41 protein-coding genes and 1 riboswitch (1 of these 42 cut by a window edge) are annotated in these 46,795 nt (G+C 65.3%); of the genes, 19 read left to right on the plus strand and 22 right to left on the minus strand.

Going from position 1 to position 46,795, the window contains the following annotated elements; translation table 11 throughout:
* The 7 genes from fba to AYB31_RS00885 form a co-directional block, all read right to left on the minus strand.
* On the minus strand, positions 1-279 hold the start of the coding sequence (fba, locus tag AYB31_RS00855) for a class II fructose-bisphosphate aldolase (RefSeq protein WP_068824821.1). It extends 786 nt beyond the left edge of the window; the window shows 279 of its 1,065 coding nt (coding positions 1-279); its start codon is at positions 277-279; the stop codon falls past the left edge of the window.
* 146 nt (positions 280-425) lie between these two features.
* Positions 426-746, minus strand: a complete 321-nt coding sequence (locus tag AYB31_RS00860; protein WP_068824823.1) for an MliC family protein — start codon at positions 744-746, stop codon at positions 426-428.
* A 9-nt stretch (positions 747-755) separates the two neighbouring features.
* Positions 756-947 carry a hypothetical protein gene (locus tag AYB31_RS00865; RefSeq protein WP_068824825.1) on the minus strand — a complete coding sequence of 64 codons (192 nt, stop codon included), beginning with the start codon at positions 945-947 and terminating at the stop codon, positions 756-758.
* A gap of 112 nt (positions 948-1,059) precedes the next feature.
* On the minus strand, positions 1,060-2,223 hold the full coding sequence (locus AYB31_RS00870; RefSeq protein ID WP_068824827.1) for a phosphoglycerate kinase: 1,164 nt from the start codon (positions 2,221-2,223) through the stop codon (positions 1,060-1,062).
* Positions 2,224-2,246: 23 nt separating this feature from the next.
* Positions 2,247-3,296, minus strand: a complete 1,050-nt coding sequence (gene epd, locus AYB31_RS00875) for an erythrose-4-phosphate dehydrogenase (protein ID WP_068824829.1) — start codon at positions 3,294-3,296, stop codon at positions 2,247-2,249.
* 108 nt (positions 3,297-3,404) lie between these two features.
* Positions 3,405-5,405: a transketolase gene (gene tkt, locus AYB31_RS00880; RefSeq protein ID WP_068824831.1), complete on the minus strand. Its 2,001-nt coding sequence runs from the start codon at positions 5,403-5,405 to the stop codon at positions 3,405-3,407.
* 146 nt (positions 5,406-5,551) lie between these two features.
* A complete protein-coding gene (locus tag AYB31_RS00885) occupies positions 5,552-6,700 on the minus strand; it encodes a TDT family transporter (protein WP_068824833.1) in 1,149 nt (382 codons plus the stop codon).
* 108 nt (positions 6,701-6,808) lie between these two features.
* On the opposite strand from AYB31_RS00885, the gene AYB31_RS00890 reads away from it, so the two are divergent.
* Genes AYB31_RS00890 through metK form a run of 3 tightly spaced genes read left to right on the plus strand, consistent with a single transcriptional unit; the run spans position 6,809 to position 9,953 of the window.
* The gene (locus AYB31_RS00890; RefSeq protein ID WP_068824835.1) at positions 6,809-7,699 is read left to right on the plus strand and encodes a LysR family transcriptional regulator; all 891 of its coding nucleotides are present in this window, start codon (positions 6,809-6,811) and stop codon (positions 7,697-7,699) included.
* 46 nt (positions 7,700-7,745) lie between these two features.
* A complete protein-coding gene (locus tag AYB31_RS00895; protein WP_068824837.1) occupies positions 7,746-8,747 on the plus strand; it encodes an ArsR/SmtB family transcription factor in 1,002 nt (333 codons plus the stop codon).
* A 15-nt stretch (positions 8,748-8,762) separates the two neighbouring features.
* On the plus strand, positions 8,763-9,953 hold the full coding sequence (gene metK / locus AYB31_RS00900; protein ID WP_068824839.1) for a methionine adenosyltransferase: 1,191 nt from the start codon (positions 8,763-8,765) through the stop codon (positions 9,951-9,953).
* 53 nt (positions 9,954-10,006) lie between these two features.
* Here metK and AYB31_RS00905 read toward each other — a convergent pair whose 3' ends face one another.
* Complete coding sequence (locus AYB31_RS00905) at positions 10,007-10,255, minus strand: hypothetical protein (protein WP_068824841.1); 249 nt, start codon at positions 10,253-10,255, stop codon at positions 10,007-10,009.
* Positions 10,256-10,352: 97 nt separating this feature from the next.
* Between AYB31_RS00905 and ligB the strand changes: the two genes are divergently transcribed.
* Positions 10,353-12,023, plus strand: coding sequence for an NAD-dependent DNA ligase LigB (gene ligB / locus AYB31_RS00910; protein WP_153020615.1), 1,671 nt, complete (start codon positions 10,353-10,355; stop codon positions 12,021-12,023).
* Here the strand turns inward: ligB and AYB31_RS00915 are convergent.
* Positions 12,020-12,469 carry a c-type cytochrome gene (locus AYB31_RS00915; protein WP_068824904.1) on the minus strand — a complete coding sequence of 150 codons (450 nt, stop codon included), beginning with the start codon at positions 12,467-12,469 and terminating at the stop codon, positions 12,020-12,022. The two genes, ligB and AYB31_RS00915, sit on opposite strands and share 4 nt — an antisense overlap.
* A 63-nt stretch (positions 12,470-12,532) precedes the next feature.
* Entirely contained in the window at positions 12,533-12,937 is a 405-nt protein-coding gene (locus AYB31_RS00920) for an acyl-CoA thioesterase (protein WP_068824845.1), read from the minus strand.
* Positions 12,938-13,119: 182 nt separating this feature from the next.
* A riboswitch (S-adenosyl-L-homocysteine riboswitch) is annotated at positions 13,120-13,269 on the plus strand.
* Positions 13,270-13,277: 8 nt separating this feature from the next.
* On the opposite strand from AYB31_RS00920, the gene ahcY reads away from it, so the two are divergent.
* The 5 genes from ahcY to AYB31_RS00945 all read left to right on the plus strand — a co-directional run bounded on the left by ahcY (position 13,278) and on the right by AYB31_RS00945 (position 19,953).
* The gene (gene ahcY, locus AYB31_RS00925; protein WP_153020616.1) at positions 13,278-14,684 is read left to right on the plus strand and encodes an adenosylhomocysteinase; all 1,407 of its coding nucleotides are present in this window, start codon (positions 13,278-13,280) and stop codon (positions 14,682-14,684) included.
* Positions 14,685-14,747: 63 nt separating this feature from the next.
* The gene (gene metF, locus AYB31_RS00930; protein ID WP_068824849.1) at positions 14,748-15,596 is read left to right on the plus strand and encodes a methylenetetrahydrofolate reductase [NAD(P)H]; all 849 of its coding nucleotides are present in this window, start codon (positions 14,748-14,750) and stop codon (positions 15,594-15,596) included.
* A 112-nt stretch (positions 15,597-15,708) separates the two neighbouring features.
* Positions 15,709-17,085 carry a nucleotide 5'-monophosphate nucleosidase PpnN gene (ppnN, locus tag AYB31_RS00935; protein ID WP_068824851.1) on the plus strand — a complete coding sequence of 459 codons (1,377 nt, stop codon included), beginning with the start codon at positions 15,709-15,711 and terminating at the stop codon, positions 17,083-17,085.
* Between the two features lie 59 nt (positions 17,086-17,144).
* The gene (locus tag AYB31_RS00940) at positions 17,145-17,912 is read left to right on the plus strand and encodes a substrate-binding periplasmic protein (protein WP_068824853.1); all 768 of its coding nucleotides are present in this window, start codon (positions 17,145-17,147) and stop codon (positions 17,910-17,912) included.
* Positions 17,913-18,111: 199 nt separating this feature from the next.
* Complete coding sequence (locus tag AYB31_RS00945) at positions 18,112-19,953, plus strand: DEAD/DEAH box helicase (RefSeq protein WP_068824855.1); 1,842 nt, start codon at positions 18,112-18,114, stop codon at positions 19,951-19,953.
* A 119-nt stretch (positions 19,954-20,072) separates the two neighbouring features.
* Here the strand turns inward: AYB31_RS00945 and AYB31_RS00950 are convergent, their stop codons facing one another.
* Positions 20,073-20,648, minus strand: a complete 576-nt coding sequence (locus AYB31_RS00950; protein WP_068824857.1) for a YceI family protein — start codon at positions 20,646-20,648, stop codon at positions 20,073-20,075.
* Between the two features lie 18 nt (positions 20,649-20,666).
* Positions 20,667-21,221, minus strand: a complete 555-nt coding sequence (locus tag AYB31_RS00955) for a cytochrome b (RefSeq protein ID WP_068824858.1) — start codon at positions 21,219-21,221, stop codon at positions 20,667-20,669.
* Positions 21,222-21,540: 319 nt separating this feature from the next.
* On the opposite strand from AYB31_RS00955, the gene AYB31_RS00960 reads away from it, so the two are divergent.
* The 3 genes from AYB31_RS00960 to AYB31_RS00970 all read left to right on the plus strand — a co-directional run bounded on the left by AYB31_RS00960 (position 21,541) and on the right by AYB31_RS00970 (position 25,506).
* The gene (locus AYB31_RS00960) at positions 21,541-22,947 is read left to right on the plus strand and encodes an adenosylmethionine--8-amino-7-oxononanoate transaminase (protein WP_068824860.1); all 1,407 of its coding nucleotides are present in this window, start codon (positions 21,541-21,543) and stop codon (positions 22,945-22,947) included.
* Positions 22,948-23,040: 93 nt separating this feature from the next.
* Entirely contained in the window at positions 23,041-23,760 is a 720-nt protein-coding gene (locus AYB31_RS00965; protein ID WP_068824862.1) for a 16S rRNA (uracil(1498)-N(3))-methyltransferase, read from the plus strand.
* A gap of 255 nt (positions 23,761-24,015) precedes the next feature.
* A complete protein-coding gene (locus tag AYB31_RS00970) occupies positions 24,016-25,506 on the plus strand; it encodes an alanine/glycine:cation symporter family protein (protein WP_068824864.1) in 1,491 nt (496 codons plus the stop codon).
* A gap of 47 nt (positions 25,507-25,553) precedes the next feature.
* Here AYB31_RS00970 and AYB31_RS00975 read toward each other — a convergent pair whose 3' ends face one another.
* From AYB31_RS00975 to pilG, 10 genes are all read right to left on the minus strand, one after another.
* Entirely contained in the window at positions 25,554-26,168 is a 615-nt protein-coding gene (locus AYB31_RS00975; protein ID WP_068824866.1) for a LysE family transporter, read from the minus strand.
* Between the two features lie 76 nt (positions 26,169-26,244).
* A complete protein-coding gene (locus AYB31_RS00980) occupies positions 26,245-27,033 on the minus strand; it encodes a helix-turn-helix domain-containing protein (protein ID WP_068824868.1) in 789 nt (262 codons plus the stop codon).
* Positions 27,034-27,102: 69 nt separating this feature from the next.
* Complete coding sequence (locus AYB31_RS00985; protein WP_068824870.1) at positions 27,103-27,573, minus strand: chemotaxis protein CheW; 471 nt, start codon at positions 27,571-27,573, stop codon at positions 27,103-27,105.
* A 25-nt stretch (positions 27,574-27,598) separates the two neighbouring features.
* The gene (locus AYB31_RS00990) at positions 27,599-28,618 is read right to left on the minus strand and encodes a chemotaxis protein CheB (RefSeq protein ID WP_068824873.1); all 1,020 of its coding nucleotides are present in this window, start codon (positions 28,616-28,618) and stop codon (positions 27,599-27,601) included.
* Positions 28,611-36,371 carry an Hpt domain-containing protein gene (locus AYB31_RS00995; RefSeq protein WP_068824874.1) on the minus strand — a complete coding sequence of 2,587 codons (7,761 nt, stop codon included), beginning with the start codon at positions 36,369-36,371 and terminating at the stop codon, positions 28,611-28,613. Before AYB31_RS00995 ends, AYB31_RS00990 begins: the two co-directional genes overlap by 8 nt.
* A gap of 22 nt (positions 36,372-36,393) precedes the next feature.
* Positions 36,394-37,257, minus strand: a complete 864-nt coding sequence (locus AYB31_RS01000) for a CheR family methyltransferase (RefSeq protein WP_068824876.1) — start codon at positions 37,255-37,257, stop codon at positions 36,394-36,396.
* A 68-nt stretch (positions 37,258-37,325) separates the two neighbouring features.
* Entirely contained in the window at positions 37,326-39,368 is a 2,043-nt protein-coding gene (locus AYB31_RS01005; protein WP_068824878.1) for a methyl-accepting chemotaxis protein, read from the minus strand.
* Between the two features lie 83 nt (positions 39,369-39,451).
* Positions 39,452-39,988 carry a chemotaxis protein CheW gene (locus tag AYB31_RS01010; protein ID WP_068824880.1) on the minus strand — a complete coding sequence of 179 codons (537 nt, stop codon included), beginning with the start codon at positions 39,986-39,988 and terminating at the stop codon, positions 39,452-39,454.
* Positions 39,989-40,035: 47 nt separating this feature from the next.
* Positions 40,036-40,401 (minus strand): twitching motility response regulator PilH, encoded by a 366-nt coding sequence (gene pilH / locus AYB31_RS01015; RefSeq protein WP_068824882.1) that lies wholly within the window; start codon positions 40,399-40,401, stop codon positions 40,036-40,038.
* 45 nt (positions 40,402-40,446) lie between these two features.
* Entirely contained in the window at positions 40,447-40,854 is a 408-nt protein-coding gene (gene pilG / locus AYB31_RS01020; protein WP_068824884.1) for a twitching motility response regulator PilG, read from the minus strand.
* 221 nt (positions 40,855-41,075) lie between these two features.
* Here pilG and gshB point away from each other — a divergent pair, with 221 nt between their 5' ends.
* The 7 genes from gshB to AYB31_RS01055 all read left to right on the plus strand — a co-directional run.
* Positions 41,076-42,035, plus strand: a complete 960-nt coding sequence (gshB, locus tag AYB31_RS01025; protein ID WP_068824886.1) for a glutathione synthase — start codon at positions 41,076-41,078, stop codon at positions 42,033-42,035.
* Positions 42,036-42,122: 87 nt separating this feature from the next.
* Entirely contained in the window at positions 42,123-43,019 is an 897-nt protein-coding gene (locus tag AYB31_RS01030; RefSeq protein WP_068824888.1) for an energy transducer TonB, read from the plus strand.
* A gap of 123 nt (positions 43,020-43,142) precedes the next feature.
* Positions 43,143-43,709 (plus strand): YqgE/AlgH family protein, encoded by a 567-nt coding sequence (locus AYB31_RS01035; protein WP_068824890.1) that lies wholly within the window; start codon positions 43,143-43,145, stop codon positions 43,707-43,709.
* Positions 43,706-44,137 carry a Holliday junction resolvase RuvX gene (gene ruvX / locus AYB31_RS01040; protein WP_068824892.1) on the plus strand — a complete coding sequence of 144 codons (432 nt, stop codon included), beginning with the start codon at positions 43,706-43,708 and terminating at the stop codon, positions 44,135-44,137. The genes AYB31_RS01035 and ruvX overlap by 4 nt, the downstream gene beginning before the upstream one ends.
* 14 nt (positions 44,138-44,151) lie before the next feature.
* Entirely contained in the window at positions 44,152-44,661 is a 510-nt protein-coding gene (gene pyrR / locus AYB31_RS01045; RefSeq protein ID WP_068824894.1) for a bifunctional pyr operon transcriptional regulator/uracil phosphoribosyltransferase PyrR, read from the plus strand.
* A gap of 11 nt (positions 44,662-44,672) precedes the next feature.
* A complete protein-coding gene (locus tag AYB31_RS01050) occupies positions 44,673-45,674 on the plus strand; it encodes an aspartate carbamoyltransferase catalytic subunit (RefSeq protein ID WP_068824896.1) in 1,002 nt (333 codons plus the stop codon).
* A partial coding sequence (locus AYB31_RS01055; protein WP_068824898.1) for a dihydroorotase occupies positions 45,674-46,795 on the plus strand: 1,122 nt, incomplete at its 3' end. The genes AYB31_RS01050 and AYB31_RS01055, both read left to right, overlap by 1 nt.

Consider the following 46,795-nt stretch of genomic DNA (forward strand, 5'->3'; position numbering starts at 1 on the left):
GCGCTGGCACACGTCCGGGCTGGTGCCGTGATCCTGGTGCATGCACACCGGGATGTGCGGGAACTCTTCGATGGCGGCGAGGATCAGGTGGCGCAGGAAAGGCGCACCGGCGTATTTGCGGGCGCCGGCCGAAGCCTGGACGATCACCGGGGAATCGGTCTTGTCCGCCGCTTCCATGATGGCGCGCATCTGCTCGAGGTTGTTGACGTTGAAAGCCGGTACGCCGTAGCCGAATTCGGCGGCGTGGTCCAGCATCTGACGCATGCTGATCAGTGCCATGTGTTCCTGTCTCCCGGAAAAAGGATCGTTAATCGTGCAGCCTGCCCCACGGGCAGGCCTGGTTCAAGTGATCCGGAAGGTACGGCTTCGCCCGCTTCCGGTGCGCGCGGCCAGTTGGCCACGCGGTGTTGCAAAATCCTCGCCGCTCAGCGCGCCTTGCAGTTGCGCCCGACGACCTGCTCGCTGCCGATCCGGTACACCAGCCCTTCCTCGCCCTTGGTGTGGAAGGCCAGGATCGGGTCGCTGTACAGCTCCCCCGAGGCCGCCGGCTGACGCTTTAGGCGGTGGGCGATGTCGCTGCCACCCAGACGCAGGTCGATCGCATCTTCACCTGCCGGGCGCCACAACACTTCGGTGTGATTGTCGCAAACCCAGCTTATCCACTGATCGCTCACCACCGGCTGCTCGGCACAGGCCGACAGCAACAAACTGGCGGTGAGTACGCTCATAAAACGCGTGCCGCTCATCCGTTTTCCTCAGTCACAACGCTGGCTGGGCATGCCGCCATTGGCGCCACTGCCACCCTGCTCGCCCATACGCTCCGCGCCTTGACTGCTCGGCGTCTCAATCTGCGCAGGGCTGAACACCCTGCAGGTCTTTTCGCGGGCATCGCTTGCACAAGCCGCCAACAGCACACCGATAACGCCCAGCAGCATCCACCTGGCCATGGTCTTACTCCTTGCACGAGGAATCGGACAACCCGATCAGCCCAGGGTTTAACCGGGGCAGAACCGGGACTCGTCTTTCACCCTAGCAGGGCAAGACCGGCAGCGCGCTGCATCAGGCCTTGGCGCGGGCCTCCAGCACTTCCACGGCCGGCAGCACCTTGCCCTCGACGAACTCGAGGAAGGCGCCGCCACCGGTGGAGATGTAGCTGATCTGCTCGTTCACGCCGTACTTGTCGATCGCCGCCAGGGTGTCGCCACCACCGGCGATGGAGAAGGCCGGGCTCTCGGCGATGGCCTGGGCCAGCACCTTGGTACCGTTGCCGAACTGGTCGAACTCGAACACGCCGACCGGGCCGTTCCACAGAATGGTCTTCGACGACTTCAGCAACTCGGCAAACTGCGCGGCGGTCTGCGGGCCGATGTCGAGGATCATGTCGTCGTCGGCAACATCGGCGATCAGCTTGACGGTCGCTTCGGCGGTTTCGGCGAACTCCTTGGCCACCACCACGTCCACCGGCAGCGGCACACTGACCTTGGCCGCGATGGCCTTGGCGGTGTCGACCAGGTCGGCCTCGTACAAGGACTTGCCGACCTTGTGCCCGGCCGCAGCGAGGAAGGTGTTGGCGATGCCGCCGCCGACGATCAGCTGGTCGCAGATCTGGCTCAGGCTGTTCAGTACGTCCAGTTTGGTGGAGACCTTGGAGCCGGCGACGATGGCGGCCATCGGTCGCACCGGGTTGCCCAGGGCCTTGCCCAGGGCGTCCAGCTCGGCGGCCAGCAGCGGGCCGGCGGCGGCGACCTTGGCAAACTTGGCCACGCCATGGGTCGAACCCTCGGCGCGGTGGGCTGTGCCGAAGGCGTCCATCACGAACACGTCGCACAGGGCGGCGTACTGCTGGGCCAGCTCGTCGGCGTTCTTCTTCTCACCCTTGTTGAAGCGCACGTTCTCGAACAGCACGATGTCGCCGGCCTTGACCTCGACACCACCCAGGTAATCCTTGACCAGCGGCACTTCCCGGCCCAGAGCCTTGCTCAGGTAGGCAGCGACCGGGGCCAGGCTGTTCTCTTCGCTGAACTCGCCTTCGGTCGGGCGGCCCAGGTGCGAGCAGACCATTACCGCAGCACCCTTCTCCAGCGCCAGCTTGATGGTCGGCAGGGAGGCGAGGATGCGCGCGTCGCTCTTCACCACGCCGTCCTTCACCGGCACGTTGAGGTCTTCGCGGATCAGCACGCGCTTACCGGCGAGGTCGAGGTCGGTCATCTTCAGAACGGTCATGGTCAGTCCTTCACGGGGGCTGGTTAGTTGGATGAGTTGGCGACGGCGAGGAAGTGTTCCGCGACGTCGAGCATGCGGTTGGCGAAGCCCCATTCGTTGTCGAACCAGGCCAGCAGGTTGACCAGGCGCGGGCCGGAGACCCTAGTCTGGCTGCCGTCGACGATGGCCGAATGGGCGTCGTGGTTGAAATCGCAGCTGGCGTGGGGCAGCTCGGTGTAGGCCAGCAAACCCTTGAGCGGACCGGCTTCGGCGGCCTGGCGCAGCAGCGTATTGATCTCTGCGGCCGAGGTATCGCGCGCCACCTGCAGGGTGATATCCAGGCAGGACACGTTCACAGTCGGCACGCGGATGGCCTTGGCCTGCACCCGCCCGCCCAGCTCCGGCAACAGGCGCTCGATACCGCGGGCCAGGCCGGTGGATACCGGAATCACCGACTGGAAGGCCGAGCGCGTGCGGCGCAGGTCTTCGTGGTGATAGGCGTCGATCACCGGCTGGTCGTTCATCGCCGAGTGGATGGTGGTGATCGACACGTACTCGATGCCCACCGCCTCGTTCAGCAGCTTGAGCAGCGGCACCGCGCAGTTGGTGGTGCAGGAAGCGTTGGACACCAGCTTCTCCGCGCCGGTCAGGCGCTGCTGGTTGACGCCGAAGACCACCGTGGCGTCGATATCCGCCTCGCCAGCCATCGGCTGGGAGAACAGCACGCGCGGCGCGCCGGCCGCCAGAAAACGCTCGCCGTCGGCACGGCTGGTGTACTGGCCGGAACACTCCAGCAACAGGTCGATGCCCAGGCCAGCCCAGTCGATGGCTTCGGGCTCGCTCTGGCGCAGCACCTTCACGCAGTCGCCGTTGATATGCAGGCAGTCGCCATCGACCTTCACCTCGCCGGGAAAGCGGCCGTGGGTGGAGTCGAAGCGGGTCAGGTATTCGATGCTGGCCTGGTCGGCCAGGTCGTTCAGCGCGACGATCTCGAAGCCAGCCGCGGCGCCACGCTCGTGCAAGGCGCGCAGCACGCAGCGGCCGATACGACCGTAGCCGTTGAGGGCGACTTTATAGGGGCGGGCGTTGGGCATGGCGGTCTCGATTCGGTCTCCCCTCTCCCGTCGGGAGAGGGGCTGGGGGTGAGGGACGACTCCCTCATCCGGCCCTTGCGGGGCACCTTCTCCCGAGGGGAGAAGGCTTTACGCGTCCAGCAGCTCGGCAGCAGTTTCCAGGATATTGTCGACGGTGAAGCCGAACTCCTCGAACAGCGCCGGCGCCGGAGCAGACTCACCGAAGGTGGTCATGCCGATGATGCGGCCTTCCAGGCCCACGTACTTGTACCAGAAGTCCACATGCGCGGCCTCGATGGCAATACGCGCGCCCACCTGCAACGGCAGCACGGCCTGCTTGTAGGCGGCATCCTGCTGGTCGAACACGCTGGTCGACGGCATGGAGACGACACGCACCTTGCGGCCCTGCTCGCTCAGCTTGTCGAAGGCCTGCACGGCCAGACCGACTTCCGAACCGGTGGCGATCAGGATCAGCTCCGGCTCGCCGGCGCAGTCCTTCAGCACATAGCCGCCACGGGCCACGTCGGCCAGTTGCTGGGCATCACGCGCCTGGTGCGGCAGGTTCTGGCGGCTGAAGATCAGCGCGGACGGGCCGTCGGCACGCTCGATGGCGTACTTCCAGGCCACGGCGGATTCCACCGCGTCGGCCGGGCGCCAGGTATCCAGGTTCGGCGTGCCGCGCAGGCTGGCCAGCTGCTCGATCGGCTGGTGCGTCGGGCCGTCTTCGCCGAGGCCGATGGAGTCGTGGGTGAACACGAACAGCACGCGCTGCTTCATCAGCGAAGCCATGCGCACGGCGTTGCGCGCGTACTCCATGAAGATCAGGAAGGTCGCACCGTACGGGATGAAACCGCCGTGCAGGGCGATGCCGTTCATGATCGCGCTCATGCCGAACTCGCGCACACCGTAGAACAGGTAGTTGCCGGATGCGTCAGCGGCCTCGACACCCTTGCAGCCTTTCCACAGGGTCAGGTTGGAGCCGGCCAGGTCGGCGGAGCCGCCGAGGAACTCCGGGAGCAGCGGACCGAAGGCATTCAGCGCATTCTGGCTGGCCTTGCGGCTGGCGATGGTCTCACCCTTGGCGGCGACTTCGGCGACATAAGCAGCGGACTTCTCGGCGAAGTCGGCCGGCAGCTCACCGGCCAGGCGGCGCTTGAGTTCGGCAGCCAGCTCCGGATGGGCGGCAGCGTAGGCGGCGAAACGCAGGTCCCAGTCGGCTTCGCGGGCGGCGCCGGCTTCCTTGGCATCCCACTCGGCGTAGATGTCGGCCGGGATTTCGAACGGGCCGTGGTTCCAGCCCAGGGCAGCGCGGGTCAGGGCAATTTCGTCATTGCCCAGCGCGGCACCGTGGCACTCTTCCTTGCCCTGCTTGTTCGGCGAACCGAAGCCGATGATGGTCTTGCAGCAGATCAGGGTCGGACGGTCGCTGGATTTGCGCGCAGTCTCGATGGCGATCTTGATTTCTTCGGCGTCGTGGCCGTCGACATTCCGGATCACCTGCCAGCCGTAGGCCTCGAAGCGCGCCGGGGTGTCGTCGGTGAACCAGCCGTGGACTTCGCCATCGATGGAGATGCCGTTGTCGTCGTAGAAGGCGATCAGCTTGCCCAGGCCCAGGGTGCCGGCCAGCGAGCAGACCTCATGGCTGATGCCTTCCATCATGCAGCCATCGCCGAGGAAGGCGTAGGTGAAGTGGTCGACGACGGTGTGGCCGTCGCGGTTGAACTGCGCGCCCAGCACCTTCTCGGCGATGGCGAAGCCGACGGCGTTGGCGATGCCCTGGCCCAGCGGGCCGGTAGTGGTCTCCACGCCCGGGGTGTAGCCGTACTCCGGGTGACCCGGGGTGCGGCTGTGCAGCTGGCGGAACTGCTTGAGGTCGTCGATGCCCAGGTCGTAGCCGGTCAGGTGCAGCAGCGAGTAGATCAGCATCGAGCCGTGGCCGTTGGACAGCACGAAGCGGTCGCGGTCGGCCCAGTTCGGGTTCAGCGGGTTGTGCTTGAGGTAGTCACGCCACAGCACTTCGGCGATGTCCGCCATGCCCATGGGGGCGCCGGGGTGGCCGCTGTTGGCTTTCTGCACGGCATCCATGCTGAGGGCACGAATGGCGTTGGCACGCTCACGACGGCTGGGCATCGCTGAATCTCCTGCGGGTACTGATCACGGAAAGGCGCGCATTTTCGCCCAGCAGGCGCCGCGGGGGCAATGACAGATGGTCGAACGCCCGCCCAAGCAGCCGAAAAGAGCCATCGGGATGACCTCGATTATCGGGTGGCACCCCGTCAATCCGCCGCGAACACCCCATGCGCCGGCGCGCTCGGCCCGCTCAAACAGGGCGCCTCGAACAGCTCGCCATGCCAGACACCGAGCAACGTGCGCTGCAGCACCAGCAGCCAGACCGCCGCCAGCTGCACGCTCAGCACCAGCCCGACCAGGGCGAAGAAGCGCAGCTCGGTCAGGCGTTCCAGCTCGAACGTGGCCAGGGTGAACACCCCCAGGGGGAAGGTGAAGCCCCACCAGCCGAGATTGAACGGCATGTTGTCGCGAATGTAGTGACGAGTGAAGAAGATCGCCGTGACCAGCCACCACAGCCCCGCACCCCACAGAGCCAGGCCGCCAACCAGACCGATGCCACTAGCCACTTCGGCAGCACCGGCCAGCGGCGTGCCGGCGAAGGCGGCCGGAGCATCCTGGCCCATGGTCAGCAACCCCAGGCAGCCGGTGGCCAGCGGCCCCAGCGGCAGCCAGCTGGTGGCGGCGAAGTCGGTGTCCGGTAGTTTGTGCAGGGCCAGGCGCAGCAACACCAGAGTGATCAGCGAGAAGGCCAGGGACAGCGACATGCCCCAGAGGACGAAGCCGACCGTCAGCATCAGTCGCGCCGAGGCCGGGTCCAGGTGTGGCGCCAGACCGCCAGCCGCACCGGCCGCCACCTCGGGCGCGACGATCGGCAGCAGCCACACGGCCGTCATCTTCTCCAGCGCGTGGCTCTGCCGGGTGAACATCAGGTAGGGCACCAGCAGCGCACTACCCAGCGCCAGCCCCGCATCCAGCCACCACAGCACATGGGCCAGCGCGTACACAGCCTCGCCCCAACGCGCCGGGCCGAACTGCACCAGCCCGCCGATCAGCATGGCCAGGCCCATCGGGATGGCGCCGAGAAACATCGACTGCACCGGGTGCAGCAGCATCGGCCAGACGGTGTCGCGGAACACCAGCACGCGCGCCAGGAACAGCAAGCCGAACAGGGCGAACAGCAGCACGCCGAACAGCCAGAGCGCCTCGGCCAGAGCCAGCTGCCCCAGCAACGCCCAGGGCAGGCGGGCGATGACCAGGGCAAGCACGCCGGTGCCCATGGTCATGGCGAACCAGTTGGGCGTGAAGTGACGGACAAAGGCCCAGGGTTCGGGCAGGCGAGTGAAGGGGCGCGGCATGACGGTTCCGATGGCAGAAAACGAGATGCCAAGGCTAGGCAAGCGCTTGCCATATTAAAAATACATATTCAGCATGCTTTGCATGCTTTCTATTTATGCAAGAACGCCATGAACCTTCATCACCTCAAGGTCTTCCTCGCCGTCGCCCAGGCCGGCAGCATCAGCGCCGGCGCCCAGCGCCTGCATATCAGCCAGCCGGCGGTGACCCGCGAAATCCGCGAGCTGGAAGCCAGCCTCGGCCTGCTCCTGTTCGACCGCCACCCACGCGGGGTCAAGCCCACCGAGGGCGGCCAACGCCTGCAGCAGTTCGCCGAGCGCATATTCGCTCTGGAACAGGCCGCCGAGCGCGACCTGCGCGACTACGCCAACCTCGACCAGGGCGAGCTGTACCTTGGCGCCAGCGCCACCCTGGGCGCCTACCTGCTGCCGCCACTGCTCAATCGCTTCCGCGCCGAACATCCACAGATATTCATCAGCCTGCAGGTCAGCAACACCCACGAAGTCACCCGGCAGCTGGACGACGGCAGCATCAGCCTGGGCTTCGTCGAAGGCCCCTTTCCCGCTGCCGACTACGCCCACCACCTGCTGGCCCGCGACCGCTTGCTGCCGCTGACCGGCCCGGCCCACCCGCTGGCCGGGCGTCGCCAGCTGCACGCCGTCGACCTGCAGAAGCACGAGCTGTATATGCGCGAACCCGGCTCCGGCGCCCGCGTCAGCATCGAACAGGCCTACCGCGAGCTGGGGCTGGAGGCACGTGCGGCGATGGTCGGCGGCGGCACCGAGCCGCTCAAACGCCTGATCGCCGGCGGGCGTGGCATCGCCTGGCTGTCGCAACTGGTGGTCGAAGAGGAGCTGGCCGACGGTCGCCTGGTGTGCCTGGACGTGGTCGACTTGCAGATCGAGCGCGACCTGCACCTGCTCTGGCGCCGTGACAGCCAGCTGAGCCCGGCACCAGCAGCCTTCCTGGAACTCCTGAAAAGCAATATCAAAACTTTTTGATATTGCTGTTGCTGGATGAAAAGTGAGCGACTAGACTGCCGCCACTATGAATGTGCGCGCACCCCAGCTCCGTTTCGAGCCAGCCGATGAGCTCGCCGCCCTGTGCAAGGCCGGCGGCGACCCGTTGCGCCTGAACGTGCTGCGCGCCCTGAGCAACGACTCCTTCGGCGTGCTGGAGCTGGCGCAGATCTTCGCCATCGGCCAGTCGGGCATGAGCCACCACCTCAAGGTCCTGGCCCAGGCTGGCCTGGTGGCCACCCGGCGCGAAGGCAACGCAGTCTTCTACCGTCGCGCCCTGCCCCAGGGCGAGCTACTCGGCGGCACCCTGCATGCAGCACTGTTGAGTGAAGTGGATGCGCTGCAGCTGCCGGACGAAGTACAGGCCCGCGTGCACGCCGTGCATGCCCAGCGCGCCGCCGCCAGCCGCGACTTCTTCGCCAAGGCGGCGGACAAGTTCCAGGCCCAGCAGGACCTGATCGCCGGCCTGCCGCAGTACCGCGACAGCGTGCTGGCCCTGCTCGACGCCCTAGGCTTCGCCGCCGGCGCCACGGCACTGGAAGTCGGCCCTGGCGACGGCGGCTTCCTGCCGGAGCTGGCGCGGCGCTTCCAGCGCGTGCGGGCCCTGGACAACAGCGAGGCGATGCTGGAACTGGCGCGCCAGCGCTGCGAGCAAGAACAGTTGGGCAATGTCGAGCTGCAACTCGCCGACGCCCTGCATGACGAAATCGACGCGGCCGACTGCGTGGTGGTGAATATGGTCCTGCACCATTTCGCCGCCCCGGCCGAGGCACTGCAACAACTGGCGCGCCTGGTGAACCCCGGCGGCAGCCTGCTGATCACCGAGTTGTGCAGCCACGACCAGAGTTGGGCCCGGACGGCCTGCGGCGACCTCTGGCTTGGCTTCGAACAGGAAGACCTGGCCCGCTGGGCCGATGCCGCGGGGCTCACGCCCGGCGAGAGCCTCTACATTGGCCTCAAGAATGGCTTTCAGATTCAGGTACGGCACTTCGCCAAGCCGGATTGGCAAAGCGCCCTCACCCACCGGTAAGAAAGGAACCGATAGATGAGCGAATATTCCCTGTTTACTTCCGAGTCCGTCTCCGAAGGACATCCGGACAAGATCGCCGACCAGATTTCCGATGCCGTCCTCGACGCCATCATCGAGCAGGACAAGCACGCCCGCGTGGCCGTGGAGACCCTGGTCAAGACCGGCGTCGCCATCGTCGCCGGCGAAGTCACCACCAGCGCCTGGGTCGACCTCGAGCAGATCGTCCGCGACGTGATCTGCGACATCGGCTACACCAGCTCCGACGTCGGCTTCGACGGCGCCACCTGCGGCGTGATGAACATCATCGGCAAGCAGTCCCCGGACATCAATCAGGGGGTCGACCGCGCCAAGCCGGAAGACCAGGGTGCCGGTGACCAGGGCCTGATGTTCGGCTACGCCAGCAACGAAACCGACGTGCTGATGCCGGCACCGATCCGCTTCTCCCACGCCCTGGTCGAGCGCCAGGCCGAGGCGCGCAAGTCCGGTCTGCTGACCTGGCTGCGTCCGGACGCCAAGTCCCAGGTCACCTGCCAGTACGAGAATGGCAAGGTGGTCGGCATCGACGCCGTGGTGCTGTCGACCCAGCACAACCCGGAAGTGTCGCTGAGCGACCTGCGCGAAGGCGTGATGGAGCTGATCATCAAGCACGCCCTGCCGGCCGAACTGCTGCACAAGGACACCCAGTTCCACATCAACCCGACTGGCAACTTCGTCATCGGCGGCCCGGTGGGTGACTGCGGCCTGACCGGGCGCAAGATCATCGTCGACTCCTACGGCGGCATGGCCCGCCACGGCGGCGGCGCCTTCTCCGGCAAGGACCCGTCCAAGGTCGACCGTTCGGCTGCCTACGCCGGTCGCTACGTGGCCAAGAACATCGTCGCCGCCGGCCTGGCCGATCGCTGCGAGATCCAGGTCTCCTACGCCATCGGCGTGGCCCAGCCGACTTCGATCTCGATCAACACCTTCGGCACCCACAAGATCGCCGAAAGCAAGATCATCCAGCTGGTGCGCGAAGTGTTCGACCTGCGTCCGTACGCCATCACCAAGATGCTCGACCTGCTCCACCCGATGTACCGCGAAACCGCGGCCTACGGCCACTTCGGCCGCACCCCGCAGCAGAAGACCGTCGGCAACGACACCTTCAGCACCTTCACCTGGGAGAAGACCGACAAGGTCGAGGCGCTGCGCGCAGCCGCCGGCCTGTAAGGCTCTGCAGGAACGGAAAAGCCCCGCCTAGTGCGGGGCTTTTTGTTGGCGCGTCAGAGGCTGAAAGAAAAACCTATACCGCTGTCAGCGAAGCGCAGTGCGCCAGCGAAATACATCAGCGCGGCTCCGGCAAGCATGGTCACAAACGGGCTGCGGATTGTCGGCTCGTAGAGCGAGAAAAAGCCCTGTGCCAACGGTGGAAAAATGAAGTTGAGCACCACGCAAAGCAGGGATACCTGAATACCCCTGGCCACCGACCAGATCCAGCCGCAGACGAGAACCAACAAACCCAACGTAGCCATATCACTCTCCTTGTGGACGAAGTTCGCAAAAGCGCAGCGATCCTAGAGCAAGCTGCGAGGTACTGACTAGCCTGCAAACACCACACCCCGAGCAAGGATGCTCCCCATGCGAACCTGCATCGCATTCTGTGCGCTGGCCTATGCCTGCGCCCTGTCCGCCAACCCATGCCCCGACTGGCCCATCGCGCGAGCCGCCCAGGAGATCGGCGCGCTCGAGCGACAGCTGGCCGAGTGGGACCACGCCTACCATGTCGCCGGCCAGCCCCTGGTCGACGATGAACTCTACGACCAGAGCCGTGCCCGCCTCGGCGAGTGGCAGACCTGTTTTCCCGCTCACCCGCCAACAGCGCCAGAGCCATTGCGCGGTGCCGGCGGCCCAGTCGCGCATCCGATCCCCCAGACCGGCCTGAGCAAGCTACCCGATGAAACCGCGGTGCGCGCCTGGATGCAGCCGCGTGACGATCTGTGGGTGCAACCCAAGGTCGACGGCGTAGCCGTCACCCTGGTCTATCGCGCAGGTCGTTTGCAGCAGTTCATCAGTCGCGGCGACGGTCGCACAGGCCAGGACTGGAGCGCACAGGCGCACTTGATCGGAGCGATCCCACAACAACTGGCCGACAGCGCCGAGCTGATCCTGCAGGGCGAGCTGTACTGGCGCCTGCCCGGCCATGTGCAACGGCGCGATGGCGGCCGCAACGCCCGTAACAAGGTGGCCGGCGCCCTCGCCCGCAGCACGCTGGATGCCGCAACGGCGGCGCAGATCGGCCTGTTCGTCTGGGACTGGCCCAATGGCCCGGACGCCATGGACGAGCGCCTGGCCGACCTAAAGCGTCTGGGCTTCGGCGACAGCGCCCGACTGACGCTGCCACTGCGCCATCCGAACCAGGTGCGCCAGTGGCGCGAGCAGTGGTACCGCAGCCCGCTGCCCTTCGCCAGCGACGGCGTGGTACTGCGTCAGGGCAGACGCCCGCCCGGCAGCGCCTGGGTCGCCGAGACGCCCAGCTGGGCGGTGGCCTGGAAGTATCCAGTGCGCCAGGCCCTGGCACAGGTCCGCGCCGTGCACTTCAAGATCGGCCGCAGCGGTCGCATCACCCCGCTGCTGCAGCTACAGCCGGTCGAACTGGATGGGCGCCAGGTGCAGCGGGTCAGTCTCGGCTCGCTGCAGCGCTGGCGCGAACTGGATGTACGCCCCGGCGATCAGGTGAACATTGCCCTGGCCGGGCTGACCATCCCGCGCCTGGAGGGCGTAACCTGGCGCACCCAGGTTCGTGACAAGCTGACGGTGCCCGATCCCGCCGCCTACCACGCCCTGAGCTGCTGGCGACCGAGCGCCGGCTGCGCCAGCCAGTTCGCCGCACGCCAGCAATGGCTGAGCAGCAAGCAGGGCCTGGCCCTACCCGGCGTCGGTGCCGGCACCTGGGAGAAACTGCAACTGCAGGGGCTGCTCGACTGGTTGCCGCTGAGCGAGACCGAACTGGCGAGCAGACCGGGACTGGGACCACGCAGCGCTGCCAAGCTCCGGGCCAGCTTCGACCTCGCCCGGCAGCGCTCATTCAGCCAGTGGCTGCGCGCCCTCGGCTTGCCGCCAAACGGCTCGGCGCCACTGGAGGGTGACTGGGACAGCCTGGCGGCACGCGATGCCAGGGCCTGGGATGCCTATGCCGGAGTGGGTGCCAGTCGCGCAGCGCAACTAGCGGCGTTCTTTCGCGCCCCGGAAGTGGTGCAACTGCGCGCACAGTTGCACGCCGCCGGGGTAGAAGGCTTCTAGTAGATGCGGAACTCTTCGTGGCAGGCCTTGCAGGCCGCCTCGACCTTGGCCACCGGCTCGGCCAGCGCCTGGGCCTGCAGCGGCTTGGCCTGTGCAGCAACGTGCAGCGCGCCGGTCGCCGCTTCCAGCTCGCGGGCCAGTTGCTGGAAACGCTCCTGGCGCTGCCAAACTTCATCACGCGCCTGGCTGTCATCGCCGCTCTCGCGCACCTGGGGAAAATGCTGCCAGGGCTGACGCGAGATATCGTCCAGATGCGCCGCACCCTGACTGAAGCGCTCGGCGTTGAACACCAGACGCCCGCGCAGCATGCCGCCGAGGTCTTCGCTGGTCTTGAGCATGTCCTTGAAGAGGGTCTGACGCTTGCCCAGCGGCGAGTTCGGGTCGACCCGATCACAGGCGACAAGCAGGGTGCAGGCGAGCAGAGCGAGGAGCAGTTTCGACTTCATCATCTACGGCTGATCGGACGGAGGGGGCGACAGTATTGCCGCTACGCCCCGATCGGCCAAGCGCTAGGATGCCGCAGGCCCATCCTGGAAGCGGTCGCGGATATAGGTGATCTCGGTCTTGCCATGTGGCGCCGGCAGACCGTCGGCCCCCAGATTGACGAAGACCAGGCGGTCGATGGTGAGGATGCTCTTGCGGGTGATCTTGTTGCGCACCTCGCAGCGCAGGGTGATCGAGCTACGCCCGAAATCGGTGGCGGTCAGGCCCAGCTCGATGATGTCGCCCTGGCGCGCCGAGCTGACGAAATTGATCTCGGATATCAGCTTGGTCACCACGCTCTGGCTCTCCAGCTGAATGATGGCGTAGATCGCAGCCTCCTCGTCGATCCATTTCAGCAGGCTGCCGCCGAACAAGGTGCCGTTGGGGTTGAGGTCTTCGGGCTTGACCCATTTGCGCGTGTGGAACTTCATGGCCACTCCTGTCTTTTCGGTCAGTTTCGGCCGTCATGATCGCAGCCGCCCGGGCACCCCGTCGCGGCAAAGCTTTCAATCGCCCCCATAGCCAGCCGACAGAAAGCCTTGGGCTGGCGTACGCGCATGGCTATAATCCCCGGGCTTCACGCGACCGGCTCAGTTCCGGCCGCGCCCGCCACCTGTCCGAGGGGCGCTGCAGCAGGTAGAAGGACCCGTTTGAATCCCCAAGCCCGGCATTCCAGCAAGGCAATGCGGCGATTCGAATCAGTCTTCCGCCTGTCAGGCTCGGATGGGGCGTTAACCATACGCATCAACGGCGCCCATTCGCAGACAACGAATGGAGAGCTATTGCATGAGCGCTTTTAACGACTACAAAGTCGCCGACATTTCCCTGGCCGACTGGGGCCGCAAGGAACTGATCATCGCCGAGTCCGAGATGCCGGCACTGATGGGCCTGCGCCGCAAGTACGCCGCCAGCCAGCCGCTGAAAGGCGCCAAGATCCTCGGCTGCATCCACATGACCATCCAGACTGGCGTACTGATCGAGACGCTGACCGCCCTGGGCGCCGAAGTGCGCTGGTCGTCCTGCAACATTTTCTCCACCCAGGATCAGGCCGCCGCCGCCATCGCCGCCGCCGGCATCCCGGTGTTCGCCTGGAAAGGCGAGACCGAAGAAGAGTACGAGTGGTGCATCGAGCAGACCATCCTCAAGGACGGCCAGCCGTGGGACGCCAACATGGTGCTGGACGACGGCGGTGACCTGACCGAAATCCTGCACAAGAAATACCCGCAGATGCTCGAGCGCATCCACGGTGTTACCGAGGAAACCACCACCGGCGTGCACCGCCTGCTCGACATGCTCAAGGCCGGCACCCTGAAAGTCCCGGCGATCAACGTCAACGACGCGGTCACCAAGAGCAAGAACGACAACAAGTACGGCTGCCGCCACAGCCTCAACGACGCTATCAAGCGCGGCACCGACCACCTGCTGTCCGGCAAGCAGGCACTGGTCATCGGCTACGGTGACGTGGGCAAGGGCTCGGCGCAGTCGCTGCGTCAGGAAGGCATGATCGTCAAGGTCTCCGAAGTCGATCCGATCTGCGCCATGCAGGCCTGCATGGACGGCTTCGAGCTGGTCTCCCCGTACAAGAACGGCATCAACGACGGCACCGAGGCGAGCGTCGACGCCGCTCTGCTGGGCAAGATCGACCTGATCGTGACCACCACCGGTAACGTCAACGTGTGCGACGCCGGCATGCTCAAGGCTCTGAAGAAGCGCGCCGTGGTGTGCAACATCGGCCACTTCGACAACGAGATCGACACCGCCTTCATGCGCAAGAACTGGGCGTGGGAAGAGGTCAAGCCGCAGGTGCACAAGATCCACCGCACCGGCGCAGGCAGCTTCGACCCGGCCAATGACGACTACCTGATCCTGCTGGCCGAAGGCCGCCTGGTGAACCTGGGTAACGCCACCGGCCACCCGAGCCGCATCATGGACGGCTCCTTCGCCAACCAGGTACTGGCGCAGATCTTCCTGTTCGAGCAGAAGTTCGCCGACCTCTCTGCCGAGAAGAAGGCCGAGCGTCTGACCGTGGAAGTGCTGCCGAAGAAGCTGGACGAGGAAGTCGCCCTGGAAATGGTCAAGGGCTTCGGCGGCGTGGTCACCCAGCTGACCGCCAAGCAGGCCGAGTACATCGGCGTGGCCGTGGAAGGCCCGTTCAAGCCGGACACCTACCGCTACTGATGATGTGCCGCGAGGGCGGGGTGGCAACACCCCGCCCTTTGCGTGTGTGCAAGGACCCAATCGATGTCTCAAGAACAACGTAGTTTCAGCTTCGAGTTCTTCCCCACCAAGACCGAAGCGGGGCATGAAAAACTGATGGGCGTGGCGCGCCAGCTGGCCAGCTACAACCCCAATTTCTTTTCCTGCACCTATGGTGCCGGCGGCTCGACCCGCGACCGCACCCTCAACACCGTGCTGCAGCTCGATGGCGACGTCGGCGTGCCGACCGCGCCACACCTGTCCTGCGTTGGTGACAGCAAAGACGAGCTGCGCAGCCTGCTCAGCCAGTACAAGAACTCCGGCATCAAGCGCATCGTCGCCCTGCGCGGCGACCTGCCGTCCGGCATGGGCATGGCCAGCGGCGAGCTGCGCTACGCCAACGAACTGGTCGAGTTCATCCGCAACGAAACCGGCGACCATTTCCATATCGAAGTGGCGGCCTACCCGGAAGTGCACCCGCAGGCGCGCAACTTCGAGGACGATCTGCAGAACTTCGTGCGCAAGTGCCGGGCCGGTGCCAGCAGCGCCATCACCCAGTACTTCTTCAGCGCCGACTGCTACTTCTACTTCGTCGAGCGCGTGCGCAAGCTGGGCGTCGATCTGCCGATCGTGCCGGGCATCATGCCGATCACCAACTACAGCAAGCTGGCTCGCTTCTCCGACGCCTGCGGCGCCGAGATTCCGCGCTGGGTGCGCAAGCAGCTGGAAGCCTACGGCGACGACCTGGAGAGCATCCAGGCCTACGGCGAACAGGTGGTGACCGAGATGTGCGAGCGCCTGCTGCAAGGCGGCGCGCCCGGTCTGCACTTCTATACTCTCAATCAGGCCGACCCAAGCCTGGCCATCTGGAACAACCTCAAGCTGCCACGCTGAGACGTTCCACGGGTCGCGGCGAGTCTCTCGCCGCGACACTCGCTCCACCACCGGTGCAGCCGTCTTGCATTGGCATGCGGCCACCTTTGCACCGTTCGACAAGGAAGCCTCGATGCCTCTGGCGCGCAACAAGATCAATGCCTCGGTAAGCCCCAAGGGCAGCCTGGAAACCCTCTCCCAGCGTGAAGTACAACAGCTGCGCGAGACCGGTTCCGGCAGCGTCTACGCCCTGTTCCGCCAGTGCGTTCTGGCGATCCTCAATACCGGCTCGCACAGCGACAACGCCAAGACCATCCTCGAGGCCTATCCGGACTTCGAAGTGATCATCCATCAGCAGGATCGCGGCATCCGCCTGGAGCTGCGCAACGCTCCGGCTGACGCCTTCGTCGACGGCGAGATGATCGCCAGCACCCGCGAGATGCTGTTCAGCGCCCTGCGCGACATCGTCTACACCCAGAGCGAGCTGGAGAACCAGCGCATCGACCTGGACAGTTCGGAAGGCATCACCGACTACGTCTTCCACCTGCTACGCAACGCGCGCACCCTGCGCAACGGCGTCGAGCCGAAGATGGTGGTGTGCTGGGGCGGCCACTCGATCAGCAGCGAGGAATACAAGTACACCAAGAAGGTCGGCCACGAGCTCGGCCTGCGCGCCCTGGACGTCTGCACGGGCTGCGGCCCGGGCGTGATGAAGGGGCCGATGAAAGGCGCCACCATTGCCCACGCCAAACAGCGCATCAAGGGCGCCCGCTACCTGGGCCTGACCGAGCCGGGCATCATCGCCGCCGAGGCGCCGAACCCCATCGTCAACGAGCTGGTGATCCTGCCGGATATCGAGAAGCGCCTGGAGGCCTTCGTCCGGGTCGGACACGGCATCATCATCTTCCCCGGCGGCGTCGGCACGGCGGAGGAGTTCCTCTACCTGCTTGGCATCCTCACCCATCCGGATAATGCCGACCTGCCCTTCCCGGTAGTGCTCACCGGACCGAAGAACGCCTCGCCTTATCTGCAGCAGCTGCACGACTTCATCGGCGCCACGCTGGGCCAGGTCGCGCAGCAGCGCTACCAGGTGATAGTCAACGACCCGGCCGAAGTGGCCCGGCAGATGGCCGCCGGCATGCAGGAAGTGGAGCAGTACCGGCGCGACCACAACGACGCCTTCCACTTCAACTGGCTGCTGAAGATCGACGAGGGCTTCCAGCGCCCCTTCGAGGCCACCCACGCCAACATGGCCGCACTCAACCTGACCCGCGAGCAACCGCTGCATGAACTGGCCGCCAACCTGCGCCGGGCGTTTTCCGGCATCGTCGCCGGCAACGTCAAGGCACATGGCATCCGCCTGATCGAAGAGCATGGTCCGTATGAGATCAAGGGCGAGCCAAGCATCATGCGTCCGCTGGATCGCCTGCTGCAGGCCTTCGTCGAGCAGCACCGCATGAAGCTGCCGGGCGGCAGCGCCTATGTGCCCTGCTACCGGGTGGTCGACTAACCTCATCCTCGACCAATGGCCTACTATTCTGCCGGGGTAAAACTCTTTACTCTGGCCAGATGCCATTATTCCAGCGCCATATAATTGCCGCACTACTCTGCAGCCTCGCCTTCGTGGCGCAGGCGCAGCCGTTGCGCATCGTCACCGAGGCATGGGCACCCTATGTCTACGAGGAGAACGGCCAGCCGGCCGGGCTCGATTACCAGGTCAGCGCCGAAGTGCTGCGTCGCCTCGGCGTCGAGGTGCAGTGGCAGTTCATGCCCTGGAAGCGCTGCCTGCTGGCCATCGAACAGGGCCAGGCCGACGGCGTGCTCGACATATTCCGCATCCCCGAGCGCGAGCGCGCCATGCTGTTCGTCGAAGAGCCGCTGTCCGAGGTCGAGTTCGTCCTGTTCTACGCCCGCCAACGACCCTACCGCTACCACTCTCTGGAAGACCTGCGCGACCTGGTGATCGGTACCTCTCCCGGTTACTGGTACAACGACAAGACCTTCCGCGACTCGCGCCTGTTCAGCCGCGAGGAGGCGCCGACCCACGAGGCCAATCTGGGCAAGCTGGTACGCCAGCGGGTCGACCTGGTGGTCAACGACCGCCGCGCCGGCATGTACCTGGCGTCCCACCTGGGCCTCGGCCCGCAGCTCGGCTACAACCGCAAGGCCGTCGGTGAGGATCGCCTGTACCTGGCCCTGCGCCGCACACCGGAACTGGCCACGCTGGCCAAGCACTTCGCCAGCGAGCTGCGCCGCTTCAAGCGCGAGACTGCCTATGCCCGCCTGCAAGCGCGCTATGCCGAGCCCAATGACGCGCCCATTGCATCGAAGGATTGACCCAGGGCACGAAATTCAGGCGACGGACAGCTAGCGGCAGCAGTGCATTGCTCTGGTATACTCCCGATTCCCGCCAGGCTTGCGCCCGGATGCTCGGCAAACCATCGCCCAGCAGTACCGGACGGGATCGTTCAGCAAGAGCGATTCAAGCCAGGCAGCTTCCCCATCGGGCTTTCGCCCCATATAGACAGGATCACACATGTCCTTTGTTTCCCTCGGTCTCTCCGAGGCATTGGCCGGCGCCGTAGAAGCGGCCGGCTACGCCCAGCCCACTCCGGTGCAACAGCGGGCCATTCCCGCCGTGTTGCAAGGCCGCGATCTGATGGTCGCCGCCCAGACGGGTACTGGTAAAACCGCAGGCTTCGCCCTGCCGATTCTGGAGCGCCTGTTCCCAGGCGGCCATCCGGACCGCGAACACCGCCACGGACCGAAACAGCCACGCGTGCTGGTGCTCACTCCGACCCGCGAGCTGGCGGCCCAGGTGCACGACAGCTTCAAGATCTATGCCCGCGACCTGAAACTGGTCAGCGCCTGCATCTTCGGTGGCGTCGGCATGAACCCGCAGGTACAGGCCCTGGCCAGGGGCGTCGACGTTCTCGTCGCCTGCCCGGGTCGCCTGCTCGACCTGGCCGGCCAGGGCAGCATCGATCTGTCCCGCGTGGAGATTCTGGTCCTCGACGAAGCAGACCGCATGCTCGACATGGGCTTCATCCATGACGTGAAGAAGGTTCTCGCCCGCCTGCCGGCGCAACGGCAGAACCTGCTGTTCTCGGCGACCTTCTCCAAGGACATCACCGACCTCGCCGGCAAGCTGCTGCACAACCCGGAGCGCATCGAGGTCACCCCACCGAACACCACGGTCGAGCGCATCGAGCAGCGCGTGTTCCGCCTGCCGGCCACGCACAAGCGCGCCCTGCTGGCGCACCTGGTGACTGCCGGCGCGTGGGAGCAGGTGCTGGTCTTCACCCGTACCAAGCACGGCGCCAACCGCCTGGCCGAGTACCTCGACAAGCACGGTCTGCCGGCTGCCGCGATCCACGGCAACAAGAGCCAGAACGCACGGACCAAGGCCCTGGCCGACTTCAAGGCCAACCAGGTACGCATTCTGGTCGCCACCGACATCGCCGCCCGCGGCCTGGACATCGACCAGTTGCCCCACGTGGTCAACTACGAGCTGCCCAATGTCGAGGAAGACTACGTGCACCGCATCGGCCGTACCGGCCGTGCCGGGCGCAGCGGCGAAGCCATCTCGCTGGTCGCGCCGGACGAAGAGAAACTGCTCAAGGGCATCGAACGCCTGACCAAGCAGCGCATCGCCGACGGCGACATGCTGGGCTTCGACCCGGCCAGCGTGGAGGTGGAAAAACCCGAGGCCCGCGGCCCGCGCCCCGAGCGCCAGCCGCGCGCGGACAAACCCAAGCACGAGGCCAAGCACGCGCCCAAGGCCGAAGGCGAAAGCGTCGAAGGCCAGGGCAAGAAGCGCAAGCGCCGCCGCGGCAAGGGCAAGGGCGAAGGTGCTGCCCAGCAACCACAACAGAACCAGCCGCGCCAGGCCCGCAGCCCGGCCGCTCCGCTGGTCCTGCCGCCGGAGCGCGATCCCGAGGAATTCCTCGACGACGAGTTCGACAACTTCGGCAACCGGGCCGACTACGTTCCGCCGGCCCAGCCAAAACCGCAGGGTCGCAATCCGCGTCGCGGCGGCCAAGGCGGTGGCCAGGGCAACGGTCAGCCACGCGGCCAGGGTGCTCCGCGCCAGGGCGGACAAGGCGGCCAGAAACAAGGTCAGGGCAAGACTGGCCAACGCCAGGGGCAGAACCGTGGCAAGGGCCAAGGTCCGCGCGGCAATGGCGGCGGTCGTCGCGACGAGCCGCGCTACGAGCGCCAGGAACCCGCCGTGCAGGATCGCGTGGCCAAGCAGCCGCTGATCATCCGCAAGGGTGAGCGCCTGCCAACCGCCGAGCAACTGGACAGCCTGAGCAGCTCCCGCCCACGCGGTGAGAAGCCGGCGCTGCTGACGCGCAAGAGCGAAGCGTCGGAGTAATCCTCGCGCAATAAAAAGCCGGCCCCAGGCCGGCTTTTTTGTGCCGCAATCTCGGTGGGAAAGCGTAAGAGCCAGGCTAGGTCCTTGCCCTATGACGCCTGGCAGATACGCACCCCGAATTACTGGCGCACGCCTTCTACCGAGATAATCAGCTCCACTTCCTGGGAAGCCGGGCCGAGATCCTTCTGGATGTCGAAGTCCTTGAGCTTGAGCTTGGTGCTGCCCTCGAAGCCGGCACGGTAGCCACCCCATGGGTCGCTGCCCTCGCCGATGAACTTGGCGGCGATCACCACCGGCTTGGTCACACCGTTGAGGGTCAGGTTGCCGGTGATGTCGGCAGTGCCTTCACCGGTGCTCTTCACCGAGGTGGATTCGAAGGTAGCGGTCGGGTGCTTGTCGACATTGAGGAAGTCACCGCTGCGCAGGTGCTTGTCGCGCTCGGCATGGTTGGAGTCGACGCTGGCAGTGTTGATCTTGACGCTGACCTTGCTCGCCTCGGGCGCCTTGGCGTCGAAGCTGAAGTTGCCGTCGAAGTCCTTGAAGGTGCCATACAGCCAGCTGTAGCCCAGGTGGCTGATCTTGAAGTTGATAAAGGCGTGCTGGCCCTGCTTGTCGATGGCGTAGTCGGCAGCCATGGCCTGGCCGGCGAACAGTGCGGCGCCCAGGGTCAGGGCGGCGATGGATTGCTTGAGCATTAACAGTCTCCTTGTGGGTTACTTGCCGGTGCGACCGAACATGCGCACCAGAGTGGCGTCACGGTCAATGAAGTGGTGCTTGAGCGCCGCCAGGGCATGCAGGCCGGCGAAAATCACCAGGGCCCAGGCGAGGTATTCATGGATCAGGCCGGCGACGTCGGCCTGGTCGGGAATGCTGGTCAGGGTCGCGGGAATCTCGAACAGGCCGAACACGGCGATGCCGCGATCATCGGCGGTGGATATCAGGTAGCCACTGAACATCAGCGCGAACAGCGCCAGGTAGAGGAAGCCATGGCCGGCCTTGGAGGCCAGGCGGGTGGCGGCGCCGTGGTTGGCCGGTGCCGGCGGTGGCGGGCTGACAAAGCGCCAGGCCAGGCGCGCCAGCATGACGACGAACAGGGTCAGGCCGATGCTCTTGTGCAGGTCGGGCGCAGTGCGGTACCAGCTGCTGTAGTAATCCAGGCCGACCATCCACAGGCCCAGGCCGAACAGGCCGAAAACCGCCAGGGCCACCAGCCAGTGCAGCAGGATGCTGATCAGACCATAGCGGGAGTTGGAATTGCGCCACTGCATTGCATCGTTTCCGTACTGAGAGTTGGCCAAGCCTAGCGGCAAACGCATCGAATAAAAGCGGAATTTTTCGCTTCGAAATATCGAGTAACCAGATCTGTTGACCGCGCCGCCAGGAGCGAGACTCTTAGGTCATGACATCCCCGCCGGGTTCACCGCGCGCCTCTGAACGGCATGTTTCAGGATATGAATGGCTGCCGGTGAGAAAACCTCGCCCTGGACCGATTCATCGAAACTTCATGCGCGAACCTCAGTCACCCGGCGGACGTGCCTACCGCGTCCTTCTGGTAGTCTCACTGGCCGTTGTCCAGGAGAAAGCCCCATGAGCCAGAACACCGAGTGGATGCAGCGCGACCTTGCCGTGCTGTGGCACCCCTGCACCCAGATGAAGGACCACGAGCGCCTGCCACTGATCCCGATCAAGCGCGGCGACGGCGTGTGGCTGGAGGACTTCGACGGCAAGCGCTACCTGGATGCCGTCAGCTCCTGGTGGGTCAACGTGTTCGGCCACGGCAACTCGCGTATCAACGCACGCATCAAGGAGCAGCTGGAAAGCCTGGAGCACGTGATGCTGGCCGGCTTCACCCACGCACCGGTGGTGGAGTTGTCCGAGCGTCTGGTGCAGATCACCCCGGCGGGACTGAACAAGGTGTTCTACGCCGACAACGGCTCCTCGGGCATCGAGGTGGCGCTGAAGATGAGCCACCACTACTGGATCAACAGTGGCCAGCCCGGCAAGAAGCGCTTCATCACCCTGACCAACAGCTACCACGGCGAAACGGTCGCGGCCATGTCGGTGGGCGACGTGGCGCTGTTCACCGACACCTACAAGGCCCTGCTGCTGGATACCATCAAGGTGCCGAGCCCGGACTGCTACCTGCGTCCGGAGGGCATGGGCTGGGAAGAACACTCGCGGAACATGTTCGCCGCCATGGAGCAGACCCTGGCCGAGCATGCCCATGAAGTCGCGGCGGTAATAGTCGAACCGCTGATTCAGGGCGCCGGCGGCATGCGCATGTATCACCCGGTGTACCTGACCCTGCTGCGCGAAGCCTGCGACCGCTATGGCGTGCATCTGATCCATGACGAGATCGCCGTCGGCTTCGGCCGCACCGGCACCATGTTCGCCTGCGAGCAGGCCGGTATCACCCCGGACTTCCTGGTGCTGTCCAAGGCGCTCACCGGCGGCTACCTGCCGATGGCCGCCGTGCTGACCACCGACCAGGTGTATGGTGCGTTCTACGACGACTACGCCACCCTGCGCGCCTTCCTCCACTCGCACACCTACACCGGCAACCCGCTGGCCTGCGCCGCCGCGCTCGCGACCCTGGATATCTTCGAACAGGACAACGTCATCGAGCAGAACAAGGCCCTGGCCGCGCGCATGGCCAGGGCCACCGCGCATCTGGCCGAGCATCCGCATGTGGCGGAAGTACGCCAGACCGGCATGGCCCTAGCCATCGAGATAGTCGCCGACAAGGCCAGCAAGACCGCCTACCCCTGGCAGGAGCGCCGCGGCCTGCAGGTCTACCAGCACGCACTGGAACGCGGCGCGCTGCTGCGCCCGTTAGGCAGCGTGGTGTACTTCCTGCCGCCCTACGTGATCACTCCGGAGCAGATCGACTTCCTCGCCGAAGTGGCCAGCGAAGGCATCGATATCGCCACGCGCCAGCCAACCAGGGTCAGCGTGGCCAGCGACCTCTATCCCAATCATCGCGACCCGGGCTAGGAGAACGGCAGGCTCGCGCCACAGTGAAGCTGCGAGCCTGCCGTCCGCTGCTTTAAACTTGCCGCTTCGAATTCGCCGCCTGCAGCTGCCCTTATGCGCCTATCCCGCTTCTTCATCGACGCCCCGCTCTCCCTCGGCCAGCACGACCTGCCCGAGGCCCAGGCCCACTATATCGGGCGCGTCCTGCGCCACGCCGTCGGCGACGCCGTGCAACTGTTCGACGGTAGCGGCCAGGAGTACCGTGGGGAGCTGATCGAGGTGGGCAAGAAGAATGTGCGAGTCGAATTGCACGAGCAGCTCAACGGGCAACTCGAGTCGCTATTACGCGTGCATCTGGGCCAGGGCCTGTCCCGTGGCGAACGCATGGACTGGGCGATCCAAAAGGCCACCGAGCTGGGCGCGGCCGAAATTACCCCGATCGTTTCCGAGCGCTGTGAAGTACGCCTGAAGGACGAACGCGCCGACAAGCGCCTGGCCCACTGGCGCCAGGTGGCGATCAGCGCCTGCGAGCAGTGCGGGCGCTCGGTGCTGCCGGTCATCCACGCGCCGCTGGCATTGGCCGACTGGCTGAAACAGAGTGATGCCGAACTCAAGCTGGTTCTGCACCCCGTCGCCGCGCCCCTGGCCAGCCACGCCAAACCCGCGACCCTGGCCTTTCTGATCGGCCCGGAAGGCGGCTTGAGCGACGCCGAAGTGGAGCAGGCCAAGGGCTCTGGCTTTCACGCCGCACGCCTCGGTCCGCGGGTGCTGCGTACCGAGACGGCACCGGTGGTGGCGCTGGCGGTGGCCCAGCAGCTGTGGGGCGATTTCTAGCGCCGACTGCAGGCCGCAGGCCGCGTTCTTGTCCTGATCTGTCGCCTGCACGTAACAAGATGTGACTTTGATGAACGGCTGCGCCGTCAGCCTCTGGCATGCTCTGCACGCCACCGGCGCGCCTGCGGCTTACTCCGCCGTCGCACCTGTCGAGGTCGGCACCTATAACGCCGGCTCTCTCCAATAACAATTCGCCAGGGCCCCGCGCTTTCCCACAAGGAAGCCGCTGCCAGCCCCAGGCATTAGGAGCACTAAATGAACGAACTGGTCTCGACACTGAACGGACTGGTCTGGAGCCCGGCACTGATCTACCTGTGCCTTGGCGTCGGCCTGTATTTCTCCCTGCGCGGTCGCTTCCTGCAGGTCCGCCACTTCAAGGAAATGATCAAACTGATGCTCGGCGGGCGCTCCGACGAGCATGGCATCACCTCCTTCCAGGCCCTGACCATGACCCTCGCCGGTCGCGTCGGTACCGGCAACATCGCCGGTGTTGCCACCGCCATCACCTTCGGTGGCCCTGGTGCGGTGTTCTGGATGTGGATGGTGGCCTTCCTCGGCGCCAGCTCGGCCTTCGTCGAGTCGACCCTCGGCCAGGTGTACAAGGAAGACATCGACGGTCAGTACCGCGGTGGCCCGGCCTTCTATATCGAGAAAGGCCTGGGCATGAAGTGGTTCGCCTGGGTCTTCGCCATCGTCACCATCTTCGCCTGCGGCCTGCTGCTGCCGGGCGTACAGGCCAACTCCATCGCCTCCAGCGTGCAGACCGCGTTCGACGTCGAACCGACTGTCACCGCCGCGGTCCTGGCCATCCTGATCGGCCTGATCATCTTCGGCGGCGTCAAGCGCATCGCCCACTTCACCCAGGTCGTGGTGCCGTTCATGGCCCTCGGTTACATCCTGGTAGCGCTGGTCGTCATCCTGCTGAACATCCATCAGCTGCCAGGCGTGATCGCGCTGATCTTCAAGAGTGCCTTCGGCCTGGAAGCCGGTTTCGGCGCCATCCTCGGCATGGCCATCCAGTGGGGTGTGAAGCGTGGCGTGTACTCCAACGAAGCCGGCCAGGGCACCGGCCCGCATGCTTCGTCCGCCGCCGCCGTCAGCCACCCGGCCAAGCAGGGTCTGGTGCAGGGCTTCTCGGTGTACATCGACACCCTGTTCGTCTGCTCCGCCACCGCCTTCATGCTGCTGATCACCGGCCAGTACAACGTGCAGGCAGCGGACGGTAGCGCGCTGTTCACCGGGATTGCCGGTGTCGCCGCAGGCCCGGGCTACGTGCAGACCGCGATGGAAAACATGATGCCAGGCTTCGGCAACATCTTCGTCGCCGTCGCTCTGTTCTTCTTCGCCTTCACCACCATCCTGGCGTACTACTACATCGCCGAAACCAACATCGCCTACATCAACCGCAAGGTGCACCGCCCGCTGCTGACCCTGCTGCTGAAGTTCGGCATCATCGCCGCGACCGTCTACGGCACCGTGCGTAGCGCCACCCTGGCGTGGGACCTGGGCGACCTCGGCGTAGGCCTGATGGCCTGGCTGAACATCATCGCCATCATCCTGATGCACAAGATCGCCTACGTCTGCCTGAAGGACTACGAGGCGCAGAAGAAGGAAGGCAAGGACCCGGTGTTCCACCCGGAAAAACTCGGCATCAAGAATGCCGACTACTGGACCTCTTCCCAGGCCGAAAGCAACCTGGCCAAAGAGCAGGCCGAGATCAAGGCCGAGCTGAAGTCTCAGCGCTGATCGCCTCGATCTGACAAAAGCCCCGCTTCGGCGGGGCTTTTGCTTTTCTACAGCCCGCGCAGGGTGAGGCCGGCCAGCCCCAACAGCAGCAGGCCGCATCCCGCATAACTGAAGCGCTGCCACAGCACTGTGCTGTTGCGCCGCAGCCAGTCCACCAGAGCCGCGCAGACGAAACACCAGAGCAGCGAAGCCAGCATGAAGCCGGCGAAGAACACCGCCAGCTCGGCCTGGCTCGGCGTGCCCTGGACGATGCCGCTCAGCGCACTGCCCAGAGCGCCCCAGAACACCAGGTTCTTCGGGTTGGACAGCGACAGCAAGGCGCCCGCACCGAAGGCCGCGCGGTCTTGTTGGGCGAGCGTGCCACTGGCCATCTGCGGCATGCTCCAGGCGTCGCGCAGGCTCTGCGCACCCAGCCAGGCCAGGTAGGCCGCGCTGGCCAGGGTCAGCGGCAGGCGCACGCTGTCTTGACTCAGGAGCAACGCCAGACTGGACAACCCGAGCAGCGCCCACAGCGCATCTCCGATCAGCGACCCCAGTTGCACCAGCAGCGCCGGCCGAAAACCGCCGCTCAGCCCCCGCCGTAGGGTTTCGCTGAACACCGCCCCGGGCGAGGCACAGAAGGCTAGGCCAAAGACCAGGGCAGAACAGAAAATCGCCAGCATCGCGCGCACTCCAGGCTCGTTGATGGCGCGCAGTGTGCCGGGGCGAACTGCGCCTGGCTTGTACCGGATTGCAGGATCAGCCGCGCAGCAATGCCTGGTAACGACCGGGTGGCAGGCCGTAGGCAGCGCGGAAATGACGATTGAGGTGGCTCTGGTCGGCAAAGCCCAGCGCATGCGCCACCTCACCGGCCGGCAAGCCCTGGCGCAGCAGGCCCTGGGCACGGCGGGTACGCAGCTGCATGGCCCACTGCCGCGGGCTGAGCCCGGTGTGGCGCTGGAAAGCGCGCAGCAGATGGAACTTGGAAAGCCCCAGCTCGGCAGCCATCTCGTCGAGGCTCGGCGTCTGCTGCAGACGTTCCGCCAGCAACTCCTGCAAACGCCGCACGGGCTGGGATCCGATCGCCGCCGGCATCGCCAGGCGCACCCCGACACCTCCAGCGATCTGGCCGAGCAGCAGGATCACGCGCTCCTCGCCGCGTGCACGGTACAGCGGGTCCGCGCTCAGACAGGTTTCCACCGCCGCAGCGAGTTCGGCGGCCAGGGCGGGTGCCTGCTGTAGCGGACGCTCGAACTGCAGTTCATCGTGCCCCAGGCTCTGTGCCAACTGCTGTTGCGGTACATAGAGGCTGACATAGCGCCAGGGCTGCCCCGCGGCTGCGCCGCCGCCCTGGATCGCACCTGGGTTATAGGTGGTGATGGCGCCGGCCATGGCGCTGAAGCTACGGCCGTCCAGCCAGATGCGCTCTTCGCCAAGCAGGTTGGCGCCGATGACGAACTCATCGTGGCTGTGTCTGTCGAACTGCTGGCCGACAGCCGAGGTGCTGGCCACCTCCAGCTCGCCGAGGCGGGCAAGGCGTACAGCCATGTCAGCGCCCGCTCGGGCAGTCGCCGAGTCGGGTCAGGAAGGCAAGCACAGGCATCGAGCGGGCAACCGTCAGATCAGGCCGGCGTCCGCCAGCTTCTGCTCCAGACCGATCAGGTCCGGGATCTTCACCACGGCTTCGCCGAGCTGCACGGCATCCAGTTCCAGTGGCGCCAGCTCGGCGCTGGCGCGCGCCAGGTTGTCCTCGACCTTCATCGAGCGAGGGATACCCTGCACCAGCAGGGCAATGAACTTGACCTTGTCGCGCCCGCCCATGGCATTGAGCACCGCCACCCGAACGCCCGGGCCGATCTGCGGCTGGCCGTCGGAAGCGGCTTCGAAGGACAGCAGCGGCAGCTGCAGGTCGCGCCAGGCCACCTGACCGAGAAACCAGCTTGGCAGGCCAGGAGTGACATGCGGGGCGCGATAGGGAATCAGCTCGGCCACTGCCACGTTGGGCAGCAGCAGGGTACGGTCGGCCAGCGGTACCAGCAGCGCGGTAAGGCTGCTGACACTGTTCTGCGGGGCGATGGCTTGGCTCATGGGGACTTCCTGAATGGGGTGCGGATCAGACGCACTGCTCGGCCAGATGATTGACCAGGGCCACAGCCAGCTCGCGTGGGTCACCGCTGAGGCTGCTGTAGCCGCCTTCGCGCAGGCTGTCGGGCATGCTCGGGCAGGCGCAGCTATCGGCTTTCTGGGTCCAGATCACGCCGCCCTGGCGACGGACGTAGGCGGCGGCGGCGCTGCCATCGCTGCCCATGCCGCTGAAGGCGATCACGCCACAGCTGGCGCCGAACTGCTGGGCCAGATTGAGCATCATCTGGTCGATGGAAGGACTGTAGGGTTCGGGCCAGGCGCGGTCGGCCAGCAGCATGACGCCATCCTCGGCGAAGCCGAGCTCCTGGCTGATCGGGGCCACCACCACCTCGCCACAACGCACCGCATCGCCATTGCGCACCGGATTGACGTGCCACTGACTATGCCGGCCGACCGCCTGGGGCAGAGCGGCCTCGAAGGACGCATCGATATGCTGGGCATACACGAAACCGACCGGCAGACCGCCAGGCAGTGCGTCGAGAAAGGTCTTTACCGCCGCCGGGCCACCCAGCGAGGCGGCCAGCAACCACACCTGGCGTGCCGGCTCACCGGCCACCAGTGGGGTATCGGCCAGTGCCGCCGGCAAGTCCAGGCGACCTGGGCGCTGCGCTTCGGCCATCAGGGCCTCCAGGCTGGGGCCGACGGCCTGGGTCGGGTCACCAACCAGGCGCTTGAGCTTGCCGAACAGGCGGCGCTCCCAGCGCGGATAATTCTCCGAGTGGCGCTCCGGGGCATGACCCTCGCCGAACAGCACCGGGGCACTGGCGTTTTCCAGCAGGCTGTCGACCAGCGGCGAATCCTCGGACTGGGCCAGATCGACCAGCCACAGGTCGGTCTCGCAGGCGGCCAGGGCCGCCTCGTCGAGACGCGCCGGATCGCTGTTGAGCACCACCTGGTAACCACTGCCAGCCAGGGCCTGCTGCAGCACATGGCGCTGCAGCGAGGTGTCGGCGATGACCGCAATACGAGCAGCAGATTTCTCAGTCATCGGCCTTGTCCTTGACCAGCTTCAGGATGTTTTCCAGCAGATCCGACTCCTGGTAGGGCTTGCCCAGGTATTCGTTGACGCCGATGGCCATGGCTCGCTCGCGGTGTTTCTCACCGGTCCGCGAGGTGATCATGATGATCGGCAGATCCTTCAGACGCTCGTCGTGGCGCACCAGGGTGGCCACTTCGAAGCCGTCCATGCGCGGCATCTCGATGTCCAGCAGCATGATGTCCGGCTTGTGCTCCTGCAGCTGGGCGATGGCGTCGACCCCGTCCTTGGCGGTCAGCACGTTCATGCCGTTGCGCTCCAGCAGGCGACTGGTGACCTTGCGCACTGTGACCGAGTCGTCCACCACCATGACCAGCGTCGGCCGCGCAGCATCGTGCTCGATGGCCTCCGGCACATGGCTGGCCAAGCGCGGAGCCTGCTGCAGGCCCAGCAGGTGGGCGTGACGCACACGAATGGTCGCCAGCAGATCGAGAATCACCACCACGCGACCGTCACCGAGGATGGTCGCACCGGAGATGCCATGCACACCGGCGAACTGCGGGCCGAGGCTCTTCACCACGATCTCGCGGGAACCCGCCAGCACGTCCACCTGCACCGCTACGGCGTGCTCGCTGGAACGCACCAGGATCACCGGCAGCGGCAGGCTCTGGCCGACCAGCTTGGGTTGCTGGCCGTTGTTCAGCAGGTCACCCAGGTACTTCAGCTCGTAGGCCTGGCCGGCGTACTCGAAGCGCGGGGCATCCGGACCATAGTAGGCCTCCAGCTCGTACGGCGAGACCCGCACGATACCTTCGATGGTGTTCAACGGAATGGCGTAGAGGTCTTCACCGGAACGCACCATCAGCGCGCGGTTAACCGACACGGTGAACGGCAGGCGGATCAGGAAGCGGGTGCCCTCGCCCACGGTCGACTCGATGCTCATCGAGCCACCGAGCTGCTTGACCTCCGAGTGCACCACGTCCATGCCCACGCCACGCCCGGAAATCTGCGTGACCTTCTCGGCCGTGGAGAAACCGGCCTCGAGGATGAACTGCAGGATCTCGTGATCGGTGAGATCACTGCCCTCGTCCATCAAACCGCGCTCGATGGCCTTGCGCTTGACCGCATCGAGGCGGATACCGCCGCCATCATCGGCCAGGGTCAGGAGGATGTCGCCACCTTCGCGACCGAGGCTCAGACGAATATTGCCGACCTCGGACTTGCCCGCGGCCCGACGCTTGTCGGCCGACTCGATACCGTGGTCGACGGCATTGCGCAGCATGTGTTCCAGCGGGGCGACGATGCGCTCCAGCACGGTACGATCCATTTCCCCTTCGGCGTTGCCGACGTGGAACTCGACCTGCTTGCCCAGCTCGCCCGCCACCTGACGCACGATGCGACGCAAACGCGGCACCAGGCGATCGAACGGCACCATGCGGGTACGCATCAGGCCTTCCTGCAGCTCGGTGTTGACCCGCGCCTGTTGCAGCAGCAGCGTCTCGGCGTCGCGGTTACGCGTGGCCAGGGTTTCCTTCAGGTCGAGCAAGTCGGAAGCGGACTCGAACAGCGCGCGCGAAAGCTGCTGCAGCTGCGAGTGGCGGTCCATTTCCAGTGGGTCGAAGTCTTCGTAGCCGGCACGCTCGGCCTCGGCCTGATAACGGCTGAGGATCTGCGCCTGGGTCTCGATATCGAGACGACGCAGCTGGTCGCGTACCCGCTCGATGGTGGCTTCCATCTCGCCGAGGGTGAAGCCGAAGTCGCTGACCTGCTGCTCGACCCGACCACGGAAGATCGAAGTCTCACCGGCCAGGTTGACCAGGCCTTCGAGCAGCTCGGCCGGCACCTTGACCAATTCCTGCGGCGCGCGCTGGCTCGCCGCCCGTGCGGCCGCCTCGGCGGCACGCTGAACAAACGGCAGCACCTTGTTCTGCTGCTCGCTCTGCGGTTGGCTGCTGGCCGCCACGATCGGCGTGTTCAGGGTCACGGGCGTCGGCGCCGCCGGAACGTCCTCGGCCACTGGCGCGACCTGAAGGTCGGCGACATGGCTGTCGTCCAGGCGCTGACGCAGCTGGTCAAGCTCCTTCTGCAGGCCTTCGAAGCCGGACTGCACGTCGAGGAACAAGCTTTCCGGCCAGGGCGCGCCTTGTTGCTGCGCCTCGGTCAGGTGCTGCTCCAGATCATGACTGAGGTCGCCCAGACGCTTCTGCCCGGCCAGCCGCGCACCGCCCTTGAGGGTGTGCAGGATACGCAGCATTTCGTCGATGGCAGCGCCATCGGCGCGATTGGCTTCCCAGCGGCCGATGGCCGACTCCATGGCCTCCAGCAGGTCATCGCCTTCTTCCAGGAAGATGTCGAGGATATCGGCTTCGGCGCCATCCTCTTCCACCACCGGTTGCAGGTGCACGCTGGTGGGCACGCTCAGCTGGGCATCAGGATTGGCCCGGAAGCGCTTGATGGTCTCGATCAACGCCAGGCCGTCGGGAATCGCCCGGTTGTCACGTACCGCGTCGAGCATCGACGACAGGCAGTCATGGCTGGTCTGCAACAGGCCGAACAGATCCCCGTTGGCCCTCAGGCGGCCATCACCGACGCCTTCGTACAGAAACTCCAGCTCGTGGGCCAGGTCGCCGATCTCGCGAATCTCGGCCATCCGCGCACCACCCTTGAGGGTGTGCAGGTCACGCTGCAGGGCTTCCACCTCCAGGGTGTTGTCGACATCGGCCATCCAGCGCTGCAGAGCGGCGCCGGCACTGTCCATGATGTCGAAACCTTCCTCGAGGAAGATCTCCACCAGCTCGGGGTCGCGGTCGACTGCCGGGGCAGGAGCTGCAGGCACGGCACTCACCGGTTCAGGCGCAATCGTCGACTCGCCCTCATCCAGCGCCTCAGCGCCCAGAGCCGGCAGCGTTTCTTCAATATGCCACTGCTCGGGGCTCAGGGCCGGCAGCTCGTCCGGCAGCTCCTCGCCCGGCTGTTCGGCGGCCGGTTCGATATGCAGTTCCGGCAGTTCTTCGATCTGCGGTGCGGCGAAGTCGACCTCGGGCAGCTCGCCCAGATCCATCTCGCCGACCTCGGCGGCGCTATCAGCCGCTGCGCCTTCGGCAGCGTCTTCGAGCGGCTCGGCGCCCAGGGCCGGCAGCGTTTCGTCGATATGCCACTGCTCGGCACTCAGGGCCGGCAATTCTTCCGGCAGTTCCTCGCCTGACTGCTCGGCGTCCGACTCAATATGCAGCTCCGGCAGCTCGTCGAGCTGCGGTGCGGCGAAGTCGACCTCGGGCAATTCACCCAGATCCATCTCGCCGACCTCGGCGGCGGCGCTCGCCGGTTCAGGCTCGTCGGAACCCTCCAGCGGCTCGGCGCCCAGGGCCGGCAACGTTTCCTCGATATGCCACTGCTCGGCACTCAGGGCCGGCATCTCCTCCGGCGCTTCTTCAGCAGAAGGCTCGGCGACGGGTTCGATATGCAGTTCCGGCAGTTCATCGAGCTGCGGAGCGGAAAGATCCACCTCGACCAGCTCGCCAAGGTCCATCTCCGCCGAAGGCTCATCCAGTTCGGCCAGTGGCAGCTCGTCCAACGCTTCGGCAGGCGCGCTCGGTGCGGCTACTGTGCCGCCCTGGCGAAAGGAGCGAATGGCATCGATCAGTGCAGAGGAGTCACTCAGCGGCTGGCCGCGCTGCAACTGCTCCAGCACCACGGCCAGACGGTCGTGACTCTGCTGCAGCAGGCCCGCCAGCAGCGGCGAGTAACTGAAGCGGCGATCCACCAGACCTTCGTAAAGGGATTCCAGCTCATGGGCCAGATCGCCGATGGCACGAATCTCGGCCATCCGCGCCCCACCCTTGAGGGTATGCAGGTCACGCTGCAGGGACGACAGCGCGAGAGTGCTTTCCGGGTCCGCCAGCCAGCGGTCCAGCGCCTGGCCGGCACTGTCGAGAATATCGACGGCCTCTTCCAGGAAGATTTCCACCATCTCGGCGTCCAGATCTTCCGGTAGCGCCGCGGCGCCAAGCTCCTCGACCGGCGCGACGAACTGCTCGGCAGACGCATTCGGCAGCTCATCGAGCTCGACCACTTCCAGGCCGGGGGTATCGTTGCTCAGCAGCGCCAAAGCAGCAGGATCGAGCGCCTGCTCCAGCAGGTTGTGCAGGGCGGCCACACGCTCGGGCTGCGGGCTGACCTGCAGGGCCGCGGCGACCTGATCCATCATGCCGATCAGCGCCTCGTGGGCGGCTTCGGCCTCGGCGAAGAAGCGCTCGCTGACAGCCAGGCGGCCATCCAGAGCGGCCTGATACAGGGCCAGCAGAGCCTGGCAAAGTTCGTCGATCTGCGGCAGCTCGGCCATCTCGGCGCCACGGCCAAGGGTGGTCAGCTCCTCCAGCAGGGCGCTGAGTTCCTGTTGCTCGCTGGGGTGCTCGCGCCATTTGCGTAGCAGTTCATCGGCATCCAGCAGGATATCCATGCCTTCGGCGAGGAAAATCGAGATCAGTTGCGGGTCGCGCTGATCCTGCTCTTCGTGACGTGCGCTCTCGATGCTGTCCAGGCGTGCCTGGTGCAGCTTGTGCGCGCGCTCGAGGAACTCCGCGGCCCCCGGAATCGGCGCCAGCGGCTGGCTTTCCAGCTGATCCAGGCCGACCCGGAACAGCTGCTCGGCAGCATGCAGCAGCTCGGCCTCGGCCAGATCCATGTCGATCAGGTTGGTCTTGAATTCCTTGACCAGCTTCTCCAGCGGAGTGGCGATCTCGGCAATCGGCAGGATGCCGGCCATGTGCGCGCTGCCCTTGAGCGTATGCAAGGCGCGCTGCAGGGCATCGGTCACCGGCTGCGGCAGTTCCTGGGCACAGTCGGCAAGGAAGCCGACCAGAGTATCCAGATGCGTCTCGGCCTCGTTGCGGAAGATCTCCAGCAACAGCGGGTCGAGACCGTCGTCATCCCCGACCATGGCGGCTGGCGCGGTAGCTTGCGGCTCGACTTCTGCCTCGGCCTGCGGTTCGCTGTCAGACGCGAGCGGAGCCTCCACCGGCTCGGCCGCAGCGAAGCTGGGCACCTGGCCCCGCGCCAGGGCATGGGCGGTGGCGGCCAACTGGTCGACATCGTCGCGCTGACGCTGGGCCTTGGCGGCGAACTCGTCGACCAGGGCCGGCATCAGGGCGACCACATCGGCGATCACCTGCTGCACCGGCGCGGTTGGCTGAATGCTGCGGTCCAGCACGCGATTGAGCATGTTCTCGATGGACCAGGCCAGTTCGCCGATGATCAACGCGCGGACCATGCGACCACTGCCCTTGAGGGTGTGGAAGGCACGTCGGACCTCGGTCAGGGCGTCCTTGTCATCGGTATTGGCGCGCCACTGCGGCAGGTATTCGTTGATGGTTTCGAGAACCTCGCCGGCCTCTTCGATGAAGACCTCCAACAGGTCCTCATCCACCGGTTCTTCGTCGGCGGGAGGTGGCAGCAGGCTGGGCGGCACATCCTGAGCGGGCGGGTTGATCGCCTGCACGGGCGCGGCCATCACTTCGGCCATGGTCATCGGCTTGTCGGCGGCCGGCTGCGCAGGAGCGGGTTCGGCGGGAGCACTGGGCAGCTCGACTTCGGGCAGGTCGAGGTCGGCCATCTCCAGCTCGTCCCAGCTGCCTGGAGTCGTGTCCAGGCTCAGCTCTTCGCCGGCCTCGGGCAGCTCGAGAGCATCGGATGGGGCTTGCGGCTCATCCGCCTGCAGCTCTAACGGAGCGTCCAGGCTCAGGTCCTCGAGCGAGAGCTCGTCGCTCGGGGTCTCCTGCTCCGGCGCCTCGATAGGGTCCAGCTGCAGGGGCGCATCCAGGCTCAGGTCGATGCTCGTGGCATCATCCGCCGATAGGTTCTCACCTAGGCTCCAGTTGTCATCGAAGACCAGCAGCTCGCCGGCATCCGGGCCACCGGAAAGCTCAGCAAATTCGGCACTCAGTTCATCGCCCGGCAACTCGCCCAGCGGCTCGTCGTAGGCAATCTCCTCGGCCGCCAGCACTTCGATGTCCTGCAGCGGGTCGGCCAACGGCGCGGGGGACTCGGCCTGCGGCTCGACGCGATCGAGGATCGAAGGTTTTTCCTTGAGCGGATAGCCCAGGCTCTCCAGGCTTTCCTCTGCCACGTCGAGGATCAGGTCGCCCTGGCTGGCATGATCTTCGGCCAGACGCTCGAGGTAGTACTCAACGCTGGTAATGGCGTCCGCCAGGGTGTCGAGGTTCTGCCAGTTGGGCACAGCCTTGCGCACCAGTAACTGTTCCTCGATATAGCGGGTGCAGGCCTTGAGCAGGCTGGCAGCACGGTCCAGCGGAATCATCGCCAGGCCACCACGAACCTGGGTCAGCAGCTCCGGCACGCGGGCCAGATGCTCATGGTTCCACTGCGACGCGATGAACTCGATGATCGCGTCCTTGGCCTGTTCCAGGCCGGTACGCGCCTCCTTGATGACCAACTGGTGGATCTGCGCCACGTCGGTCGTCGGCAGGTGGCTCTGCTCATTCTGCTGCTCGTCGCCAGGACCGACCATGCCGGCCAGAGTCGCTTCGACATACAGCAGGGCGCCAGCCACATCCATCAATACCGCGTCGCTGGGCTCGCGCTTGCCGAGAGACAGACCGTGCACCACGTCGATCTGGTCGACGATCACTTTGCGCGGCTGGCCAAAACCGAGCACCGCCAGGGTATCGGCGATCTGCTTGAGCGGTGCCAGCAGGGCATCCAGTTCGGCGACCTGCTTGCGGTCACTGCGCACGAACAGGTCAAGGCTGTCCTTGACCCGCACCAGCTCTTCGCACAACGCGCCGACCACCGAGCGCATGGCGTCGCGGTCCGGGCCGGCCAGGCGGGCACGCTCCTCGTCGACCACGCCGCTGTCGGGCAGGGCGTCTTCGAGGCGATAGCGTTCCTTGAGCGCATTGATGCGCGGCGACTGCGCCGGCGCCTTGGCCACATAGAACAGCAGATTCTTGGTCAGCTCGTCCGGGGCGGCCTGGTTGATGCCATCGGCACCATGGTCGACCAGACGCTTGAGCTCCTTGTCGACCTGACGCAGCAGGGTGCGCACCGAAGCACTGTTGACCACGCTACCGTTGGCCAACCCCTCGACCATGCCGGAAGCGATTTGCCACAGGGAGCCCAGTGGCGCCTCCTGGCACAGGGTTTCCAGGCGGGCGAAGACGCGCGCCATATAGCCCAGGTTGGTGGCCAGATCCTGATTGCGGATCACACCGACCAGAGCCATCTGCAGCATCTGCCGCAGTTTGCGCAGCAGCACCGGCAGTTCGGCGGTGCGCAGTTTGTCCAGGGAGTCGAGAGACAGTGCAGGCAGACGACCGGACAGGTCCGGAGAGAACAGACTGGTTTCCGACAGCAGGTTCTCGCCGCGTGCGGCACGCAGATCGTTGAGCAGCGGCAGCACGACCATCGGCAGGTCGCGCCGCGCGCTCTGGATACGGTCCAGGTAAGCCGGCAATTGCAGGATGGCCTGCATCAGCACTTCCAGGGCCTCGCCCTGATTGCCGACCCGGCCGTCCAGCAGGGCCTGGGCCAGCTGCTCCATTTCCTCGGCGAGCAAAGCCGCACCGTAGAATTCGACCATCTGCAGGGTGCCGTGGACCTGGTGCACATAGGTCTGGCAGAAACGCATGCGGGTGCCGTCCTGGGGGTTCTCGACGAACGCCTCCAGGGCCTGACGCGCCTGCTTCAGGGTTTCTGCGATTTCGCCTTTGACCCATTCCAGGGCGACATAGTCGTGCCGATCACCCATAACGACTCCAGTCATTCTTGTCTTAGCCCTTGCGGGTAAACGCCAGGACCCGCTCGTCAGCCACCGGAACCAGGTCCGGGTGCTGCCATCCGACCACTTCGCCAACTCCTACCACCAGCAAGCCCCCAGGTGCCAGGCGCTCGGCCAGACGGTTGAGGATTTCGCGGCGGCGCCAGCGGCGGAAATAGATCAGCAGGTTCTGGCAAAAAATTACGTCCATGCCGGCCTGTGGCGCCTTGGCCAGCTCCAGCACATTCAAACGGGCAACGCAGACTCGCGCCGCCAAATCCGGCACCACCTTGCGCCGGCCATCTTCCTGGGCGAGGAAATAACGCTCGCACAGATCGGCATCCATCTGTTCCAGCTTGCGCGCGGCATAGGCCGCCTCGCGGGCCTTGCTCAGCGCATTGAGGCTGATATCGGTACCGGTCACCCCAAACTGTCTGCAGCTTTCCAGATCACGCAGCACTTCGGCGGCGCAGATGGCCATCGAATAGGGTTCTTCGCCACTGGAGCAACCGACGCTCCAGAGTGCCAGTGGCTGGGCCTGTTCGTCCGTGACCAGGCGCGCGCGCAGATAACTTTCCAGAATTTCGAAGGATGGGCGGTGACGGAAGAAGCGGGTTTCCTGAACGGTCAGGCGATCCAGCAGGGTCGACCACTCCACCGCACCGCGCGGCCCATCGGTCACCTGGCGGTAGTAGCTGGCGTAGTCGGTAACCTCGAGTTCACGCATGCGCGCACTCAGGTTGGTCTGCAGGAATGCCCGACGCTGCTCGTTGATTACCACGCCGGTGCGCTCTTCCAGCAACGCCTGCCAGTCGCGGAATTCCGCCTGCGACATGTCGGCCAGGGGTTTCAAGGCCCAGACGCCGCTTGGCTGCATGCCGTGCCCTTCGTTCATGACCGAGCGCCCCGGGCGGCGACCCTCTCAGGCCGCCGCACCTCCATTGATCAGGCCTGGCCTTCCGGCAGGGTGAAGCCGGATACCGAACGGCGCATCTCACTGGCCATCTTGGCCAGGTTACCAATGCTCTTGGCGGTAGCGGTGGTACCTGCGGAGGTCTGCGAGGTGATCTCCTGGATCACGTTCATGGTGTTGGAAATGTGACCCGCCGAGGACGCCTGCTGACGGGCGGCGTTGGAGATGTTCTGGATCAAGGCCGCGAGGGTCTTGGATACCTTCTCGATCTCCTCCAGTGCCACACCGGCGTCCTGCGCCAGGCGGGCACCGCGCACCACTTCGGAAGTGGTCTGTTCCATCGAGATAACGGCTTCGTTGGTGTCGGTCTGAATCGTCTTAACCAGTGCCTCGATCTGTTTGGTTGCAGCGGAGGAACGTTCCGCGAGGCGTTGTACCTCGTCCGCTACCACGGCGAAGCCGCGACCCGCATCACCGGCCATGGAGGCCTGGATCGCGGCGTTCAGTGCGAGGATGTTGGTCTGGTCGGCAATGTCGTTAATCAGACTAACGATGTCACCGATCTCCTGGGACGACTCACCGAGGCGTTTGATCCGCTTCGAGGTGTCCTGGATCTGCTCACGGATGTTGTCCATGCCGGTGATGGTGTTGTGCACCACCTCGTTACCCTTGTTGGCGATGGCTACGGAACGTTCCGCTACCGCGGAGGATTCCGCGGCGTTCGCCGATACCTGGTCAATCGACACGGCCATTTCGTTGATCGCCGCGGAAGCACCGGCGATCTCCTGGGCCTGGTGCTCGGAAGCCTCGGCCAGGTGCATCGCCGTGGCCTGGGTTTCCTGGGCGGCGGCAGCCACCTGTACAGCGGTCGAGTTGATCGTCGCTACCAGGTCGCGCAGCTGGTCGATGGAGTAGTTGATGGAGTCAGCGATCGCACCGGTGAAGTCCTCGGTTACGGTCGCGGCCACGGTCAGGTCACCGTCGGCGAGGTCGGCGATTTCGTCGAGCAGTCGCAGAATCGCCGACTGGTTACGTTCGTTCTTCTCGGCGGTGGAGGCCAGACGGCGGTTGGTCTCGCGCACCATCACCAGACCGATGAGGATGATCGCGGCCAGGGCCAGGGCGCCCAGCACATAACCGGCCAGGGTGTTGAAGTAACGACCGTCGGCCAGGTTCTCGAACTCGGTGGCCAGGCCGGAGGACTTGTCCAGCAGGGTCTGCGAGCCGGTGAAGATGGTGTTGGCGGATTCGCGGACCTGGAACAGTTCCGGCGAAGTCTCGAGGATCTCGTCCACCGAGCCGGAAACGAACTGGAACAGCTCGGAAATCTCGGCCAGGCGCTCCAGAGCGTCGACGTCGGTGACTGCGGAGATCTCCATGGCGGCATTGCCTTCGGTCATCGCCTTGAGTACGCGACCGAACAGGCTGGCGTCACGACCGAACATGTCGGCGGCCTGTACCGAGTCATCGTCACCGGCCAGTACCTTGTTTACCGAGCCGAGGATACGTTCGGCGAGCAGCGACTGACGCTGAGCCACGGACACCTGGGCCGCCGGCGCACCGCTCTGCAGCAGGATATCGACCACCTCTTCGTACTCGACCTGCAGCTGCGGGATGGTTTCGGCGAGGGTTGCCGCTACCTGGTGCAGAGACAGTACGGTCTGTTCGCTGGCCAGAATGGCGTCGGCGTTCTGGCGCAGGGTATCCCAGTCCTTCTGCACGTCGTCCATCTGCGGCTTGACCGACTCGGGCGCCGCCGGCAGACCGCTGGCTTCGCTACCGGAGGTCAGGAAACCCCAGCGCTCTTCGAAGTCGCGACGCGCTTCCTTGAGCAACGGGAAGGCTTCCGCCTTACCGGTCGCCGCTTCGGTGGCGTTCTTCGCGATACGCTGGGACAGTACGCGCAGCTCGCCGGCGTGACTGATGTATTCCTTGTCGTAGTTGGACTGCGTGTTGAGGTAGGCGAAGTTGGCGAACAGCAACACGATGGAAATGATCAGGACCACGAAGAGTCCGGCGATCAGCGTGTTACTGCGCACACCTGCCAAGAGATTGCCTGCATCGAGTTTTTTCATTGTTTGGCCCCCGCCTGGACCGACCGCACTACGGTTCCCATGTAACGCCAAAGGGCCGGCAACTGCCGACCCAACCGAAAATCTTATACTGCTACGTCGAGAAAGCCCTGATGCTGCGCCAGCGCATGTGGGCTGAACACCAGCCAGGGTCGCTCGCGCTGGAAAATGCCATGGATGAACGGCTGGATCGCCGCTTCCAGTGGCGGCAACTGCTCGGAGAAGGTATCCACCGGGAAGTGCTGCATGCCGAACACCTCGTCGACCGTCAGGCCGGCGAAGACTTCGTTGTGATCCACCACCAGCACCCGTCGCTGCTTGCGCAAGGGCGACAGGTCGCCACCGAAGAAACCGCACAGGTCCATGACCGGCAGCAGCCGACCACGCACGTTGGCCACGCCCTTGACCCAGCTCTTAACGCCAGGCAGCAGGGTATGTCGCGGCTCGTGCAGCACTTCGCCGATCTCGCCCATGGGCGCCACGAAGTAGCGCTCCCCCATGCGAAAGCCAATGCCACTCCAGGTCTGCACCGTCTGCTGCTGCGACGGCAAGCCGGCAGCCAGCGAGCGACAGCGCTGATCGAGAGCGACGAGGAGCTGGAAAGGAGATTGTGCGTCCGACATGCCGGCCTTGGTCTGTTCTTCTTATATGGCTACGGGCTGGCGCGGCTTTAGCCGGCCAGTACCGCATTGAGGGTTTTCATCAGGGTATCTTCATCCACCGGCTTGGTCAGGTAGTCGCGCGCGCCCTGGCGCTTGCCCCAGACCTTGTCGGTCTCCTGATCCTTGGTAGTGACGATGATTACCGGGATGTGACTGGTATCGGCATCCTTGGTCAGCTGACGGGTCGCCTGGAAGCCGTTGAGGCCCGGCATGACGATATCCATCAATACTGCATCGGGTTTTTCCTGGCGTGCCAGGGCGACGCCATCGGCGCCATTCTCTGCCTTGAGTACCTGATGACCATGCTTTTCGAGCATGGCAGTCAGTTTGTACATTTCGGTCGGAGAGTCATCAACAATCAGAATACGAGCCATGAAGTTCCCCATTCGGAATAGGCGTCACCGGCTTGTGGCCGGAAATCAGGAGGCTTGCTCCACCGGGACGAATTCGGGCACATGCGCCTTGATGGCACCGAGCAGCTCTTCCTTGCTGAATGGCTTGGTCAGGTACTGGTCGGAACCGACGATGCGTCCCTTGGCCTTATCGAACAAACCGTCCTTGGAGGACAGCATGATCACTGGCGTGGATTTGAAAGCACTGTTGTTCTTGATCAGAGCGCAGGTCTGATAGCCGTCGAGACGCGGCATCATGATGTCAACAAAGATAATGCTCGGATGAGTATCGGCAATCTTGGCCAACGCATCGAAGCCATCTACCGCGGTGATGACCTCGCAGCCCACCTTCTTCAGCAGAGTCTCGGCGGTGCGACGAATCGTTTTCGAATCGTCGATCACCATGACCCTCAAACCTTCGGAATGCTGTTCCATGTCTGCCCTACCATCGCCTCGGTAATTCATTATTTTATCTTTACAGCACAGTGTGGCTGAGGCCGTAACACTGACGGGCTGCGCCCCGATCGTGCGGACTTTTTAGCACACTCTACTCATGCAATCTATAAGCCCCTAATACTCGGGGTTTTTCTTGACCGGCGACGCCCCCGGCGCCACCCTTGCGCATCCCTTCGACCAGCCGTTAGCAGGTTTCCCCCATGAGCATTCGCCTGGGGATCGTCATGGATCCCATCGCCCAGATCAACTTCAAGAAGGACAGCTCCCTGGCCATGCTGCTGGCCGCCCAGGCCCGCGGCTGGTCACTGTTCTATATGGAGCAGAAAGACCTTTACCAGGGTGCCGGCGAGGCACGTGCCCGTATGCGCCCACTGCGCGTCTTCAACGACCCACAGCAGTGGTTCGAACTGGACGACGAGCAGGACGCCCCATTGAGCGAGCTGAACGTGATCCTGATGCGCAAGGATCCGCCCTTCGACATGGAGTTCGTCTACTCCACCTATCTGCTGGAACAGGCCGAGCGAGCCGGCTCGCTGATCGTCAACCGCCCGCAAAGCCTGCGCGACTGCAACGAGAAGCTGTTCGCCACCCTTTTCCCCCACTGCATGCCACCTACCCTGGTCAGCCGCAGGCCCGACATTCTGCGCGAGTTCGCCGAAACGCAGCGTGACATCATTCTCAAACCCCTGGATGGCATGGGCGGTTCTTCGATCTTTCGCCACCGCGCCGGCGACCCCAACCTCTCGGTGATCCTGGAAACCCTGACTGCCCATGGCACCCAGCAGATCATGGCGCAAGGCTACCTACCGGCCATCAAGGACGGCGACAAGCGCATTCTGATGATCGACGGCGAGCCGGTGCCCTACTGCCTGGCGCGCATCCCGGCCAAAGGCGAAACCCGCGGCAACCTTGCTGCCGGCGGCACTGGCGAGGCGCGACCGCTGACCGAGCGCGACCGCGAGATCGCCGCCGAAGTCAGCCCGGTGCTGCGTGAAAAAGGCCTGCTGTTCGTCGGCCTTGACGTGATCGGCGAACACCTCACCGAGATCAACGTGACCAGCCCGACCTGCATCCGCGAGATCGACAAGGCCTACGACACCCGTATCGGCGAGCGCCTGATGGACGCCATTGCCAGCAAGCTCGATGCACGCAAAGCTTGATGCAGGTGGCAGCTTGGCGCTTGCAGCTTGCGAGTCGCCACGCTCAGCCGGCAGACTGCGCGACATCCTGAAGCCAGCCACTGCCAGATGAACGCTGCCACCCGCATTCCCACCGAACTCGCCAGCCAAGGCGTCCGCCCCGCGGACCGCCTGGGCTTCACCCTGCTTATTGCCACCCTGCTGCACCTGGCCCTGATCCTCGGCGTCAGCTTCACCCTGGCCAAACCCAGCGAAATCAGCAAGACCCTGGAAATCACCCTGTCCACCTTCAAGAGCCAGGAAAAACCCAAGGAAGCCGACTTCCTCGCCCAGGACAACCAGCAAGGCAGTGGCAGCCTGGAAAAGAAAGCAGCGCCCAAGACCACCGAGCAGGCGCCGTTCCACGACACCCAGGTGAACAAGGTCACGCCGGCCGCAGCGCCGCCGCCGAGCAAGCCGCAGGAGGCGCCCAAGGCCGCACTGGCCACGCGCAGCCCGCAGCAACAAAAGACCCCCGTCAAACGTGAAGAAAAGCAGCCCGAGCCCGACGCCCACCCCGCTCCCGTGTTCGACAGCTCGCAACTGTCCATGGAGATCGCCAGCCTGGAGGCGCAGCTGGCGCAGGACGTCCAGCAATATGCCAAGCGCCCGAAGATCCTGCGCCTGAACGCAGCCTCGACCATGCGCGACAAAGGGGCCTGGTACAAGGATGACTGGCGCAAGAAGGTCGAACGCGTCGGCAACCTCAACTACCCGGAAGAGGCCCGCCGCCAAAGGGTATACGGCAGCCTGCGCCTGCTGGTGGCGATCAATCGCGACGGCACCATCTACGAGGTGCAGATCCTCGAATCCTCCGGCCAGCAGGTCCTTGACCAGGCCGCCCTGCGCATTGTGCGCCTGGCCGCGCCCTTCGCCCCCTTCACCGGCGATCTGGCGGACATCGACCGCCTGGAAATCATCCGTACCTGGCGCTTCGAACGCGGCGACCGCCTGTCCAGCAACTAGCAGCCCGTCACCACAGGTTCTGCTCGCCAACTCAGGCCTACCCAAAGCTTCGCGAACAAAGCCTGTGGCGACAGGCACCCCTGCAGCTTGAAGCCAGCCGCCTTAAGGCCGAAACTAGCGCTCATGAAAACCGCTGCCAGCTACCTCAAGCATCACTTCCTGATCGCCATGCCGCACATGGCCGATCCGCACTTCGCGCAAACCGTCACCTACCTGGTCGAACACAACGAGCAAGGCGCCATGGGCTTGGTGATCAACCGCCCCAATGGCCTCAACCTGGCCGACGTGATGGAACAACTGCGCCCCGAAGAAACCCCGTCCAGCCTGTGCCAGAGCCTGCCGATATTCGCCGGCGGCCCGGTGCAGACCGACCGTGGCTTCGTCCTGCATCCCAGCGGGCCCAGCTACCAGGCCACCCTGGAGCTCGGCGAACTGGCGCTGTCCACCTCCCAGGACGTGCTGTTCGCCATTGCCGACGGCCAGGGCCCCAGCCAGCACCTGATCACTCTCGGCTACGCCGGCTGGGAAGCCGGCCAACTGGAGCAGGAGCTGAGCGATAACGCCTGGCTGACCTGCCCGGCCGACAGTGAAATCCTCTTCGCCACTCCCTTTGACCAACGCCTGGGCGCCGCCGCCGCACGCCTGGGCATCAATCTCAGCCTGCTCACCGCCCAGGCCGGCCACGCATGAGCGCGCCGCCGCGCCTGCTGCTGGGCTTCGACTACGGCACCAAACAGATCGGCGTCGCCATCGGCCAGGCCATTACCGGCCAGGCCCGCGAGCTGTGCGTGCTCAAGGCGCAGAACGGCGTGCCGGACTGGCAGAAGGTCGAGGCCCTGATCAAAGAGTGGCAGCCGGATGCCATAGTCGTCGGCCTGCCGCTGAACATGGATGGCACGAAGAGCGAGATGAGCGAGCGCGCCGAGAAGTTCGCCCGCCGCCTCAACGGCCGCTACAACCTGCCGGTACATACCCACGACGAACGCCTGACCACCTTCGAGGCCAAGGGCCAGCGCCTGGCGCAAGGCCAGCGCGGCGGCTACCGGGACAAGCCGGTAGACGCCCTGGCCGCCGCCCTGCTACTGGAAGGCTGGCTGGAACAGAATTTTTCGGACTGACTGCGAGGAACGCCATGACCCTGCCCGATCCCCAACAGCTGCTGCCACGCATGGCTGCCGACCTGCAGGCCCTGCTCCAGCGCCGCGGCGTCGATCAGGCTCACTTCATCGGCATCCGCACCGGCGGCGTCTGGGTTGCCGAGGCCCTGCTCGCCGAACTCGGCCAGGAGCAGCCACTGGGCACCCTGGACGTCTCCTTCTACCGCGACGATTTCACCCAGAACGGCCTGCATCCGCAGGTACGCCCCTCGGCCCTGCCGTTCGAGATCGAAGGCCAGCATCTGGTGCTGATCGACGATGTACTGATGAGCGGCCGCACCATCCGAGCCGCGCTGAATGAGCTGTTCGACTACGGCCGCCCGGCCAGCGTGACCCTGGTCTGCCTGCTCGACCTGGAAGCCCGCGAACTGCCGATTCATGCCGACGTGCTCGGCGCCAGCCTCGCCCTGAGCCCACAGCAACGGGTAAAATTGTCCGGCCCCGCGCCGCTCGCCCTTGAGCTGCAAACCCTTACCGCATCCTAAGGCCTGCCACCATGCCTACCGCCGCCTCGCGCTCGCTGCAGCTCAACGACCAGGGCCAGCTGCGCCACTTCCTTTCACTCGACGGCCTGCCCCGCGAGCTGCTGACGGAAATCCTCGACACCGCCGACTCCTTCCTCGAAGTCGGCGCCCGTGCGGTGAAGAAAGTCCCGCTGCTGCGTGGCAAGACCGTGTGCAACGTGTTCTTCGAGAACTCCACGCGCACCCGCACCACCTTCGAACTGGCCGCCCAGCGCCTGTCGGCCGACGTGATCAGTCTCAACGTGTCGACCAGCTCGACCAGCAAGGGCGAGACCCTATTCGACACCCTGCGCAACCTGGAAGCCATGGCCGCCGACATCTTCGTCGTGCGCCATGCCGACTCCGGTGCCGCGCACTTCATCGCCGAACACGTGTGCCCGGATCTGGCCATCATCAACGGCGGTGACGGCCGTCACGCACACCCGACCCAGGGCATGCTCGACATGCTGACCATCCGTCGGCACAAGGGCGGCTTCGAGAATCTCTCGGTGGCGATCGTCGGCGACATCCTGCACTCGCGGGTGGCGCGCTCCAACATGCTGGCGCTGAAGACCCTGGGCTGCCCGGACATCCGCGTGATCGGCCCGAAGACCCTGCTGCCGATCGGCATCGAACAGTATGGCGTCAGCGTTCATCACGACCTGGCCGAAGGCCTCAAGGACGTCGACGTGGTGATCATGCTGCGCCTGCAGCGCGAACGCATGCAGGGCGGCCTGCTGCCCAGCGAAGGCGAGTTCTACCGCCTCTACGGCCTCACCGAGCAGCGCCTCAAGCTGGCCAAGCCAGATGCCATCGTCATGCACCCCGGCCCGATCAACCGCGGCGTGGAGATCGAATCGGCGGTCGCCGACGGCGAGCGCTCGGTGATTCTCAACCAGGTTACCTACGGCATCGCGATCCGCATGGCCGTGCTGTCCATGGCCATGAGCGGCCAAGCCACCCAACGCCAACTGAATGCCGAGGAGCACAACTGATGCGCAGCCGTATCCTCGGAGCCCGCGTGATCGACCCGGCCAGTGGCCTGGACCAGGTTCGCGACCTTTATCTGGACGGCGGCAAGCTGGCCGCCTTCGACCAGGCTCCGGCCGGCTTCAGTGCCGACCGTGAAATCGACGCCCGCGGCCTGATCGCCGCCCCCGGCCTGGTCGACCTGTCCGTCGCCCTGCGCGAGCCGGGCTACAGCCGCAAGGGCAGCATCGCCAGCGAAACCCTGGCCGCCGCCGCCGGCGGCGTCACCAGCCTGTGCTGCCCGCCGCTGACCAAGCCGGTGCTGGACACCTCGGCCGTGGCCGAGTTGATTCTCGACCGTGCCCAGGAAGCCGGGCACACCAAGGTCTTTCCCATTGGCGCCCTGACCAAGGGCCTCGCCGGCGAGCAGCTGGCCGAGTTGGTGGCCCTGCGCGATGCCGGCTGCGTGGCCTTCGGCAACGGCCTGGCGCCGTTCGCCAACAACCGCACCCTGCGCCGCGCCATGGAGTACGCCGCCACCTTCGACCTGACCCTGGTATTCCACGCCCAGGACGCCGACCTGGCCGAAGGCGGCCTGGCGCACGAAGGCGCCACCGCGAGCTTCCTCGGCCTGGCCGGCATTCCGGAAACCGCCGAGACCGTCGCCCTAAGCCGCGCCCTGCTGCTGGTCGAACAGAGCGGTGTGCGCGCGCACTTCAGCCAGCTGACCAGCGCCCGCGGCGCCGAGATGATCGCCACCGCCCAGGCCCGCGGCCTGCCGGTGACCGCCGATGTGGCCATGTACCAGCTGATCCTCACCGACGAGGCGCTGCTCGGCTTCTCCAGCCTCTATCACGTGCAGCCACCACTGCGTACGGCCTTCGACCGCGACGGCCTGCGCGAGGCAGTGAAGAGTGGCGTGATCGGCACCATCGCCAGCCACCACCATCCCCACGAGGCCGACGCCAAGCTGGCCCCCTTCGGCGCCACCGAGCCCGGCATCAGCAGCGTCGAACTGCTGCTGCCGCTGGCCCTGACCCTGGTGCAGGACGGTCTGCTCGACCTGCCGACCCTGCTCGCCCGCCTGACCAGCGGCCCGGCCAGGGCCCTGCGCCTGCCCGCCGGGCGCCTGGCCGTCGGCGCACCG

Origin of the sequence: Pseudomonas sp. BMS12 (assembly GCF_001592875.1) — a bacterium.
Taxonomy (GTDB): domain Bacteria; phylum Pseudomonadota; class Gammaproteobacteria; order Pseudomonadales; family Pseudomonadaceae; genus Aquipseudomonas.

Coding starts and splice junctions, on each gene's coding strand:
- AYB31_RS00860 (WP_068824823.1), bottom strand. CDS start 746: ATGAGCGGCACGCGTTTTATGAGCGTACTCACCGCCAGTTTGTTGCTG.
- AYB31_RS00865 (WP_068824825.1), bottom strand. CDS start 947: ATGGCCAGGTGGATGCTGCTGGGCGTTATCGGTGTGCTGTTGGCGGCT.
- AYB31_RS00870 (WP_068824827.1), bottom strand. CDS start 2,223: ATGACCGTTCTGAAGATGACCGACCTCGACCTCGCCGGTAAGCGCGTG.
- epd (WP_068824829.1), bottom strand. CDS start 3,296: ATGCCCAACGCCCGCCCCTATAAAGTCGCCCTCAACGGCTACGGTCGT.
- tkt (WP_068824831.1), bottom strand. CDS start 5,405: ATGCCCAGCCGTCGTGAGCGTGCCAACGCCATTCGTGCCCTCAGCATG.
- AYB31_RS00885 (WP_068824833.1), bottom strand. CDS start 6,700: ATGCCGCGCCCCTTCACTCGCCTGCCCGAACCCTGGGCCTTTGTCCGT.
- AYB31_RS00890 (WP_068824835.1), top strand. CDS start 6,809: ATGAACCTTCATCACCTCAAGGTCTTCCTCGCCGTCGCCCAGGCCGGC.
- AYB31_RS00895 (WP_068824837.1), top strand. CDS start 7,746: ATGAATGTGCGCGCACCCCAGCTCCGTTTCGAGCCAGCCGATGAGCTC.
- metK (WP_068824839.1), top strand. CDS start 8,763: ATGAGCGAATATTCCCTGTTTACTTCCGAGTCCGTCTCCGAAGGACAT.
- AYB31_RS00905 (WP_068824841.1), bottom strand. CDS start 10,255: ATGGCTACGTTGGGTTTGTTGGTTCTCGTCTGCGGCTGGATCTGGTCG.
- ligB (WP_153020615.1), top strand. CDS start 10,353: ATGCTCCCCATGCGAACCTGCATCGCATTCTGTGCGCTGGCCTATGCC.
- AYB31_RS00915 (WP_068824904.1), bottom strand. CDS start 12,469: ATGAAGTCGAAACTGCTCCTCGCTCTGCTCGCCTGCACCCTGCTTGTC.
- AYB31_RS00920 (WP_068824845.1), bottom strand. CDS start 12,937: ATGAAGTTCCACACGCGCAAATGGGTCAAGCCCGAAGACCTCAACCCC.
- ahcY (WP_153020616.1), top strand. CDS start 13,278: ATGGAGAGCTATTGCATGAGCGCTTTTAACGACTACAAAGTCGCCGAC.
- metF (WP_068824849.1), top strand. CDS start 14,748: ATGTCTCAAGAACAACGTAGTTTCAGCTTCGAGTTCTTCCCCACCAAG.
- ppnN (WP_068824851.1), top strand. CDS start 15,709: ATGCCTCTGGCGCGCAACAAGATCAATGCCTCGGTAAGCCCCAAGGGC.
- AYB31_RS00940 (WP_068824853.1), top strand. CDS start 17,145: ATGCCATTATTCCAGCGCCATATAATTGCCGCACTACTCTGCAGCCTC.
- AYB31_RS00945 (WP_068824855.1), top strand. CDS start 18,112: ATGTCCTTTGTTTCCCTCGGTCTCTCCGAGGCATTGGCCGGCGCCGTA.
- AYB31_RS00950 (WP_068824857.1), bottom strand. CDS start 20,648: ATGCTCAAGCAATCCATCGCCGCCCTGACCCTGGGCGCCGCACTGTTC.
- AYB31_RS00955 (WP_068824858.1), bottom strand. CDS start 21,221: ATGCAGTGGCGCAATTCCAACTCCCGCTATGGTCTGATCAGCATCCTG.
- AYB31_RS00960 (WP_068824860.1), top strand. CDS start 21,541: ATGAGCCAGAACACCGAGTGGATGCAGCGCGACCTTGCCGTGCTGTGG.
- AYB31_RS00965 (WP_068824862.1), top strand. CDS start 23,041: ATGCGCCTATCCCGCTTCTTCATCGACGCCCCGCTCTCCCTCGGCCAG.
- AYB31_RS00970 (WP_068824864.1), top strand. CDS start 24,016: ATGAACGAACTGGTCTCGACACTGAACGGACTGGTCTGGAGCCCGGCA.
- AYB31_RS00975 (WP_068824866.1), bottom strand. CDS start 26,168: ATGCTGGCGATTTTCTGTTCTGCCCTGGTCTTTGGCCTAGCCTTCTGT.
- AYB31_RS00980 (WP_068824868.1), bottom strand. CDS start 27,033: ATGGCTGTACGCCTTGCCCGCCTCGGCGAGCTGGAGGTGGCCAGCACC.
- AYB31_RS00985 (WP_068824870.1), bottom strand. CDS start 27,573: ATGAGCCAAGCCATCGCCCCGCAGAACAGTGTCAGCAGCCTTACCGCG.
- AYB31_RS00990 (WP_068824873.1), bottom strand. CDS start 28,618: ATGACTGAGAAATCTGCTGCTCGTATTGCGGTCATCGCCGACACCTCG.
- AYB31_RS00995 (WP_068824874.1), bottom strand. CDS start 36,371: ATGGGTGATCGGCACGACTATGTCGCCCTGGAATGGGTCAAAGGCGAA.
- AYB31_RS01000 (WP_068824876.1), bottom strand. CDS start 37,257: ATGCAGCCAAGCGGCGTCTGGGCCTTGAAACCCCTGGCCGACATGTCG.
- AYB31_RS01005 (WP_068824878.1), bottom strand. CDS start 39,368: ATGAAAAAACTCGATGCAGGCAATCTCTTGGCAGGTGTGCGCAGTAAC.
- AYB31_RS01010 (WP_068824880.1), bottom strand. CDS start 39,988: ATGTCGGACGCACAATCTCCTTTCCAGCTCCTCGTCGCTCTCGATCAG.
- pilH (WP_068824882.1), bottom strand. CDS start 40,401: ATGGCTCGTATTCTGATTGTTGATGACTCTCCGACCGAAATGTACAAA.
- pilG (WP_068824884.1), bottom strand. CDS start 40,854: ATGGAACAGCATTCCGAAGGTTTGAGGGTCATGGTGATCGACGATTCG.
- gshB (WP_068824886.1), top strand. CDS start 41,076: ATGAGCATTCGCCTGGGGATCGTCATGGATCCCATCGCCCAGATCAAC.
- AYB31_RS01030 (WP_068824888.1), top strand. CDS start 42,123: ATGAACGCTGCCACCCGCATTCCCACCGAACTCGCCAGCCAAGGCGTC.
- AYB31_RS01035 (WP_068824890.1), top strand. CDS start 43,143: ATGAAAACCGCTGCCAGCTACCTCAAGCATCACTTCCTGATCGCCATG.
- ruvX (WP_068824892.1), top strand. CDS start 43,706: ATGAGCGCGCCGCCGCGCCTGCTGCTGGGCTTCGACTACGGCACCAAA.
- pyrR (WP_068824894.1), top strand. CDS start 44,152: ATGACCCTGCCCGATCCCCAACAGCTGCTGCCACGCATGGCTGCCGAC.
- AYB31_RS01050 (WP_068824896.1), top strand. CDS start 44,673: ATGCCTACCGCCGCCTCGCGCTCGCTGCAGCTCAACGACCAGGGCCAG.